Source organism: Faecalibacterium sp. OF04-11AC, assembly GCF_003460645.1.
In the GTDB taxonomy this organism is placed as follows: domain Bacteria; phylum Bacillota; class Clostridia; order Oscillospirales; family Ruminococcaceae; genus Faecalibacterium; species Faecalibacterium prausnitzii_I.
The window spans coordinates 1-43,305 of record NZ_QTVP01000020.1 but is presented as its reverse complement, the minus strand read 5'-3'; the positions used below and the strand labels follow the sequence as shown (position 1 = coordinate 43,305).

Sequence of the window (43,305 nt, the reverse complement as noted above, 5' to 3'; positions counted from 1 at the left end):
GAGCGAAAGGCATTACACAAAGTATGTCCCGGAAAGCCACTTGTCTGGATAATGCGGTTGCTGAAAACTTCTTTGGCTTGCTCAAGACGGAACTGTTCTATTTGGAAAAATTCGATTCCGTTGAACAGCTCGAAAAGGCCATTGTTGAGTATATCGATTACTACAACAACTGCCGAATCAAATTAAAACTAAACGGCCTGAGCCTGTGCAATACAGGATTCAGACCGTTCAGGTTGCTTGATTTTAAATTTTGTCTAACTTTTGGGGTTCATTTCATAGGGACGGCCCATTTTTGTATCTTCTTATGCAGAGTGCTTGTGCTCGTATTTGAGGCGCTCCCGCAGTTCGTCCAGCGTGAGCTGTTTGGTACCATGGCGCAGTCTGGGGTAGGCGCGGAGCATACGGCCCTTGCCAAAGTGGGTCGTGCGGCGGGTGCGCTCCCGCAGTTCCTCGCTCCGGGCAGCCAGCTCCTCGGCCAGCTGTTCCAGCTGCAGCAGCTCGGCGGTCCGCTCGGCTGTGCCCTTGGCCGCCAGCTTGACGGCCTTGGCGACTTCGGCCGCATTGAGGCGGGAGATCTCGGAAGCCCGGCGGGCGGCGTCCCGGGCCTCGTCGGCCTTGCGGCGCATGGCCTCAGCCGCTTCCTTGGGCGAAAGCTGGGCAGCGGCGTCCCGGGCCTCGGCAGCGGCCAGTTTGAACTGCAGACGGTTCTCGTCCAGTTTCTGGTCAGCCTCCATGGCGGTGGTGCCCAGGATCTCGGTCATGGCGTCGCTGACGGCGTGGATGCTGTCGGCCACATTTTCCAGGGCGTCCAGCTCCCGGGCCAGGTCAGAGGCGGCCACGGCCGTGACAACAACGTCTGCCGCGTAGACGGCGTAGAGGAAGCACATCAGGATGAACCCGATGAAAGGCGGCACCAGCTCCACCAACCCGGCGATCGTGGGGTGGATGGCTTTCATCATCACCAGCGTGCCCACGCCCCACAGCAGGGAGAACTCCAGACAGATGTAGCCGCCGATGTTGAACGGCTTATCGCTGTAGTCCCACCAGCGGGTGTGGTAGAGCTTGTAAAGTGCCCAGCCGCCCACCAGCTCCAGCGCACTGGGCAGGATGACGCCGCCGATGTAGAGCGCCAGCGTGCTGCGCGCAAACGGCGTCAGGGCAAACAGGACGATGACCATGCCAAAGCCGTAGATGGGGCAGACCGGGCCGTTGAGGAAGCCCCGGTTGACGATCTGGCCTGTCGTGGCGGCGGCATACACCACCTCCAGGCACCAGCCCAGGCAGGAATAGATGAGGAAATACGCCAGGATCTGATACAGCGTAAAGCCGCAGACTGTGGTGTTGAGGAAAAACGACAAAAACAGCACCTCCTGTCAGTTCTGTCTGTGCACGATCTTATATTCATCGCCCGGCTCATAAAACGGGCAGGCCGCTGTGGCGTGGGCAAGGTAGCGGGCCATCTCGTCCTCGTCCAAGGCAGCCCCCTGTGCACAGTAATAGCTGCCGTATTCATCCTGCTGATTGTTCAGGCAGAATTCGCAGGGATTATTCATGGTTTTCGGCCTCGTTCGCGGCGGCTTCGGCGGCAGCAGCCTCTGCAGCCGCCAGCTTTTTGAGCACCTTGGGCTCCACCCAGGTCACGCTCTCGTCGCCGGGCAGCTTGCGGGCGATCAGGGCCTTGATCTTGATGCCCATTTCGGTGAACATGCCCTCGTGCTCGGTGCGGATGTTCCACTCCGGCTCGTTCTCGTGCAGGTCAAAGGTCTTCCAGGTGATCTCATAGCCGGAAGCGGGGAAATATTCCAGGCTGTCGCGGAACAGGTCGTCGTCATCGGTCTTGAAGTAAATTTCGCCGCCGTCCTCAAGGAATGCCCGGTACTGGATGAGCTGGCGGGGGTAGGTGAGGCGGTGCTTGTGGGAGGAACCGTTCTTGCTCCACGGGTTGCAGAAGTTGATGTAGACGCGGCTGACGGTGTCCTCCGGGAAGATGACGTTGTGGATCCGCTCAATGTCGGCGCTCATGATCTTCACGTTGTCAATGGGGCGGTCAGCCGCCTGATAGGCGGCCTCCACTTTCCGCTTGGCCAGGATCAGCACCTTGTCGGTGATGTCGATGCCAGGTAATTGTTCTCCGGGTGGGCACTGGCCAGCTGGGAGAGGAAGCCGCCCTTGCCGCAGCCCAGCTCCAGCACAAAAGGCTGCTCCGGGCGGGCATACTGGGCGTGCCATTTTCCGCCCAGCACAAAGGGGTCGTGGACGTGGAAGTCGCTGGCCAGCAGCTCAGCGCGGGCATAGGGCTTGAAACGCATTCTCATAGTAATTCAGACTCCTTGTAGTTTGTGTTGATTATTCCCGATTTTTCAAAAATTCCGCTGCCTCTTCGGGTGTGGCGGCGCAGCTGCCCTGGCAGATGCCGGGCTTGCCGCCGCCCCGGCCATTGAGGGCGGTGTTCAGGGCTTTGGTCAGGGCGCGGACGTCACCGTCTGCCTGAGCCAGGCAGTAGCCGGTGCCCTTGTCTGTGGGGGTCAGGGCGGCGCACAGGCCGCTGGTGGCCTCGCTCAAGCGGACTGCCAGCCGGTGCAGGCCGTCCGGGTCCAGTCCGTTCACGATGCGGATGGCATCCTCCCCGGGGGTCACCAGCTGGGCCATGGTGTCAAATAACTGGCTGCACAGCCCGAAGTGGGCAAATTTCAGGGCGGTGTACTCCTCGTACACCCGGTGGACGGCGTTGGCCGTCTCGGTGGATTTGGCGCTCAGCAAAGCGCCAATGTCCGCCTGCCGGGCCCGCATGGCCTGGGCTTCCGCAAGGGCCCGCTGGCCGCAGACCACGCTGAGCCGGACGCCGCCCTTGTAGTTTTCGGACGCCAGGATCTTGATCTGGCCCACCTGCCCGGTGGTGGCGGTGTGGGTGCCGCAGCAGGCGCAGACGTCTGCCCCCGGGATGGTCACGATCCGCACCTGGCCCGCGATCTCCTTTTTGCTGCGGTAGGTCAGGGCCGCCAGCTCCTCCGGCGTGGGATAGGTGATGAGGACAGGCACATCCTGCCAGACGATCCGGTTGGCGGCAAGCTCGGCCTCCCGCAGGCCCTCGGCGGAGATGGGCACGCTGGTGTCCATCCGGACGGCCTCCGAGCCGATGTGGAACCCCACGTTCTCAGCCCCGAACATGGCGTGCAGGATGCCGGAGAGGATATGCTCGCCGGTGTGCTGCTGCATCTTATCGAACCGCCATTCCCAGTCGATGGCTTCGGCAGCCTCGGCCCCGGGCACGGCCCCGGCGGGCAGGGCATCCACCGTGTGCCAGATGACGCCCTCGCTCTCATGGACATCCGTAACGTGGAGCACGGTGCCGTCGGCCAGGGTCAGGGTGCCGCGGTCAGCCGGCTGGCCGCCGCCCTCCGGGTAAAAGACGGTGCCGTCCAGTGCCAGCTTTCCGCCCGTTTTGCCCGGCTCCACAGCAAGGATACGGCCGGTGGCTTCCCTGCGGAACGCATCGGCCTCGTAATATTTTTCAGTGCGCTGCATAGATTTTCCTCCTGAAAACCTCTCCGTCATCGTCGCTTCGCTTGATGACACCTCTCCTGTCAGGAGAGGCTTTGGCAGTCCGTTTTGTTTCCAAGCAGACTCCATTGGGTTCATCGAAAACGAAATCTCTCTGCCAAGGGCTCCCCTGATCGGAAAGACTCCCCGGCCGGGGGAGGTGGCACGGAAGTGCCGAAAGGGGAACGGCTGGCGCAAAGCGCCTGAGAGGTTTCATAAGTATACCACGATTTTTGCCTGTGGAAAATAGTCTGCGGTTATGTTATGATAGGAACCAGCATAAAAACGGACAAAACCAAACGAGGAAGGGAACACATCATGCGTGAAAGTGGAATTCTGATGCCGGTGTCCAGCCTGCCCGGCCCCTATGGAATCGGCTGCTTTGGCAAAGCGGCGCTGGAGTTTGTGGATTTTCTGGCCGAGGCAGGCCAGACCATCTGGCAGATCCTGCCCCTGAGCCCCACCGGCTACGGCGACAGCCCCTACCAGAGCTGCTCCGCCTTTGCGGGCAACCCCTATTTCATCGACCTCGACGCCCTCAAGGCCGAGGGTCTGCTCACCGCGGCCCAGCTCAAGGCAGAAGAGTGGGGCGAAAACCCGCTGGAAGTGGACTACGGCACCCTCTACACCAGCCGCTACAAAGTGCTCCGCACTGCTTATCAGGCTTGGCGGGAGCAGTGCGCGGGCCAGCACGGCTGCGCGTTTTATTATCCGGATGATTATTATGCCTTTACGCTGGCCAACGAGGCCTGGCTGGAGGATTATGCCCTGTACATGGCCCTTAAGACCGAACACCAGATGAAGAGCTGGACCGACTGGCCCCGGGAGTACCGGACGCGGGATGCCGGAGCACTGGCCCGGTTCCGCGCCGCCCATGAGGAAGAGATCGGCTTCTGGAAGTTCTTGCAGTACAAGTTCGGCACCCAGTGGAAAGCCGTCAAGGACTACGCCAATGCAAAGGGCGTGAAGATCCTGGGCGATATTCCCATTTACGTCTCTGCGGACTCGGTGGACGCCTGGGTGGGCGGCCCCCTGTTTGAGCTGGACGGCGAGGGCCGCTTTGCCCGGGTGGCCGGCTGCCCGCCGGACTATTTCTCGGCGGATGGCCAGCTGTGGGGCAACCCGTTGTATAACTGGCCGTACCATAAACAGACGGGATACGCCTGGTGGGTGCAGCGGGTCCGCCATGCTTTGGGCATTTACGACCTGCTCCGCATCGATCACTTCCGCGGGTTCGACACCTATTGGGCCATCCCGGCAGGCAGCGCCACCGCCAAGAACGGCAAGTGGGAGATCGGCCCCCGGATGGAGCTGTTCCAGGCGCTGGAAGCCGCGCTGGGCAAGCTTCCCATCATTGCAGAGGATCTGGGCGAGCTCTTCCCCAGCGTGCGGGAACTGCTGGCGGACAGCACATTCCCGGGCATGAAAGTGCTGCAGTTTGCTTTCAGCGGCGGGGACAATGAGTATCTGCCCCACAATCACGTCAAGAACTGCGTGGTCTACCCGGTACCCACGATAACACCACCCTGACCGACTGGTGGGTAAATTCTGCCACTGAGAAAGAAAAAGCCACGGCGGCGGCCTACCTCCACCTCGACCCCCTGCAAGCCCACCGCCAAGGAAGTGGCTGCCGTCAAGGTGGACGACGCCCGCATCGCCCTCATCCGGGCAGCGCTGGGCTCGGTGGCGGACCGGGTCATCATCCCCATGTATGATTGGCTGGGCCTGGGCGCGCAGGCCCACCTGAATACTCCCGGCAAGCTGGGCGGCAACTGGATCTGGCGTGCAGCGGACGGGTTTGCAAAAACCACGCTGGCCAAGCGCGTTCTGGAAGAGTGCGAGGTGTATTGTCGCACATAACCCGTGCCCCGTACTGAAATGCTTTTAGCAATTTGCCGAAAATATAAAAACATTTGAGAAAACTTCTGCGTTTTGCTGGCAGGCGTTTCCATCAAGTGCTATAATCTCTTTGAATCGAGGCCGTATGTGGCGGCCACGAAGGCACAGGCGCACCGTGAGGGAGAAAGCGGGCGCAGATGATGGGGAAAAACGCATGAAGAAAGAATGTACAGAGCAGGACCTGCAGCGGTTTGTGCAGGACGCGAAGCTCGCTTTTGAGGACGTGACCCTGACGGAGCTGGATGAAGACAGCAGCCGTTATTGGCAGGACGACGGCCTCATGGTGGACTACGAGCTGCGCAACGGGCAGGTAGGCTGCGTGCTGCGGCGCCAGATCTTTGCCGAGGGCAAAGTCTGGGAGCTGCAGATGACAGCGCCTCTGGCAGGCAGCGGCCTGCCGGAAGACCGGATGACCCCGCGGGAGCGCGAACTCTGCCGCGAGGATATGAACCACGATTTCCTGACGGGTGTGTTCAACCGCCGCTATTTTGAGACGGAGTTCTGCACCCACCTGGATGAGTGGGCCGACCAGCACCGCTGCGCCTCGCTGGCACTGGTGGCGCTGGACAACGCCGACGCCCTGCGGGCCGGGTATGGCCCGGTGGTGATGAGCCAGCTGGTCTGCTTTGTGGCAAACCAGTGGAAGAAGCACTTTGAACGCCCGGCTGAACGGGTGGTCTGCCGCCTGGCCGACAGCCTGTTTGTGATCGGCTGTGCGGACAAGAACTGCAAGGAGCTGGAGGAAGAGCTGCACACCCTCTATGGCCAGATGCCGCACGAGTGTGTGACGTCCGTGGGCCTGATGAAGATGGTGCCCATCCCGCAGTCCATTGCCGTGGCTTGCACCAGTGAGGTGCGGGGCCGCAACTGGGAGGCCGTGTTCCAGCTCTGTCAGCAGCGGCTCAAGGCCGTGCAGCAGGCGGGCGGCGATCAGGTCAGCCAGTCCTGAACCACAACGGATAAAAGAGCCCCCTTTTGGAGATGCTAAGGCCAAAAGGGGGCTCTTTTTGTATGGAAAATCAGAAAAACGACAACCTCAACCTGCTGGAAGCCGTGGTGCAGAACACCGAGATGGGCAAAAACACGCTGGAGCAGATCGTGCCGATGGCAGAGGAACCCCGCTTCAAGGCGGAGCTGCTGCGCCAGCGGAACATCTATCGGGAGCTGAACCAGGAGGCGCACACCGCCATTACCGCCTGCGGCGGCACGGCGCAGGGGCAGAGCACCATGGCAAAACTCAACACCCGGATGGGGATCGGGATGAAGACCCTCACCGACAAATCCACCCGGAATCTGGCCGAAATGCTCTCCGAGGGCAGCAGCCAGGGCGTCATGGACTGCATCAAATCCCAGAAAGATTACCCGGACGCCGCGCCCGGCTCCAAGCGCTGATGCAGAAACTGCAGGATTTTGAGGAGGACAACCGGATCAAATTGGAACAGTTTCTATAACAAAAAACAGGCTGGCAGCGCCAGCCTGTTTTTTGTATCCGCGAGGTTACAGGGATTCGACCATAGCCGCCACGATCTTGGTGGCGGTGGCAACGTACTCCGAAATGCTGAATTTTTTGACCACCAGCACCTCGTGGCCATCCTCGTCGGCGTTGTCGCTCATGGCGCGGAGGATGACGCAGGGAACGCCGTTCTTGGCGGCGATCTGGCTCACAGCCGCACCCTCCATCTCCACGCAGTCGGGGGCGCACTTGGCCTCAATGGCGGCCTTGGTGGCGCTGTCGCCCACAAACAGGTCGCCGGTGGCGATCTTGCCCGTCAGCGACTGGACGCCGCAGGCGGCGCAGGCAGCCTCGGCGGCGGCGATGAGGCCGGGTCGCCGGAGTATTCTTTCAGGTAGGGCGGGTTCTGGCAGATCATGTCCAGCTGGGCGTCGTGGTAGAGCACCGTTTTGCCAATGACCACATCCCCAATGCCGATCTTGCTGGTCATGTTGCCCGCAATGCCGGAGAAGATGATCTTCTCGGCCCCGAACCTGGTGATGAGCACCTGGGTGGTGGCGGCGGCATTGGCCTTGCCCATGCCGGCACAGCAGACCACCACCTGCTTGCCTGCCAGCGTGCCCTTGTGGTACTCCACGCCGCCGTAGGGCTCCACGGTGACGTTTTCCAGCTTTGCGCAGAGCTGATCGACTTCATCGGGCATTGCGCCCATAATACCGATAATCATAATTTTGATCCTTTTCCTGATAAGCTCCCCTGACAGGGGAGCTGTCGAACGAAGTGAGACGGAGAGGTTTAGACGTTGAACAGGAACTCGATGACATCGCCGTCTTTCACAACGTACTCCTTGCCCTCGGTGCGCTGCAGGCCCTTGGCCTTGACGGCGGCGTAATCAAAATTGTTGGCCTCCAGGTCGCTGTAGCCGATGACGCTGGCGCGGATGAAGCCGCGCTCGAAATCACTGTGGATCTTGCCGGCAGCCTGCGGGGCCTTGGTGCCTTTGCGGATGGTCCAGGCGCGGCACTCTTTCTTGCCGTCGGTCAGGAACGAGATCAGGCCCAGCAGGTCGTAGCTGGCGGTGATGAGGTTGTCCAGGCCGCTGGCCTCAATGCCCATCTCGGCCAGGAACTCTTTTTTCTCCTCGGGGGAGTAATCGGCGATGTCTTCCTCGGTCTTGGCGCAGATGGGGATGTAGCGGGCACCCTCCTCTTTCGCGCGGGCGGCCACCAGCGGGACATACTTGTTGTTCTCGATGCCCTCCATCAGGTCATCCTCGCCCACGTTGCAGGCATAGAGGACGGGCTTTGCGCTCAGCAGGCCCATCTCGTGGAGTACGGTCTGCTGTTCGGCGTCGCTCTCATCAAAATCAAAGCTGCGAGCGGGCTTGCCAGCGCTCAGGTGGTCAGCCAGCTGCTGCAGCCAGGCTGCTTCGGCAGCGGCGCCCTTGTTGTTGCCGCTCTTGGCGGCTTTGGCCATCCGGCCCGCGCGGTTCTGCACCACTTCCAGGTCGGAGAGGATCAGCTCATAGTCGATGGCGTCGATGTCGGAGATGGGATCCACGGCCTCGGCCTTGGTCACATCCTCCACCACATGGATGATGTTGTCATCGTCAAAGCAGCGCACCACATGCACGATGGCGTCACACTCGCGGATGTGGCCCAGGAACTTGTTGCCCAGGCCGGCACCCTGGCTTGCACCCTTGACCAGGCCTGCAATGTCCACGAACTCCACGATGGCAGGGGTCTTCTTGTTGGTCTGCCACACCTCGGCCAGCTTGTCCAGCCGCTTGTCCGGCACGGCCACGATGCCGCTGTTGGGCTCAATGGTGCAGAACGGATAGTTGGCAGCCTCCGCGTTCTTGGTGGAGGTGATGGCGTTGAACAGAGTGGATTTGCCCACGTTTGGCAATCCGACGATCCCCAGTTTCATATAAAATACGCTCCTTACACGTTGGGTGAACATAATAATACATCTATCATTATACGCAAAGGGGGAGGGGAGCGCAAGAGGCAGCACAGTGAGAAAATGTTTTTCACCCACAAGATGAATTTTGCGTGTGCAGCCAACTGAAATTGTTGGTTTTGACGACTGAAAAGGAATTGAACCGGTGGGTATTTGTGAAAATGCTCATAATTTGTCGTACTATTTGTCGTTAACGATGATTTTGTAAAATATAAGTTAAAAATTATTGAAATTTCTGTCACAAAAGAATACGATGGGGTCAGCAGGGAAGCAGGAGCCTTCCCATCAAAATGCAAAGGAGGAAGCAGTATGGTATAAAGTGCCCGGCCATTTCCGGAAGGGATGGATCATGGGCTGAAAAGCTCTTCTGCTCCGGAATGCCGGGAGTATATGAAGAAGAAAAGGAATCGCTCTGCACAAAGCGGAGCCGAAAGAAAAGGAAGATGAAACGAATATGGAAAAGAACATGTTCATTCGGATCCTGAACAGCGAGATGGAGCTTGCGACCGGATGTACGGAGCCCGGTGCCGTGGCACTGACCGCCGCCGAGGCGGGGTGCGCACTGCGTCGGGCGGGAGCCAACACGGTGGAAGAGGTGCTGGTGAGCGCCAGCGTCAACATCATCAAAAACGCGATGTCGGCGGGCATCCCGGGCACTTCCTACGAGGGCATGGATTACGCGGCCGCCATCGGCGCGGTGGGCGGTGAACCTGTCCACCTGCTGGAGGTCATGAACTATGTGGCCCCGGAGCAGGTAGAGCAGGCGGCAGCTCTCGTCAAAGCAGGCAAGGTCAAAGTGGAAGTGGCACAGGTGCCCCAGAAGCTCTATGTGGACGTGACGGTCAAGGGCGAGGGACACACCGGCCGTGCCGTGGTCCGGGACCTGCACACCAATGTGGTGCTGGTCCAGCAGGACGGCGAGACCACGCTGGACAAGACAAACGCCGCGGCCCAGTCTCCGGACGGACGCGACCTGGTGCCGCCGGAAGAGATCGCCGCGTTCCTGACCGTGAAGTCCATCTGGGATTACTGCACGGAGGAGCTTGACCCGCTGCATGACCCCATCGACATCATCCGCAGCGCCGTCAAAGTGAACACCGCCATCAGCGAGGAGGGCCTCTCCAAGGAGTACGGCCTGGCCATTGGCCGCAACCTGGAGCTGAACTGCCGCAAGGGCCTGATGACCCGCGACCTGACCACCAATGCCATGATCATCGCCTCGGCGGGCGCGGACGCCCGGATGGCGGGTGCCCCGGTCTCGGTGGTGGCAAACTCCGGCAGCGGCAACCAGGGCATTACGGCTACCATGCCTGTTGTGGCAGCGGCCCGCTGGCTGGACATCGACGAAGAAAAGATGCTGCGGGCTGTCACTCTCTCCAATCTCATCGCCATCCGGATCAAATCCAAGTTTGGCCGCCTGAGCAACCTCTGCGGCGCGACCGTGGCCGGCACTGGTGCCGCCTGCGGCATCACCTACCTGCTGGGCGGCGGCTACCATGAAATCTGCTGTGCCATCCAGAACATGGTGGGCAACGTGACCGGTATGGTCTGCGACGGTGCCAAGGCGGACTGTGCCCTCAAGATCTCCACCTGTGTCAACGCGGCCTGCCAGGCAGCGGCCATGGGCACGCGCGGCATCCGGGTGCAGAGCACCGACGGGATCATCGAAGACAACGTGGAATACACGCTGGACAATTTTGCGACCCTGAGCACCCACGGCACCAGCGACAAGGTCATCCTGGACCTGATGCTGAACAAACATCTCCCCGAAGCGGAGTAACCTCTCTGGCGGCATACGGCTGCCGGAAAAATCATGTGCAAAAACCCTGCATCCCATGCAGGGAGGAAAAGGGGTACTATTTATGAAAAAGCTACTGAACAATCTGCCGTTCCGGCTGCTGCTGGGCATCGTGATCGGCATTATCCTGGGTCAGGTCTTCCCGCTGAGTTTCATGCGGGTGGTCGTTACCCTGCAGTACATCATGGGCCAGCTCATCACGTTCTGTGTCCCGCTCATCATCATCGGCTTTATCGCACCGTCCATCACCAAGCTGGGCAAGAACGCGTCCCGCCTGCTGGGCGTGGCGGTTGTCATCGCTTACGTTTCGTCCATCTGCGCGGCACTGATGAGCACGGCTGCCGGCTACGCGCTGATCCCTCACCTGTCCATCGACACCGAAGTCGCTGGCCTGCGGGAGCTGCCGGGCGTTGTGTTTGAGCTGAATATCCCCCAGATCATGAGTGTCATGAGCGCCCTGGTCCTCAGCGTGCTGGTTGGCCTGGCCGCTACCTGGACCAAGAGCAAGCTCACCTGTGATTTCCTGGCCGAGTTCCAGAACATCGTGCTGGACATCGTCAGCAAGATCATCATTCCCATCCTGCCGTTCTACATTGCCACCACTTTCTGCAACCTGAGCTATGAGGGCATGATCACCCATCAGCTGCCCGCGTTCCTGCAGATCATCATTATCGTCATGATCGGCCATTACATCTGGCTGACGGTCCTGTATCTGCTGGCAGGCGCTTACTCCGGCAAGAACCCCTGGGAAGTGCTCCGCCACTATGGTCCCGCTTACCTGACCGCTGTCGGCACCATGTCCAGCGCCGCTACCCTGGCCGTCGCTCTGGACTGCGCCCGCAAGAGCAAGGTCCTGCGCAAGGATATGGTCAGCTTTGGCATCCCCCTGTTTGCCAACATCCATCTGTGCGGCTCGGTCCTGACGGAAGTGTTCTTCTGCATGACCATCTCCAAGATCCTCTACGGCAAGCTGCCCGGCATCGGTACCATGATCTTGTTCTGCATGCTGCTCGGCATCTTCGCCATCGGCGCTCCCGGTGTCCCCGGCGGTACGGTCATGGCCTCTCTGGGCCTGATCACTGGCGTGCTGATGTTTGATGACGCCGGCACCGCCCTGATGCTCGCCATCTTTGCCCTGCAGGACAGCTTCGGCACTGCCTGCAACGTCACCGGTGACGGTGCTCTGACCCTGATGCTGACCGGCTACGCCGAAAAGCATGGGATCCAGGAGAACCAGAACATCGAGAGCCCCATCCTGTAACCAAAACATTCTTCCACCAAGAACCTCAATTGAAACACTGGCCCCAGCGGCAAGATCAGCCAGCCGCTGCAGCGGCAGAGGAGGGCGGCCCGGAAACGGGCCGCCCTTTTCGTGCTGTGGGTCAAAGCACTCCATTTGAACAAAAAATGTACAAAAGCTTCTTTATTTTGTCATAACTGTTCCGTATAATAAAAGATAGGGACTCATTGGAAATTTGCGGCCACCCGCTCCCGGCGGGCCTGCTTTACAACAAATACAGAGGAGGAACACTCTCATGGCAAACGAAAAGATCCTTGTCGTGGACGACGATACCAATATCTGCGAGCTGCTGCGGCTCTACCTGACCAAGGAGGGCTACCAGGTCACCACCGCCAACGATGGGGAAGAGGGCCTGGAAAAATTCAGCCAGGTCAAGCCGGACATGGTGCTGCTGGACGTGATGATGCCCCGGCTGGACGGCCTGGAGGTCTGCCGCCGCATCCGCAAGATGGGCAACACCCCGGTGATGATGCTGACGGCCAAGGGCGAGACCTTTGACAAGGTGCTGGGCCTGGAGCTGGGTGCCGACGATTATATGGTCAAGCCCTTTGACGCCAAGGAAGTGGTGGCCCGCATCAAGGCGGTGCTCCGCCGCTGCCAGAATTCCTCCGCCGCGGCGGAAAGCACCGAGGGCGTCATTGAGTTTGACAACCTGCGGCTGGATATGAACAGCTATGAGCTGCGGGTCAAGGGCAAGGTGGTGGAGGCTCCTCCCAAGGAGCTGGAGCTGCTCAACTGCCTGGCCTCCCACCCCAACCGCGTTTACACCCGCGACCAGCTGCTGGACGAGGTGTGGGGATTTGAGTATTACGGCGATTCCCGCACCATTGATGTCCATGTCAAGCGCCTCCGTGAGAAGCTGGCAGGTGCTTCCGACAAATGGGAGCTGAAGACGGTCTGGGGCGTGGGCTATAAATTCGAGGTGCGTCAGTAATGCGCAAGAGTATTTCCGTGGCGTTCTTCTCCACGGTGTCCACCCTGATGGTGCTGGGCATCGTGTTGATGGGCGGTTCAGAGTGGCTGCTGTTCAGCAATTATTTTGCCAAGGACCGCTACGCCACGCTGGATGAGGTGGTCAATGTCACCCGGCGGACAGCGCAGTATCTGGTGCAGGAGGCGGCTCTGCCCGAGGGCGAGGAGCTGGACACCCTGAGCACCAAGCTGGAGATCATTGGCGAGAGCGCGGAGGCCTACCTGTTCTTTACGGACAACGAGGGCAACGTGCTCATCGCCTCCAACCCGGACAAGCTCAGCGGCTGCGCTGTGCCGGAAGCGGTGCTGCAGAAGACCGACGCGGCACCGGAAAACTACCACCTCTTCAGTACCATGGACGGCGTGCTCACGGAGAAGAGCTATATCTCGGCCAGTGATCTGCGCTCGGAGCGGGGCGGACACAGCGGTTATGTCTTCCTCTGCTCCTCCGGTGAGCAGCTGACGGAGTTCAAGCAGCAGTTCTGGTCCAACTTCCTGCTGTCGTCCTGCGTGATGCTGCTCTGCGCCAGCGTGCTGACCAAAGTGCTGATGCACAAGCTTACCGACCCGCTCCAGAAAGTGACGGATGCCGCCCAGCGGTTTGGCGGCGGCGACCTCTCGGTCCGTGTGGAGGGCGTCGAGGGCGAGGGCGAAGTGGCCGATCTGGCCCGCACCTTTAACACCATGGCCGAAAACATCCAGATGAACGACAACTCCCGGGGCCAGTTCATGGGCAACATCGCCCACGAGCTGCGCACCCCCATGACCACCATCAAGGGCTTCATCGACGGCATTCTGGACGGGACCATCCCGCCAGAGATGCAGAACCACTATTTGCAGCTGGTCAGTGAGGAGACCGGGCGGCTGGCCCGGCTGATCCAGAACATGCTGGACCTCTCCAAGCTGGAAAGCGGCGAGTATCAGGTCAACGCCCGGATGTTCAACATCTGGGAGACCCTGACCGGCGTGGCCCTCTCGGCGGAGCAGCGGATCAACGACGGGATGATCGACATTGACGGCCTGACCATGGACGAAAAAGTCCTCGTCTACGCCGACCCGGATCTCATCCATCAGGTGGCCTACAACCTGCTGGACAACGCCATCAAATTCACCCCGGCAGGCGGCACCATCCGCTTCTCGGTGGAAAAGCTGGGCCCTGAAGTGGAAATCTCGATCTGGAACTCCGGCCAGGGCATCAGCCCGGAGGCACTGCCCTATGTGTTCCAGCGGTTCTATAAAGAAGACCGCTCCCGCGGGCTCCATGCCCGGGGTGCCGGCCTGGGCCTGAACATCTGCAAGGTGCTGGTGAACCTCTCCGGCGGTCAGATCCGGGTGGAGAGCCAGCAGGGCGAGTGGTGCAAGTTCGTCTTCACCCTGCCCACCCAGCCGCCCAACCCCGGCGAGATGAAGCGCCTGCCCGACGAGAGCGGACGCCCCGGCGCGGTGGAAGACCCCGCCAGCATGAAACCTGTCAACTGAATCACGGCAGTCAGACTACCCCGGGCGCTCGGGATGGTCTGGCTGCTTTTACATTTGCCGCGGCGGATTGCGTTCTTTCCGTGAAAAACACGGCCGCGGGTTTGATTTTTTGCCCGTTTTCATGTAAACTAAAAAGTAACCATGTCAGGGCTGTTTCCCACCGCAAAAACGACGGTTTTGACATGACTTGCAGAATAGAATTCTCTAAAAATAACGGAGAGTAAATTAAAATGACGATCGTAAGTCCTTCGATTCTTTCAGCCAATTTTTCCCGCCTGGGTGCGGACTGCCGCATGGTGCTGGATGCCGGCGCGCAGATGCTGCACTATGACGTGATGGACGGCCACTTTGTGCCCAACATCAGCTTTGGCGTGCCCGTGCTCAAGAGCCTCCACAAGGCCATGCCGGACGCGTTCTATGATGTCCACCTGATGATCAGCCACCCGCTGCAGTATGCAGAGCCGTTCATCAAGGCGGGTGCCACGCTGTACAATTTCCACCTCGAGTGCGAGGATGACATCCAGCAGACCATCGACGCGGTGAAAGCGCTGGGCTGCAAGGTGGGCCTGACCATCAAGCCCGGCACCGCCCCGGAGGCGCTGGAGCCTTATCTGGACCAGCTGGATCTGGTGCTGGTGATGAGCGTGGAGCCCGGCTTCGGTGGGCAGAAGTTCATGCCCTCGGCGCTGGACAAACTCCGCTGGCTCCGGGCCGAGCGGGAGAAGCGGGCTGCTCACTACCTGCTGGAAGTGGACGGCGGCGTGGACGCCAAGACGGCTCCTCTCTGCGCGGAGGCCGGGGCGGACATCCTCGTGGCAGGCAGCGCCGTGTTTGGCGCAGCCGACCCGGCGGACGCGGTGCGTCAGCTGGCCGCGCTGTAAGGAGCTGCCCATGGAAGAAGCATTGATCCAACGGCAGGAGCAGGAGCTGACCCAAACGGGCCACTATTACAAGCACATCTGCTGGATGGTGGTGCCGCTGCTCTGGATGTCCTGCTATTTCTACGGCCCACGCCCGCTGCTGCTCTGCGGTGTGGCATTGCTGGTGGGCAACCTGTGCGACCGCCTCATCTCCCTGCTGCGGCGCCGGGTGTACCAGCCCAAAGATTATTCCAATGAGAGTTTTGCCTCATCATCGCCCTGCTGATGCCCGCCACGGTGGACTGGTATGTTCTGGTGGCGGCGGTGCTGGCGGGCGTCCTCATCGGCAAAGAGGTGTTCGGCGGCTACGGCAGCTATCCGTTCCACCCGGCCGCTGTGGGTTATGTGGTGGCCGCGGTCTCCTGGCCGGAGCAGGTGTTCCGGTATCCGCAGCCTTACGCGAGCATCCCGCTCTGGGATGCCTCCGGCGTGGCCGTGTCCAGCACCATCTCGGACACCCTGCGCAGCGGCGGCACCCTCAACATCAGCACCCTTTCCCTGGGGCTGGGCGAGTACGCGGCCCCCATGGGCACGGGTGCCGCCCTGGTGCTGGTGGCCTGCGGGCTGTTCCTCTGGGTGCAGAAAGACATCCGTCTCAGCGCGACGCTGAGTTTCCTCATCACCAGCGCGGTCATCGTGTTCCTGTTTCCCCGGCAGGTGGGTCTGGACAACGGCCCGCTGCTGATGAATCTGGCGTTCCGCCTGCGCTGTGTGCGGGACGAGCTGCTCACGGGTGCCATGCTGTTCAGCGCCGTGTTCCTCCTCAACGAGCCGTACACCTGCGCCCACCACCGGCTGGGCCGCATCCTGTACGGCGTGCTGATGGGCGTTGTGACCGTGGGCTTCCGCTATTTCGGCGTCTATGAGACCGGTGTCTGCTTTGCGCTGCTGGCGGTCAACAGCATTTCCGGCTGGATGGACCGCACCGAGACCCATCTCTATGCACTGCTGCACTCCCGGAAAAACGCGGGAGACACCGCCGGAAAGGAGGGGGCCGAATGAGACGTTCTGTTGCGGAAATGATCGTCCGGGACCCGGAAAAATACGCACACCATGACCGTGTGTTCCTCAATAACCCGGTGGTCATGCAGGGCATGGGCCTGGCCCCGCTGGTGGTGCTTGCCACCACGGGCAAAAACGCCCTGATGCTGGCGGTTTCCGTGGCTTTGCTGCTGACGCCCTCCCGGATGCTGGCCTGCCTGCTGAGCCGGGCGTTCCCCCTGCGGGACGAGCAGCCCGCCAAAGAAGAACTGGAGAAAAACTGCTGCCCCGCGGCCTCATCTACAGCGGCAGCGCGGCAGTGGTGTATCTGGCCGTGTATCCCATCCTGAACGCGCTGTTCGGGGTGGACCTGCTGGCTTTGGGCATCTACCTGCCCATGCTGGTGGTGGAGCCCATGCTCATCTACCGTTTTGGCCGTGTGCAGGAGACCATGCAGAAAGCAGCCTCCAAGGGCCTGCGCATCACGCTGGGCTATGTGCTGCTGCTGCTCCTGCTGGGCTGTGTGCGGGAGTGGATGGCACTGGGCACGGTGTTCGGCCTGCCGCTGCTCAGCCGCCCGGTGCTGCCCATGGCCGGAATGCCGGCAGGCGGCTTCATCGTGCTGGGCATCCTGTGCGCCATCTGGCGCGCCCTGGCCCAGCACCGGAAAATTACCTGAAGACAGAGGCCCGCAATACCGTGGCCGTGCATCACCAGAAGGAGGCGAACCGCGAGCATGAGTGAAGTCCTGCGTGCCGTTGGCATCTTCTGCAGCTATGCGGTGCTGGCTGTCTTTGCGCAGAGCGCCGTGTTCACCCGCGGCCTGGGCGTGTCCCGCCTGGTGCAGCTGGTGGGCGACGACCGCACCAACAGCTGGTGGTTTGCGCTGCTGCTCTGTGTCACCCAGCTGCTGGTGGCCCCGCTGGCGTTCTACGCCGGCTGGCTCATTGCCCCGCTGGCAAACCGCGCCCAGCTCCGCCCGTTGGTCTATGTGGCCTGCGTGGCGGTGGTCTGCATTTTTGAACATCTGGTGCTCCGGGCAGTCAAAGGCCCCCGCAGCGGCCAGCTCCTCCGCATCCTGCCGACGGCAGCCATCAACAGCTGCGTGCTGGGCACGGTGCTGGTGGATCGCACCCAGAGCTTTACGCTGGGCCAGTCCCTGGGGTTTGGCCTGGGCAGCGGCCTGGGCTACCTGCTGGCTGTCCTGCTGGTCACGGAGGCACGGCACCGCCTGCGCAGCCGGGCCATCCCGTCGGCGTTCCGCGGCCTGCCCGTCACCCTCGTCTACATCGGCGTGCTGGCGCTGGCCATCTATGGCTTTACCGGACATTCTGTGATCCTCTGATCTCTGCAAGGAGGGGAGTAACGAACTATGGCACACTATAAAAAACGCCCCAAAGTCAAGCGCTACCGGCGCAGTTTTTACAGCCGGGAAATGAAGCTGAAAAAGGGCATTGGCATTGCGGTGCTGGTGCTGGCGGTGCTGGGCATCGGCTGGCTGGCCGCGCCCCATGTGCTGGACTGGGCCACCCACACCTGGTACACGGTGGTGCGCAACCGCGACCTGAGCGCTTCCTCTCCGGCCGTCTCGGAGGCAGCCAGCAGCACGGCAGCGTCGGAAGCGGCGGCTTCTTCCGTGGCGGAGCCAGAGCCTGCGCCGGAACCGGAACCCACCCCCGGCACCGCCATTGTGGCGGGCAGCTGGGCGGAAGTGGATGTGACCACCCTGACCGATGAAGCTGCCATCACCGCCGCTGCCCAGCAGCTGGCGGCACAGGGTGCCGTGTATGCGGTGGTCCCGCTCAAGGATACGGCGGGCAGCCTGTATTATGCCTCCCAGGTGCCTGCAGCCGCGGGCAGTGTGGCGGCAAACCCGGTGGATGCGGCAGCCATTGCCCGCGTCTTCAAGGCAAACGGCATCACGCCGGTGGCGCAGCTGGCCGCGTTCCGTGACCCGGCCGGTGCCCGCGCGGACCACGCCATGGCCATCCGCTATAAAGGCCAGGAATACCTTTGGCTGGACAACAAGGCCTCGGCGGGCGGAAACCCGTGGCTCAACCCCTATGCGGCGGAGGCGGTGCAGTATATCGGCGACCTGATCGAGGAAGTGCACGGCATGGGCTTTGATCAGGTGCTGCTGAAGAACGTGCAGTTCCCGTCTTCCACCAGCTCCAAGCAGGATTACGGCAGTACCAACGGTGTGGACCGTGCTGGGCAGCTGGCGGCGGACATTGCCGCCTGGCAGAGCCGTTTTGGCACCGAAGTCACCCTCTGGTACGGCTACAGCCTGAGCCAGGTGACGGATGCCACCAGCGCGCTGGGCGTGCCGGCTGCCCAGCTGGGCATGAAAAACCTGCTGGTGGAGGTGCCCGGCTCTTCCACGCTGGATGAAGCTGGCCGCACCACCCTGACCCAGATGCTGGAGGACGCCGGTGTGGAGCACACCGTCATCCGGGACGACGCGGCGGGCCGGTTCGAGTGATCGCAAGTATTGCGTTGGCTGCATTTTTGGAAAGATGAAAGCGAGGGATCCACTATGAATCAGACATCGTGCTTTTCCCCGGCACACATTCTGCTGCCTGCGGAGCAGATCCCGCTGGAGCAGTGGGGCTGTGTGGCCTGTGATCAGTTTACCAGCGACCGTTCTTACTGGGAGCGGGCCGCGGAGGCGGCAGCAGGCAGCCCCAGCGCCTTGAACCTGATCCTGCCGGAGGTCTATCTGGAAGAAAGCGATGTGCCCGCCCGGGTGGCCAAGATCCACGAGACCATGGAGGACTATGCCCACAACGTGCTGACCCGCGCGGTAGACGGCTTCATTTATGTGGAGCGCACCGAGCGGAGCGGCCGGGTGCGGCAGGGCCTTGTGGGCAAGATCGACCTGGAAGCCTACAGCTATGCCCAGGGGGCCCGCCAGGCCATCCGCCCCAGTGAGCGGACGGTGGAGGAGCGCATCCCGCCCCGCATGGCGGTGCGCCGGGGTGCCTGCCTCGAAACGCCCCATGTGATGATGCTGGCCGATGACCCGGCCTGCACCCTCATTGAGCCCATCGGTGCCCGCAAGAACGAGCTGCGCAAGGTGTACGAGGGCGAGCTGATGCTGGGCGGCGGCCACATTGCGGGCTGGGCTGTGGAAGACCCCGCCCTGCTGGCCCGGATCGACGCGGCCTGCAGGGCCTGGGCAGCCAGGAGGCCTTTGACGCCAAGTACCCGGAGGCCAGGGGGACCAAACCCCTGACGCTGGCTGTGGGCGACGGCAACCACTCGCTGGCCTCCGCCAAGGCTTACTGGGAAGAGCTGAAACCCACCCTGACGCCCGAGCAGCGGGAGACTCATCCCGCCCGCTGGTGCCTGGCCGAGGTGTGCAATGTCCATTCGCCTGCCATTGAGATCGAGCCCATCCACCGGGTGCTCTTCAACGTGGACTGCGGGGCCGTGCTGCTGGCCCTCATTTCCTGGAGCGACGGCAATATGGCGGGCATCTGCTTTGGCAGCTCCAAAAAGCAGTCCTTTACCCTGGCAGGCCCCCACATCGCCAATGTGCTGAGCTTTGAAGACCCGGTGGCCCCCCTGACCGTGGGCACCATTGATGAATTTATTGAATACTTTATGGCCCGCCATAAGGAGGCCCGGGTGGATTATGTCCACGATGAGCCTGCGGTCCGTGCCCTGACCAAACAGGGCGGGGTGGGCTTCCTGCTGCCGCCCTTTGAAAAGAGCGACCTGTTCAAAGGCATCGTGATGGGCGGCGTGCTGCCCCGCAAGACGTTCAGTATGGGTCATGCGGAGGAAAAACGCTATTACATCGAGTGCCGGAAAATTATCGAATAACCCAATAGGAGAACCATGACTTTTAACGAACTGAATCTGTCCGCCCCCCTGCTGCGTGCCATTGCGGAGGCGGGCTACGAAACGCCCTCGCCCATCCAGGCCAAAGCCATTCCGCCGGTGCTGGAAGGACGGGATTTAATGGGCTGCGCCCAGACGGGCACCGGCAAGACCGCTGCTTTCGCGCTGCCCATGCTGGACCGCCTCAATGCCGCCAAGCCCCGCAAGCCGGGTGCCATCCGGGCGCTGATCCTCACCCCCACCCGGGAGCTGGCGCTCCAGATCGGGGAGAGCTTTGCCGCCTACGGCAAGTACCAGAAGCTGCGCGCCACCGTCATCTTTGGCGGTGTGGGCCAGGCTCCGCAGGTGGAGGCCATCAAAAAGGGCGTTGAGATCCTCATCGCCTGCCCGGGCCGGTTGAACGACCTGGTGGGGCAGGGGCTGGTGGACCTCTCGAACATTGAAATTTTTGTGCTGGACGAAGCCGACCGGATGCTGGACATGGGCTTTGTCCACGACGTGAAGAAAGTGATCGCCAAGCTGCCCAAGCAGCGCCAGAACCTCATGTTCAGCGCCACCATGCCCAAAGAGATCGAGCAGCTGGCCGCCGGCATCCTGCAAGACCCGGCGTTCGTCAAGGTGGACCCGGTCTCCAGCACCGTGGACCGCATCGACCAGAGCCTGTATTTTGTCGAAAAAGGCAACAAGAAGTTCCTGCTGCCCTGGCTCATCAAGAACCTGAACCCGCCGGTGGTCAACGCACTGGTGTTCAGCCGCACCAAGCACGGCGCGGATAAGATCGCCAAAGACCTCAACAAGCAGGGCATCCCTGCCGCCGCCATCCACGGCAACAAGAGCCAGTCCGCCCGCGTGGCGGCGCTGGAGGGCTTCAAGGCCGGCAAAACAAAAGTGCTGGTGGCCACCGATATCGCGGCCCGCGGCATTGACATCAGCGAGCTGTCCCATGTCTTCAACTACGACCTGCCCGAGGTGCCCGAGACCTATGTCCACCGCATCGGGCGCACGGCCCGCGCCGGTGCCGACGGCACGGCGGTGAGCTTCTGCGCACCCGAGGAAAAAGAGTATCTGGCCGGCATCGAAAAGCTGAACCGCCGTCAGATCCCGGTCATCTCCGGCCACCCTTGGGACGGCGTGCCCGCCCCGGTAAAAGCAGCGCCCCCGGTGCGGGGCAGAAAACCCAAGATGGAGGCCGCAGCCGAGGCCCCGGCCCCGGTTGAAAAGCCTGTAAAAGCCGCCAAGGCGGAAAAAGCACCCAAAGCAGAAAAAACCGCGAAAGCGGCAAAGGCCGTCAAGGCCGAACCCAAAGCCCAAAAGGCAAACGCAATCCCCAAAATCGAAGCAAAAGAGGAACATCTCATGGACGAAAACCAGAAGCGCACTCCCGGCGGACGCAATGAAAACCGCCGTTCCAATAATAACCGCCGCCGTGAGGGCGGCGCCGCGCAGGCCCCGAGCCGCGGCAGCAACGCACAGCCCAAGTTTGACCCCCACTTTGTCAGCGCCCCGGAGACGACTCCGCTCCGCCCGGCCAAGAAGAATCTGAATCAGAACCAGAATGCCGCCCCGGCCGCCAAGCCCGCCGCCCCGGTGCAGAGCAATAACGGCCCCAAGAGTGAGAACAACAGCCGCCGTGACCGCAATGCCCGCGGCAGCCGCAATGAGCGGAATGACCGCGGTGCCCGCCCGGCCCAGAACCAGAGCGGCAGCCAGAACGAGCCCCGGAATGCACAGCCCGGCAGCCAGCCGCAGGCAAACCGCCGTGGCAGCGCGTTCAGCGCGGGGCAGGGGGCAGGCCGCCCGGCCCGTGCCCCCAAGGCCTGCACAGCCCGGCAGCCAGCCGCAGGCAAACCGCCGTGGCAGCGCGTTCAGCGCGGGGCAGGGGGCAGGCCGCCCGGCCCGTGCCCCCAAGGCCGAGCCCAGCCGCCGGGGCCGTGTGGCCGCCGCCAAGGACGAAGACCCGGGCCTTGTCCTCATCAGCCGCCGCCCGCCGCAGCAGAAGTTTACCAACTTTGAAGAGTATATGAGCGCCCACGGCGGCGCAACGGCCCCCATTGAGGACCACAGCGAGGAAGTGTAATGGGCACCGCTGCGTTTGCACCCTGGCGCTGCCCGCTGTGCGGGGCACCGCTTGCCGGGGATGTGACCCTGAAATGCCCCTCCGGCCACTGTTTTGACCGCGCCAAAGAGGGCTATTGGCACTTACTGCCCGTCCAGAATACCCGGACGAAAGCCCCCGGCGACAGCAAGGAGATGGTGGCCGCCCGCCGCGCGTTCCTGGGTGCCGGGTATTACGGCATCTTCGGGCAGGCGCTGGGGGAGCTGTGCCTGGAATACGGCATCCCCGCCGCACAGGAAGCTCCCCTCCGCCTGCTGGATGCAGGCTGCGGCGAGGGCTGGTATGACCGCTGCATCGCGCGGCAGTTTGCCGCTGCCGCCCGTCCGCTGGAGCTGGCCGGGTTTGATATTGCCAAGCCCGCCGTGCGGCTGGCCGCCAAGGCTCTGCCCACGGCCCGGTATGCGGTGGCGTCCAGCTTCCACCAGCCGGTCAAAACCGGCTGGGCCGACCTGCTGCTCAACTGTTTCTCGCCTTTTGCGCGGGAAGAGTTCCTGCGGGTGCTCCGCCCTGGCGGACGGATGATCTACGTCGTGCCCGGGGCGGAACATCTCTACCAGATGAAAGCCGTTTTGTACGCGGAGCCCTATAAAAACCCGGTGCAGGAGGTGGCCTACGAGGGCTTCCGCCCCATCGGGGAGCGGGAAGCGCGCGGCACCATCACCGTGCCTGCCTCCCAGCTGGAGGCTCTGTTTGCCATGACGCCTTACTACTGGAAAACGCCCCGGGACGGCGCTGCCCGTCTGGCCGCTCTGCCGGAGCTGACCACGGAGATTGCATTCCGGTTCCTGGTGTTTGAAAAACTGTGACAAATAACGGAAAAACGCCCAGCCATTGGCTGGGCGTTTTTCCGTTGTGTGAGCACGGCGGGGGGAGCCGTGAAAGAAGAATTTACTTGGTTTCGCCCTTGGTCAGGAGCTTTGCACGCTCCAGAGCGGGACGCAGAGCCAGGTACAGGATGACGACGCAGACAGTGGAGGCCACACTGTTGACGAGCGTGACGCCGCCGGCGATCTTGGACAGGGCCTGTGCCACGGTGTATTCCTGGCCGAAGATGAACACGTTGCGGAAGTAGCCGAGGAACGGGTCCGTCAGGACATTGAGGAACAGGCCGGAACCGGCGGCCACGATGACCTTGACCAGATAGCCTTTCTCATGGGCGTTCCGATCGCGGAGCTTGAAGATCTTGTGGGCCACGGCACCGCAGGTGATGCCGATGATGAATTTCAGCACAAAGGTGGTGATGGCGTAGCCCGGGTCACCGGCCAGGATATCGGCCAGAGCCAGGCCAATGGCGCCTGCCAGACCGCCGGAGACACCGTCCAGCAGCAGGGCGGTCAGGGCCGTAAAGGTGTTGCCCAGATGGAACGAGGAGCCGCCGTAGAACGGGATGCGGAAGAACAGGTAAGCCACAAGGCTCAGAGCGGCCATCACGCCGGTCAGGGCCAGCTCGTGGACGGTAAAGGTGCGCTTGTACAGCACACTGGCAAAGACGATCAGGATCACAACGACTGCCAGCAGCAGCCACATTACAGTGGTAGACATCAGATGATTCCCTCCAATTTTAAGGTCTTACGAACTTGTCGGGGCGGGGCCCTCCATCTTGCCTTGCAAGACCGTTCGTTTCGCTTCAAAGCCCCACTGGGGCTTTGATTGCTTCGCAACCGCTTACCTACCGGAATAGTTGACATTTCTGCTCCGAACGGGTATGCTCCTATTATACACGGAACTGGCACCATGGAAATACCCAGAATAAAGATTTTTTATGGGGTCAGTTCGGGTCTTTGCCCAAAAAGAGGAGGGGTTTTGTGTTCCATTTGACCACAGCACTGGACGCGGCTTCCGCTGTGCCGCTGTATGAGCAACTGTATCAGAGCCTTGCCGCCGAGATGCGCGCCGGGGCCATCCCGGCAGGCACCCGGATGCCCGGCAAACGGCGGCTGGCGGCGGAGCTTTCTGTCTCTGTCAACACGGTGGATGCCGCGTATCAGATCTTAGCGGCGGAGGGCTATCTGGAGCCAAAGGAGCGCAGCGGCTTTTATGTACAGGAATATCTGGCGCTGCCTCCCCGGCCGGAACGTGATCCGGGCACTCCGGCAAAGCCCATGGAGCCGGAAGCGCCTGCCGGGGAGGCCGCACCGCCCTCTCCGCCGGTCCGGTATGATCTTTCCACCCGGGGCGTGGACCCGGCGCTCTTCCCGTTCCGTACCTGGGCGCGGCTCCAAAAGGAGCTGCTCTACTCCTCGCCGGAGCTGCTGACCCACGGCGATGCTCAGGGCGACTGGGAGCTGCGGCAGGCGCTGGCGGATTATCTGGAAGAATACCGGGGCGTGCAGTGCTCGCCCCAGCAGATCGTGGTGGGAGCCGGCCTGGAATACTTGCTGGGCCTGCTGGCCCCGCTGCTGCCCGGCAAAGCCGCCGTGGAGACCCCCGGGTACCCCCGCGCCAAACAGGTGCTGGAGAACAATGGCGTGGAGTGCTGCTGTCTGCCCGTGGACGAAGACGGCCTTTCCATCGAAGAACTTTCCCGGTCCGGGGCGTCGGTCTGCTACGTTACCCCCAGCCACCAGTTCCCTACAGGCGTCACCATGCCGGCGGGCCGCCGGGCCGAGCTGCTCCACTGGGCGGCCAAGCGCCCCGGGGAGCGGTATATTATTGAGGATGACTACGATTCCGAGTTCCGTTTTGACACCCGCCCCCTGCCCAGCCTGCAGGGGATGGCGGGGGCCGACGGCCCGGTGGTCTACCTTTCCACCTGCTCCCGGAGCCTGGCCCCCAGCATCCGTATCGCCTATATGGTGCTGCCGGAGCACCTGCTGCCCGCCTGGTGGAAGACCTACCGCCTCTATGCCAGCACGGTGGGCCGGTTTGAGCAGCAGACGCTGGCCCGGTTCATCACCGAGGGGTATTTTACCCGGCATCTGGCCCGGGAGCGGGTGGCTTACAAGGCCCGGCGGGATGCTCTGACGGCAGCCCTGAACGCTGCCTTTGCCCCCGGGCAGCTGCGGCTGGCGGGGCTCCATACCGGCCTGCACCTGCTGGCCTCCCTGAAAAATGCCCCGCCGGATGAAGCCCTCCGCCGGGCTGCCGAGGCCGAGGGGGTGCGGCTGAACCTGTTGAGCGATTACGACCTGACCGGAGCCCGGCACCAGACCGGAACGCTGGTGCTGGGTTACGGCTCGCTGGACGATGCCGCCTGCGCCTCGGTGGGCCAGACGTTGAAGAGAGTCTGCACGGCGGCCCGGGAGGCATCCGTCAACCCGTAAAAGCGGCGGGTTGGGTTCCACGCGCCGGGCAGCGCGTCGGCGGAAACGGCGGCATTGCCGTTGGCCAGAAACTCCAGCGTGCTTTCCAGTGTCAATAAGTCCTGCGCCGTCAGGTCAGTCAGCAGCTCCGAGCTGTGGGCCCGGAGGGCCGCAGGGAGGGTCGTGGGGAGCAGTTCGAGATCTTGCCGGAAAAACGCGTCCCACACCGCCGCCCGGGCGGCAGCCCGGTGGCTGGGCGGGAGGGTGCCGTCTTTGTCCCACCCGGAAAAGAGGCTCTGCGCCTCTCGGGCCGAGAGAGCCTGCACCCCGCCGGAAAGGCCGCACTGGGCCAGCTCGTCGGCGGTGAGCGCGCCGGAAAAGCCCACCCGCAGCATCCCGTACCGGTCCGCGATGGCGGCCAGGACACTGGGGGAGAGAGCGAGATAGCGGGTGGTCTCGGGCAGAGCCAGAGGCTCCAATAAGGCTTCCCGGCAGCGGGCTGGGCCGGCCGCGGCATAGCACTGGGCCAGCGTGGCCTCTCCCTGCCCAAAGGGGACTGGCAGTCTCCGCAGGCAGCGCCGCCAACCGGATACAGTTCTGGCTGGCGTTGAGGTAGAGCAGCACAAAGCCCGGCTGCTCGCCTGCGGTGCAGACCAGCAGGGTGAGCTGGTTTTCGGTCTTTGGCATCCGGACAGCCACCCCGCTCTGGGGTTTGGCGGCCAACCTGGTGCGGAGGGACTGCCGGGTGAGCAGGATGGTGCCGCCCACCAGCGGCAGCAGTACCAGAAGCGCTGCCCCCAGTGCGGCCCAGAACGGCTGCCAGCCGCGGGTTTTATCGTGATGAGAATGCAAAACAGCCCATCCCCCTTTCAGCAGGAGGATGGGCTGTTTGTCTGGCGGTTATACAGGATGCAAACTCTGAACAATCGAAAAAAGTCATACCATATTAAAATTCATCTCCGGGCATGAGAGATGAAACTGAAACATAAAATAGAGAAAAAGGCTTGCCAAACCGGAGAACTTATGATAAAGTTTATTTGTCGCGCACAGCTGTGTGCGCAGGGAGAACTGAATACAACTGTAGACGTGCGGCCGCAGGGCTGCACTCTGGAGAAGCCCGCAGTTTGGCGGGTGCCGAAGGTGTACGATTCTGAGTGGGAAAGCAGAGTCAATCTCTCAGGCAAAAGGACAGAGCATCGTCTTCCGTGCAAGAGGCATGGACAGAACAGCTGAGCTTTTTGCGGGCAGAGCCTTTGGGGGAGGTTCTGCCCGCATTTTTGTGTGTAGAGGGGATAAAGTATGGTAGAGTGGATCACGACCGTCAACAGCGCAGTCAACGGCATCGTCTGGGGGCCCATCGGGCTGGCGCTGCTGTTCTGCACCGGCCTGTGGATGACATTGCGCACCGGCGGCTTCCAGTTCCGCCGGGTGGGCCACTGGATGCGGCACACCATTGGCGCGGTGTTCACCAACAAGGAGGTCACCGCCCACACCAGCAAAGAGGACATGGCCATCAGCCAGTTCCAGAGCATGTGCACGGCGCTGGCGGGCACCATTGGCACCGGCAACATCGTGGGTGTGGCCACGGCCATCGTCTCGGGCGGGCCGGGCGCCATCTTCTGGATGTGGGTCATGGCCATTCTGGGCATGATGACCAGCTTTTCGGAAAACGTGCTGGGCGTGTACTACCGCCGCAAAAATGAAAAAGGCGAGTGGTCCGGCGGTGCCATGTATTACCTGACCGACGGCCTGGGCGCAAAGAAAGGCTGCAAAACGCTGGGCAAGGTGCTGGCGGTGCTGTTTGCCTGTTTCTGCATTCTGGCATCGTTCGGCATCGGCAACATGAGCCAGATCAACTCCATTGCGGGCAACATGAACGCCGCGTTCCACACGCCCTACCTCGTCACGGGCGTGGCGCTGATGGTGGTCACGGCCCTCATCGTGCTGGGCGGCCTCAAGCGGGTGGCCGCTGTCACCGAAAAACTGGTGCCCCTCATGGCACTGTTCTACATCGTGGGCGCTGTCGTCATCGTGGTGCTCCACGCGGGCAACATCCCGGCGGCATTCCGGGCCATCTTCCGGGGCGCGTTCAACCTGCAGGCCGCAGGCGGCGGCACGCTGGGCTACGGCATCAGCCAGAGCCTGACCTGGGGCTTCAAGCGGGGCGCGTTCTCCAACGAGGCCGGCCTTGGCTCGGCCGTCATGGTCAATTCCTCCGCCAATGTGAAAGAACCCGTCCAGCAGGGCATGTGGGGCGTGTTTGAGGTCTTTGCAGACACCATTGTGGTCTGCACCCTCACGGCACTGGTCATCCTGACCACCGGCGTGGTGGACATTGAGAGCGGCAGCGTGCTGGCAGGCGTGCAGGACAATGCGCTGGTGGGCCAGGCGTTCACAGCGGCCTTTGGCAGCTTTGGCCCCAAGTTCATTGCCATTTCGCTCCTCTTCTTCGCCTATTCCACGGTGCTGGGCTGGAGCCACTACGGCACCAAGGCTGTGGAATATCTCTTCGGCCAGAAAGGCACCCGCGTCTACAAAGTGATCTTCGTGGGCATGGTGGTGGTGGGTGCCACCATGAAGCTGGGCCTTGCGTGGGATCTCTCCGACACGTTCAACGGCCTTATGATGATCCCCAACCTCCTCGCGGTGCTGGCACTCTCCGGCACGGTGGTGCAGATCACGAAAAATTATCTCGACCGCAAGGTGAACGGCAAGGACATCCCGCCCATGTGGTCGGTTTTTGCCGAGTACCAGAAAGCCGAGGAGGCGGAAGCTGCCGAGGAAGCCAAGCAGGCACGGGAAGCTGAAGCACTGGCAGAGCTGGAGATTCTGGGCGGCCATGCAGTCAACGAATAAAAAACAGCAAAACAAAGGGCGTCTGCCATGAGCGGACGCCCTTTTGTGGTATCAGCGTTTCTTTTTGGGGCTTGAAGGCCTTTGGGGCCGGGCAGGCTTTGCCGCACTGCGCCCGGCCACCAGGCCGCTGCCAAAAGCCCAGTGGAGGTTGAACCCGCCGCAGCTGCCGGCGCAGTCCAGCGTCTCGCCCACAAAGTAAAGGCCCGGGCAGCCCTGGAACTGGAACCGCTCGTCCATTTCGTTGAGGCAGAGGCCGCCGCCGGTGGTCTGGGCCTGCTTCCAGCCGCAGGGGGTCAGCCCCTCAAACCGCCAGTGTTTGGCCGTGCGGGCCAGCGTCTGCCATGCCTGCAGGGGCAGGGCGTGGAGGGAAGTTTCCGGCAGCCGTGCCGCCGCCCAGAGGGCCCGGCCCAGCTTGGGGTGGACAAGGCCCAGCCAGAATTCCGCCGGGCTGTCCCCGGCAAGGCGGGGCGGGCGGGCCGCAAACAGGGCGGCAAGGGCCGCTTCGTCCAGCGCGGGGAAGAGGTCCAGCTCCACGGCGGGCTGTTTCGGCCCACGGCCCGGGGCCAGAAGGCCGGACAGCTGCATGATGCAGATGCCGGAGAGGCCGTAGTCCGTAAACTGGACCTCGCCGGTCTCTGCGGCCAACAGAGTTTTGCCATCCAGCAGGGAGGCCGTGGCTTTGGCCCGGATGCCCGCCAGTGCTTTCTGTGGCTTTGCAATTTGCAGAGCGGTCAGGCAGGGGTAAAGGGGGGCCAGCTTTCCGCCGCACTGGGCGGCAAAGGTGGTGCCAAAGCCGTCGGTGCCAAACTGGGGCCCGGCGGCCGCGCCCATGGCACAGATGACGGCGTCCGTCCGCAGGCTCTCGGGCTGGCCTTCGGCGTTGACAAACTGGACGGCGTACCCGCCCCGGCTCTGGCTCAGGGAGCGGACAGTGCACCCGCAGCGGATGCGGACGTTGTATTTTTCCAGATGGTGCTCCAGCAGGGCAAGCACGTCTGCCGCCTGGTTGGAGTAGGGGTACACCCGCCCGGCCTCGTCGGTGCGGGTGTAGAGGCCGAGCGACTCAAACCAGCCCAGCGGGTCGGCCGCGTTGACGGCAGCCAGCAGAGGCTTGAGCCCGGCCGGGTCCGAGGTGAAATACCGCTCGGGCGCGATGCCGGTGTTGTCCAGATTGCAGCGGCCATTGCCGGTGGCCAGCAGCTTTTTGCCGGGTTTTGCATTCCGCTCCAGCACCGTCACCCGCGCCCCGGCCCGCGCTGCCGCCAGTGCGGCGGCAAGCCCGGAGCTCCGCCGCCCAAAACCAAAACCTGCTGCATCTTTTTCCGCCCTCTCCCTGTACATTGCAGTATCAAAACGTGGTTTTATTGTAACATACACGTCGGGGAAACGCAAACGCCGAAAAACGGCAAAGATTTGGCAAAGATATAGAATTTTTTGTCCAGATTTTGAAAAAATCGTGCATTGACTGATTCTGGAAATCTGGTATATTGGGAATGATGAGCAGAACCTTTTTCTTTCCTGCATTTTTTGACCGGGGGGGGGTAACGTTTCGGTGAAAAAGACGGAGGAAAGCGTAAAAATGCGTAAAAACAAAGAAAAAGTTCTCCTTTCCATGGCTCTTGTTCTCCTCATGACCGTGAGTATCTTCTTTTATGCGCTCTACATCCGGCAGCAGATCTACTACGAGGGCACGCGGGCCATGCTGGAGACTTATGAACAGGTGAACAAGACCTTTACCATGTTTGCCCAGCGCAACTGGAATGTCCTCGCGGACTGGGGCGGTTACTTGAGGGAGATGGCCGCCCCCGAGACGGCTACCCAGTGGAGGGACTTTAAAGAGGAAAAGAAGACCTGGAACTACAGCGATTTTTATATGGCGAATGAGAACGGCGATTACTGGACGGTAGACGGCCGTGAGGGACTGGGAAGTGAAAACATCCAGGCTGTGTTTACGGCGCTGCAGGTGGCGGGAGAACCGATCGTTTCCAGTTATACGGCGACCAGTGGGATCCGCAAGGTCGTGTTTGCAGTACCGGTGGACCCCATCACCATGAACGGCGTCACCTACACCAGCCTGGCGGTCAGCTATGATAATGATACCATTGAAGAGATGATCGGCGGCCGGGCCTACGGCGGCCGGAGCGACTGCTACATCATCTACCCCAACGGCGATATCATGCTCTCGGAAGAGCCCAAGAGTGAGATCACGGCCTGGATGGAAAACCTGTTTGATTATCTGGAAACCAACACAGAGGTGAACGAGACGTGTCTCCGGGAGATGCAGGAGCAGACGCTGCAGGGCGGCAGCGGCAGTGTGCCCTACCGTTTTAAGGGCCGAAACTATTATCTGGTGTACCAGCCGTGGGCTTCCAGGACCTGACCATTGTGGGCATCGTGGAGCGGAACGTGGTGGACGCCGGAATGCGTAAAGTGCAGTGCGTCACCATCTTCCTGCTGGCATTCCTGGCACTGGCGGTGGTGGCCGCGCTGGTGCGGAGCATCAAGACGGACCTTCGTTTTGCGCTGGCGGAACAGGAAGAAGCTTTCCACCGGGAGAGTACCGAGCGGCAGAAGATGGAGGACCTTGCCAACACCGACGGCCTGACCGGCCTTTCCAACGAGAGATTCTTCAACGCGACCCTGCAGAAAAAGGAGAAGGCCGGGGAGCCGTTTGCGCTGTTCTATCTGGATCTGGACAGCTTCAAACCCGTCAACGACACCTACGGCCACGATGTGGGCGACCAGCTGCTCAAGGCTGTGTCCTGTCGGCTGCGGACCTGTGTGCGGAGCACGGACTACGCGTTCCGCATCGGCGGCGATGAGTTTGCCCTCATCGTCAACGGAGCCCTCAGCGAGGAATTCTGCGCCAAGCGGACCGAGCGGATCAAAAATGTCTTGACTCAGCCGTTCGTCATCAACGGGCAGGAGCTGCACATCGGCACCAGCTGCGGCAGCGCCCTTTACCCGGCGGACAGCACGGAGGTAAAAGAAATCCGCATCCTGGCCGACCAGCGGATGTACGAGGATAAAGCCCATAAGCCCGGCAGACAGGGACGATAAAAGACATTATTATAAGAATAGAGAGACGAATAATTCCAGCCTGCTTTCCACATAATACCCATGCTGTACAAAATCTAGGAGCCTGAGCCCCACGGGGCTGGAAAGCGAGGAAATGGAACCCATGAAAGCAACTGGAATCGTCCGCCGCATCGACGAGCTGGGCCGGGTGGTCATCCCCAAGGAGATCCGCCGCACCCAGCGCATCCGCCGGGGAGACCCGCTGGAGATCTTTACCACCGGGGACGGCGAGGTCATCTTTAAAAAGTATTCGCCCATCGGGGAGCTGCAGGGGGTGGCGATGCAGTACGCCGAGGTGCTGAGCAAGAGCTTTGCCCTGACGGCCTTTGTGGCCGACCGGGACCGGATGATGGCCGTGGCGGGTGCCGGGCGGCGGGACCTGGCCGACCGGAGCATCAGCAGCCGCTGGAAAAGCTGATGGAGAGCCGCAAGCCCTACCTGCGGCAGGACGCGGAGCAGACGGTGCTCCCCTGCGAGGCTCGCCCCGGGTGCTGCTGTGTGCGTCCCCCATCATCGCGGCGGGAGACGTGGCCGGGGCCGTGGGCCTGCTGACAGAGGACCGGAGCGCCAAACCGGACGCCTCCCAGCAGAAAGCCGTGGCCGTTGCGGCCGCTTTTCTGGCAAAACAGATGGAAGAATGAAAGTGAAAAAAGGGCCTGTGCTGGACACGGGCCCTTTTTTGCGTGCGTGGTTATTACGAATTTGTGAATCTTTCAAAACTTTTCTGGGAAGCTATTGACAGCGCCGGAAATTTGGCTATAATGGTCTTAGCACTCAGGAAGATGGAGTGCTAAAGAAACAAAAACAACGAATGGAGGCAGGCGCTATGACAATGGATGCACGCAAGCAGCGAGTCTTGCAGGCGATTGTAGCGCTGTATGGCCTCGAGGGCGAACCCGTTGGCAGCAGTGTGCTGGCAAACTACTTTGACATGGCAGTCTCCAGCGCCACGCTGCGCAATGAGATGGCCGCACTGACAAAGCTCGGGCTGCTGGAGCAGCCCCACACCAGTGCGGGCCGTGTCCCCAGTGCCAAGGGTTACCGTTATTATCTGGATCATCTGCTCACCGACGACCAGCCGCTGGACCGTGTGACCCGCGCCCGTGTGGACGCGGTGTTCGCCAGCTTGGACCATGAGCCGGAAAAGCTGGCACAGGGCGCTGCCAAGGCGCTGGCCGCCATCAGCGGCTGCACCGCCGCTGTCAGCACCCCCTGCGCCGAAGACCTCTGCATCGCCCATTATGAGGTGGTGCAGGTGGGCCGGAGCGCCGCCGCCGTGCTGGCGGTCACCACAGCCGGTTACGTCCGCACCCGTGTGGCGAGGGTCCGCACCGGGCTTCCGGAAACGCCGCCGCGCTGGCCGCGCTGCTCAACCGCAACCTGACGTTCGTGGCACCCGTTGATCTGTCGTCTCGGCTCCTGAGCGAGCTGTGCGGCCAGATCAGCCCGGAGCTGGTGCCGGTGGTCAGCGCCGCCGCCGCCATCCTGCAGGACTCCACCACGCCTCATGTGTTCCTGGGCGGTGAGCAGCACCTGCTGGACTGGCCTCAGCTGGACGGCAAGGTGGGCACCATCCTGACACTGCTGAACGATGAGGAAGAGGCCGCAAGGCTGATTGCCCCGCTGGATGAGCAGAATGAGAGCATCCTGCTGGGCGAGGATATTGAGCCGCAGATCCCCGGCCTGTGCATCGTCAGCGACCGCTACCTGGTCGGCGGCGGGCTGTGGGGCTCGATCGCGTTGATCGGCCCGACCCGGATGCCGTTCCAGAAACTGATGCCGCTGCTCCACGCCTTTGCAGACCAGCTGGGCGAGGGAATGAGCGGCAAACGAAAAGACACCCCGCAGATGGCCGCACCCCGGCGGACTGTGATCTATAAGGAGGACTTGGAATGAGCGAAGAAACCAAGAAGACGGTGGAAGAAACTCCCGCTGAGGAGCCCAACACCGCGCCGCAGGCCGAGCCGGAAGCAGCGCCGGAAGAGACCGCCGCTGCCCCCGAAACGGACGAGACTGAAAAGACCGACGGCAAAAAGAAAGAGGGCTTCTTTAACAAGAAAGCCCGGGAGCTGGAAGCCGTCAAGGCCAAGCTGGACGCCGCTGAGAAGAATGCCAATCAGGCAAAGGATCAGCTGCTGCGGATGGCTGCCGAGTACGAAAACTACCGCAAGCGCTCCACCCGTGAGGCTGACCAGAAGTTCAACGATGGCGTTTCGTTCGCCGTGAACCAGATCATCCCCATCCTGGACACGCTGGATATGGCCGCCAACGCCCCCACCACCGACGAGAACTACAAAAAAGGCGTGATGATGACGCTGGACAAAGCCGCCAAGGCGCTGGCTGCCCTGCATGTAGAAGAGATCGAGGCGCTGGGCAAGCCCTTTGACCCCAACTTTATGAACGCCGTGCAGCAGATCCCCGCCCCGGACGGGCAGGAGAGCGGCACCGTCATCACGGTCTACCAGAAAGGCTATAAGCTGGGCGACAAGATCGTCCGCCATGCAACCGTTGTGGTGGCCGAGTAAGCAAAGCTTCCCCGCTCCCAAAGGAGCGTTCAAATAAACATCCGCTTTTCACTCAAGCATGAGATAAACAAGTTCTTTATTGAGAGGAGACTTCATTTATGAGTAAGATTATTGGTATTGACCTTGGTACTACCAACAGCTGCGTGGCTGTTATGGAGGGCGGCGAGCCCGTCGTCATCGCAAACTCTGAGGGTGCCCGCACCACCCCGTCCGTGGTCGGCTTTACCAAGACCGGCGACCGTCTGGTCGGCCAGGTCGCAAAGCGTCAGGCCATCACCAACCCTGAGAACACCGTTGCTTCCATCAAGCGTTTCATGGGCACCGACCACAAGGTGACCCTGAACGGCAAGGAGTACACTCCCCAGCAGGTCAGCGCAATGATCCTGCAGAAGCTGAAAGCCGATGCGGAGGCTTACCTGGGCGAGCCTGTTACCGAGGCCGTTATCACGGTTCCTGCATACTTCAACGACAGCCAGCGTCAGGCAACCAAGGACGCCGGCACCATTGCGGGCCTGAACGTCAAGCGTATCATCAACGAGCCCACTGCCGCTTCTCTGGCATACGGCATTGATAAAGAGGAAGACCAGAAGATCATGGTCTACGATCTGGGCGGCGGCACGTTCGATGTCTCCATCATTGAGATGGGCGACGGCGTGACCGAGGTCCTGGCCACCAATGGTGATACCCACCTGGGCGGCGATGACTTCGATGAGCGCATCATCAACTGGATGGCGGACGCGTTCCAGACCGAAAACGGCATCGACCTGCGCAAGGACAAAATGGCCGCTCAGCGCCTGAAGGAAGCTGCCGAGAAAGCAAAGATCGAGCTGTCCAGCGCGATGAGCAGCCAGATCAACCTGCCGTTCATCACGGCGGACGCTACCGGCCCCAAGCATCTGGATATGACCCTGACCCGCGCAAAGTTCAATGAGCTGACCGCTGATCTGGTCGATCGTACCATGGGCCCTGTCCGCAAGGCTCTGCAGGATGCAGGCCTGCGTCCCTCTGACCTGAAGAAAGTCCTGATGGTCGGTGGTTCCACCCGTATCCCCGCTGTCTACGATGCCGTGAAGAAAGAGCTCAACTGCGAGCCGTTCAAGGGCATCAACCCCGATGAGTGCGTGGCTGTCGGTGCTGCCATCCAGGGCGGCGTCCTGCAGGGCGACGTCAAGGGCCTGCTGCTGCTGGATGTCACCCCGCTGAGCCTGGGCATTGAGACCCTGGGCGGCGTCTGCACCAAGATCATCGACCGCAACACCACCATCCCCACCCACAAGAGCCAGGTCTTCTCCACTGCCGCGGATAACCAGCCCTCTGTTGAGATCAACGTCCTGCAGGGCGAGCGTGAGTTTGCCCGCGACAACAAGAGCCTGGGTGTCTTCCACCTGGATGGCATTGCTCCGGCTCCCCGTGGCGTGCCTCAGATCGAAGTTACCTTTGATATCGATGCAAATGGCATCGTAAAGGTCAGCGCCAAGGACCTGGGCACCGGCAAGGAGCAGAACATCACCATCACTGCTTCCACCAACATGTCCAAGGAGGACATCGACAAGGCTGTCAAGGAAGCTGAGCAGTTTGCTGCTGACGATAAGAAGAAGCGTGAAGAGGTCGATATCCGCAACGGTGCCGACCAGATGGTCTTCCAGACCGAGAAGATGCTGAAAGAGAACGGCGACAAGATGCCCGCTGACGTCAAGACCGAGGCGGAAGCAAAGCTGGCCGAGCTCAAGACTGCTGTCCAGTCCGGCTCCATCGACGACATCAAGGCAAAGCAGGAGGCTCTGAGCCACGTCTTTGAGAAGATGTATCAGGCCGCTTCCGCTGCACAGGCCGCTGGCGCACAGCAGTCCGGCCCCGATGCTGGCGCGAACAACAACCAGCAGAAGCCCAACGACGACGGCGTCGTGGATGCGGACTTCAAGGAAGTCTAAACGCTGACACAAACGGCACGGCACCCGGCCAAACCGGAGGGTGCGGCGGCCGATAAGCAACCCAAAAGCCGCTCCGGTTTTGGCCGGGGCGGCCTTTGTGGGTTTAAAACTCTCAGTCTCGCTGCGCTCGCCAGCTCTCCTGACAGGGGAGCCCTTGGCAGGCCGGGCAGGTCTGTACAGACCGCTGGAAGCTTTCTGTGCGAGAAGCAGCAGTGCGCTGCTGTGATGGGGAGGTTGTGCGACTAATTGAGAGGTGAGTGGATATGGCACAGGAAAAGCGTGATTACTACGAAGTGCTGGGGGTATCCAAGACCGCCACGGATGCGGAGATCAAAAAGGCTTACCGCAAGCTGGCAATGAAATACCACCCGGACTATAACCCCGGCGATAAAGACGCCGAGGAAAAATTCAAGGAAGTCAATGAGGCAAACGAGGTCCTCTCGGACCCCAAGAAGCGCCAGCTCTATGACCAGTATGGCTTTGCGGGCGTAGACCCCAGCTATGCGGCACAGAACGGCGGCGGCCCGGGCGCGGGCGGTTTCGGCGGCTTTGGCGGCGACGGCGTGGATCTGGGCGACATCTTCGGCGATATCTTCGGCGGCGGTTTCGGTGGCTTTGGCGGTTCGTCCCGTCAGGCCAACCCCAACGCCCCCCGCAAGGGCCAGGACATCCGCGTGCGGATCACCCTGTCCTTTGACGAGGCCGTGCACGGCTGCAAGAAGAACATCACCATCACCCGCCAGCAGGAGTGCACCGAGTGCCACGGCACCGGCTGCGCGACCGGCACCAGCCCTGAGACCTGCCCGGATTGCGGCGGCCGCGGTTATGTCATCCGCCAGCAGCGCACCCCCTTTGGCGTGATGCAGACCCAGCAGCCCTGCTCCCGCTGCGGCGGCAAGGGCAAGCTGGTCAAGAACCCCTGCAAGAGCTGCCACGGCAGCGGCAAGACGGCCACCAAGAAGACGCTGGAAGTCTCCATCCCCAAGGGCATCGACGACGATCAGAGCTTTGCACTCCGCGGCATGGGCGATGCCGGTGCCAACGGCGGCCCCTCCGGTGATGTCATCGTGATGGTCACCGTCCGGCCCGATCCGCTCTTCCAGCGCGATGGCTATGATGTCTGGGTCACGGTGCCCATCACCTACAGCCAGGCTGTCCTGGGCGATAACATCACCGTCCCGTCCATTGACGGCAAGGTGGAGTACACCGTGCCCGAGGGCACCCAGAGCGGCACCACGTTCCGCCTGCGTGGCAAGGGCATCCAGTATCTGAACGGCCGCGGCCGGGGCGACATGTACGTCAAGTGCGAGGTCGAGATCCCCAAGAAGCTGAACAAGATCCAGCGCGATGCCCTGAAGAAATTTGAGGGCACCCTGAAAGAAGACAACTACGAGAAACGCAAAGGCTTCTTCAAGCGGCTGAAAGACATGTTTGCATAAAACATAAGGTGTATCAAAAAGAGCGAAGATTCAATTGGATCTTCGCTCTTTTTGCGCCACAGAGTTTTCACACAGATTAAGGCAATCTTAAAGAAAACATCGGGTTTTCTTTAAGGAACGGATGCCATACTTTAGCATAGAACGAGGGAAACAAGAAAGCCCTTGCATGAAACCGTTTCTGAAATGATACTGCAATAAAAGGAGAAGTGACCTATGATGAATCGTACTGCAAAAACAGTTGCCATGCTCAGCCTGTCTGCCTGTGTTCTGGTGGGAAGTGCCGTTTGCAGCTTTGCCGCAGAACCCACAGCTACAGCAACTGTGACGGGCCGCACCACCAGCAGCTGCTGTGACGGTGGTGCAAAGAATAAGATCCTGGCACGATTCCAGAATGAGGACGGTACCGTGAGCAACTACTCTATCTGTTCTGAAGGTGGAGAGGTGAACGGTGTGGCAGCGTTGGAGGAAGTGGACTATGCCTTCAGCAATTTCAGCGGGACTACCGTCTATGAGGGCACACTGGACAACGGTGAAAAGGTGATGACGGTGACCTGCAGCAGTCAGTACGTCGCGAACATTGATATTAACAAAGAAGCAGTGGAGGGCTACGATCTGTATGTGGTGAACAACGATGGCACGGAGACCAAGCTGGAGGTTGGCATTGGTGCCCGCCGTGCTTCCTTCAAAGTGGACATGAGCCAGGGCGCGGTCCTCATCCACATGGTAGCGCAGAACTGAGTATAAAACAGAAAGAGCTGAGATCCAACGGGTCTCAGCTCTTTCTGTTATGCCTGGATGCTTTGGAGAAAAGAATGGTTACGAAAGGATGATGAGCGCATTGACGAGCAGGCCGACGCCGGTGAAGCAGGAAGAAGCTGTCCAGAAAGCACAGCCTGCACCGTAAATGGTGTTCGGGAGGCTCTTATCCATGTACTTGTTCCATGCATCGATGCCGGTGCTGGTCCAGTTGGTCGGATGTGCTTTGCGATAGTCGCGGATGGCAGAAACGCCTGCGAGCCAGCCGTAAACCGGGACGGCGACCGCGCAGACAGCCTGAAGAAGATTGGCACCGCCTTCGGTATAGGTCATTTCTTCTTCGGTCATGACACAATAAGCCGCAGGATACATCATCGTGGTCTCCATAGTAATACTCCTTTGAAAGCAAAAGCCAAACGATGCAGAAAAGCATCGTGCGTTCCGTAAGAGCAGGGGAAAGGGGATCACAGGATGAGCAGGATGGCGCTCAGGGGGGCAAAGGCTACCACCATGGCGGTGGAAACACCGTCGCGCAGGAAGTTGGCGGGGGATTTTGCCATATCAGCGGCGATGGCGTCCGAAGCGCGGCCTGCCACGGTGAGGAAATTGCCCTCACGGTTCTTCTTGACACTCAGCCAGTCCCTGGCCTGGGAGATGCCCCACAGGTAGCTGGAGCCCAGTACCACGGCACCCACCACGGTGGCGGCTGTACCAAGAGCACCGCCGCCCTGGGTATAAGTCATTTCCTCCTCGTTCATGACTGCATAGCTGGCAGGGAGATTCAGTTTGTTGGTCATAGTGTATTACTCCTTTACAAATGATTTGCAATGAAGCCGGGCCCCGGGCCAGCCAAAGCGCTGTACCGGGAGACCTGTGGCGGAAAGTTTCCCTCTGATAGTTTCATTCTACTACAGGGGGGTGGTTTCTGCAAGAGATTTGGGAACGAATGGTGCAAAAACGGGAACTCGCATGAAAAAGCTTTCCAAAATTTGTGAAAAAGCACTGCAATAATTCTCGAACTTAGCCTGCAACGCCCGCCCGGTAGAGGTAGGGGTCACCCTTGAAGCTGTCAAAGCTGTACAGCACGAGGATCTGGTCATAGTCGTTGTCGGCGATGAGCTGGTCCAGCCCGTAGTTGTAGTTGCGGAAATCCACCACATCCACGGCAGCGTAATTGGCCGTCAGGTAGGGCACAAAGCAGTTGGCGTAGCTGTCCTTGATGACGAGGATCTTTCCGCTGCCGTCGCCCTCCACCCGGCTCAGGCCGTTGTTGCCGTGGAGGAACATGGCGTATTTGTCGTAGACATTCAGCTTGTCGGTGTCGTACAGGCCGGTGGTGGTGCCCTCGGTGGGCTGGCCGGGGCCGGTGACGTTCCAGATGGTCAGGGCGTTCTGCAGTTCGTAGTAGGTGATGGTGTCCGGCACGGCGTTCCAGGTGCGGGCCTTGGAATAGTGGGTGCCATAGAAGCCATCCCGCGTCAGGGCCGTGTGGGCAGCGGGGTCAAAGGGCGTCAGGCCCAGTGCCTCGCAGAGCTGGCTGTAGGCGTAGTATGCCCCCAGGCTTGTCCAGTGGTGGTCGGTGCGGTAGTAGAGATATTCGTCCTTGTGGCTGCGCAGGGGATCCCGCACGTCCACAAAGCGGCCTCCGGCGGCCTGTACGGCGCTGGAAAGCTGGTCGAGATACGGTTCCTCATTGAGGAGCGGGGCGCCCGCAGGGACGTTCTCCGGGTAGATCACGGAGGCCGCAGGCACCAGCATCACGTTGACCTTGCCCGGATAGCGCTGGCAGAGGGATTCCAGGGCGGCGGTGTTCTTGGGCAGAGCGCGGGTCTCGCTGGAGAGCAGGCTGTAAGTGCGGGGGAACATCTGGTGTTCTTTGCCCAGCAGGATGCCGCCGTTCTCGGTCTTCTGGAAGAGGGCTGTCTCCACAAAGCTCTGCAGGCTGATCCACTCGTCCCGGCCAAACACCTGATCTTTGACATACTTGGTGTAGCCGGTAAAGTAATTGTTCAGCCCGTCTGCCGTGGGAGCGGTGAGCTTGGGCCGCTGGGCGAGGGTGGTGTTTTCCAGCTCACTGTAGGCGCGGTCCGGTGTGACGAGATCCAGCACGAACAGCCCAAGGAAGAACAGCCCGAACGCCAGCAGCACCGGGTACTGCCGCAGGGAGGCGCGTTTTTTGTTATGTTTTTCCATCAAAAATGCCTCCCTTTTAGAAGTTGAAATACAGGAACGGGCTGTTGGTGCTGCCCACGACATAGGCCGTGGAGACCACCAGCAGCACAAGGATGGTAGCCACCCGGGTCAGGGTGCGGCGGCGCAGCAGGTTCCAGAGCTTTTCAATGAGTGGGGTGCAGCAGACCACCGAGACGGCCAGCAGCACGCCGTAATTGCGCAGGAAATAGAAGGGCGACACGCCGCCCGAGGGGACAAAGAGCTTCTGGAACAGCAGCCCGAACGAGACGCCGGTGTCGTTGCCCACAAACATGGCCCAGCCCACCACCACGAGGAAGAGGGTGTAGATGTGGGGCCAGACATTCCCCTTTTGCAGGTATTGGAGCAGGAACAGCTTCTCGATGGCCAGCAGCACAAAGTAATACAGGCCCCAGCAGATGAAATTCCAGTTGGCACCGTGCCAGATGCCGGTGAGCAGCTCGACCACAAACAGGTTGAAGATCTGCCGCTTGAGGCCCTTGCGGTTTCCGCCCAGGGGGATATACACATACTCCCGGAACCAGCCGGAAAGGGTCATGTGCCAGCGCCGCCAGAATTCGGTGATGGAGGCGGAGATGTAGGGGTAGTTGAAGTTCTGGGGGAAATCGAATCCCAGCATCTTGCCCATGCCAATGCCCATCATGGAGTAGCCGGAAAAATCAAAGTAGAGCTGGAGCGAGTAGGCAATGACGCCCAGCCAGACCAGCGCCGTGGAGGCGTTGGCAAGCCCCACGAACGTGGTGGAGGGGCTGTCCGCAATGCCGATGATGTCGGTCCAGAGGGCACCGATGGTGTCCGCCAGCAGGACTTTTTTGGCGAGGCCGAACGTGAACAGGGTCATGCCATCCTCGATCTGCTTGAGGTTGTAGCGGCCATGAGTCACATGCAGCTGGGCCGCCACGTCCCGGTACTTGACGATGGGGCCCGCGATGAGCTGGGGGAACATGACGACATACGCGCCGAAATCAATGATGTTGTGCTCCGTCTTTACGTCCCGGCGGTAGACGTCGATGGTATAGGAGAGCGTCTGGAACGTATAGAAGCTGATGCCCAGCGGCAGGGTGCTGATGCCCTGGATGGGGGAAAAGCTTGTCCCCAGCAGAGCGTTGGCACTGCTGAGCACAAAGTTTGCGTATTTGAAATAAAACAGCATCCCCAGGCTGCCCACAAGGCCTGCCAGCAGGAAGAATTTGCGGGCGGGCTCGCTGCCGTCGAACCGTTCCAGCCCCAGACCGCAGAGGTAGTTGAGGAGGATGAGAGCGATCATGATGGGGAAAAAGCGCACCTCGCCCCAGCAGTAAAACACGAGGCTGCACAGGAACAGAACGGTATTTTTGAGCTTTGCCGGCGCGAGATAGTACAGCGCCAGCGTGATGGGGAGGAACCGGAATAAAAACAGGATGGTGCTGAAAACCACGGCGTCAGCTCCTTTTTGTGGTGATGAAAAAGACCGATGCCGCAGATGGCACCGGCCGAAGAAAAGCTGCTTATTTGCCGAGGACGCTGTCCACGGCGCTGCTCAGGTCCGCGGAGCACTCGTTGGAGGCGATGACCATGACCACAAGGTCGCTGTCATTGCTGCCGATGACGGCATTCTCCACATTGGACTGGGCCTGTGCAAACTCGGCGTAGTTGCCGTAGAACGCTACCTGATCTTTCTGATAGGTGGTCAGCGCGTCCACGACGTTCTGGGCCTTGCCCGCGGCGGCCTGGATGACCAGCACGAGGCCGGCGTCGCCGTTATCGTTGCTCTTGACGCCCTTGTAGCTGGTGATGTCGTCGGCCTGGATGCCGAAATCGTACTCGATGTTCATGGCGGCGATCTCAAACTGGTTGGAGATGGGGTTGGTGTCCAGCAGGGTGTTCACGGCGTCGTCCAGGGCGTCGGTGCCGTTGGTGCCCTCTGCCGTGGCGCTGGCGGCCTCGGAAACAGCCGGGCTTGCCACGCTGGAAGCAGCCTGAGAGGAGGCCGCCGGAGCAGAGGAAGAAGAGGAACCGCCGCAGCCTGCCAGCAGAGCACAGCTCAGGGCGACAGCGGCAGTGGATAAGATCATTTTTGCACGAATTTTCATGGATTATTCCTTCTTTTATGGATTGAGCCTGCCGCAGGGGCAGACCACTGTTAGTTTACCATATCGGCTCCGGAAATGCAAAGGGGCGGACATAACTTTTGCCGAAAGTTCACCGGAATATTTTGTGCAGTCTGCCCATCAGGCGGCAATGGACTGCAGGGCGGCGATATAGTCCTCAAAGCACAGGCCGCTTGCGTTGATCTTGGCGGCGTTCTCCGGGCCCACATACCGCCAGTGCCAGGGCTCGTAGGTGATCTCGGTGGCATCCTCGGCCCCCTGGGGGTAACGCAGGATAAAGCCATACTCGGCGGCGTGCTCACACAGCCAGCGGAACGCGGCCGTGTTTTCAAAACCCTCGTCCAGGCCGGTGTGCTCCGGGCTGTTCAGGTCGGCGGCCAGGCCGCAGTTGTGCTCGGAGTAGCCCGGCGGGTTGACGATGGCGGCGGCTTTTTCCTTGGCGGTGGCCTCGTCATAGCCCTTGTCGCGGTAATACTGGGTCTTCCGCTCATAGAGCTTGGTCTGGTAGGAGACGCTGCGGTAGCCGCTCTGCATCCAGACGGTCACGCCGTCGGCGGCAGCGGCTTTCTGCATGGCCAGAAAGGCGTCGCAGGCCACGGTCTGGAGCGTTTTATTCACCGAGGTAGAGGAGCCGCACTCCTTGGTATCAAACGTGTAGTTGTCCGGCATCTTGTTGGCGTGGTTCACCAGCACCATCAGCGGGTCGGCCAGCATGGCGCTGGCCTCCTCTGCCGTCAGGCCCAGGGCGTTGTCCGGGGCAGCCGGTTCCGACGAAACAGCAGAAGAAGCCGCCTCGTTTTTGCCGAACAGGCCGTTGGTGGCGGCCTCGCTGGCCGCCGTGCTGGAAGCCGCGGGCAGGGCGGACGCCGCCGAGGCAGCCGGGACGGGGGCCTTGCGGTGGAGCAGGAACG

43 protein-coding genes, 4 pseudogenes and 1 riboswitch are annotated in these 43,305 nt (G+C 61.2%); of the genes and pseudogenes, 31 read left to right on the top strand and 16 right to left on the bottom strand.

All coding sequences use genetic code 11. The annotated features are described in order from the left end of the window. Positions 1-241 (top strand): annotated as a pseudogene (locus tag DXA70_RS09930) (IS3 family transposase); the annotation flags it as partial. A gap of 61 nt (positions 242-302) precedes the next feature. On the opposite strand, the gene DXA70_RS09925 reads toward DXA70_RS09930, so the two are convergent. From DXA70_RS09925 to DXA70_RS09910, 5 genes are read right to left on the bottom strand one after another with little or no spacing between them, the layout of a single operon-like run. Further along, the gene (locus tag DXA70_RS09925) at positions 303-1,358 is read right to left on the bottom strand and encodes a putative ABC transporter permease (protein ID WP_128118376.1); all 1,056 of its coding nucleotides are present in this window, start codon (positions 1,356-1,358) and stop codon (positions 303-305) included. Positions 1,359-1,373: 15 nt separating this feature from the next. Beyond that, on the bottom strand, positions 1,374-1,553 hold the full coding sequence (locus DXA70_RS09920) for a DUF6472 family protein (protein WP_128118375.1): 180 nt from the start codon (positions 1,551-1,553) through the stop codon (positions 1,374-1,376). After that, entirely contained in the window at positions 1,546-2,178 is a 633-nt protein-coding gene (gene trmB, locus DXA70_RS09915) for a tRNA (guanosine(46)-N7)-methyltransferase TrmB (RefSeq protein WP_243001291.1), read from the bottom strand. Before trmB ends, DXA70_RS09920 begins: the two co-directional genes overlap by 8 nt. Then, the gene (locus tag DXA70_RS14540; RefSeq protein ID WP_243001290.1) at positions 2,091-2,315 is read right to left on the bottom strand and encodes a hypothetical protein; all 225 of its coding nucleotides are present in this window, start codon (positions 2,313-2,315) and stop codon (positions 2,091-2,093) included. Before DXA70_RS14540 ends, trmB begins: the two co-directional genes overlap by 88 nt. 31 nt (positions 2,316-2,346) lie before the next feature. Beyond that, positions 2,347-3,525 carry an alanyl-tRNA editing protein gene (locus tag DXA70_RS09910; RefSeq protein WP_128118374.1) on the bottom strand — a complete coding sequence of 393 codons (1,179 nt, stop codon included), beginning with the start codon at positions 3,523-3,525 and terminating at the stop codon, positions 2,347-2,349. 333 nt (positions 3,526-3,858) lie between these two features. Between DXA70_RS09910 and malQ the strand changes: the two are divergent. The 3 genes and pseudogenes from malQ (at position 3,859) to DXA70_RS09895 (ending at position 6,831) form a co-directional block, all read left to right on the top strand. Continuing rightward, positions 3,859-5,400: pseudogene (gene malQ / locus DXA70_RS09905) on the top strand (4-alpha-glucanotransferase). A gap of 193 nt (positions 5,401-5,593) precedes the next feature. Further along, complete coding sequence (locus DXA70_RS09900; protein ID WP_128118373.1) at positions 5,594-6,388, top strand: GGDEF domain-containing protein; 795 nt, start codon at positions 5,594-5,596, stop codon at positions 6,386-6,388. Positions 6,389-6,450: 62 nt separating this feature from the next. Further along, entirely contained in the window at positions 6,451-6,831 is a 381-nt protein-coding gene (locus DXA70_RS09895) for a PA2169 family four-helix-bundle protein (RefSeq protein ID WP_243001289.1), read from the top strand. A 105-nt stretch (positions 6,832-6,936) separates the two neighbouring features. Here the strand turns inward: DXA70_RS09895 and DXA70_RS09890 are convergent. Together DXA70_RS09890 and ychF are read right to left on the bottom strand one after the other, a co-directional pair. Continuing rightward, positions 6,937-7,595: pseudogene (locus DXA70_RS09890) on the bottom strand (5'-methylthioadenosine/adenosylhomocysteine nucleosidase). 92 nt (positions 7,596-7,687) lie between these two features. Next, positions 7,688-8,821 carry a redox-regulated ATPase YchF gene (ychF, locus tag DXA70_RS09885; protein ID WP_022256871.1) on the bottom strand — a complete coding sequence of 378 codons (1,134 nt, stop codon included), beginning with the start codon at positions 8,819-8,821 and terminating at the stop codon, positions 7,688-7,690. Positions 8,822-9,308: 487 nt separating this feature from the next. Between ychF and DXA70_RS09880 the strand changes: the two genes are divergently transcribed. From DXA70_RS09880 to DXA70_RS09825, 15 genes are all read left to right on the top strand, one after another. Next, a complete protein-coding gene (locus DXA70_RS09880) occupies positions 9,309-10,634 on the top strand; it encodes an L-serine ammonia-lyase, iron-sulfur-dependent, subunit alpha (protein ID WP_128118372.1) in 1,326 nt (441 codons plus the stop codon). Positions 10,635-10,716: 82 nt separating this feature from the next. Beyond that, entirely contained in the window at positions 10,717-11,913 is a 1,197-nt protein-coding gene (locus tag DXA70_RS09875) for a dicarboxylate/amino acid:cation symporter (protein WP_128118371.1), read from the top strand. A gap of 274 nt (positions 11,914-12,187) precedes the next feature. Continuing rightward, positions 12,188-12,886 (top strand): response regulator transcription factor, encoded by a 699-nt coding sequence (locus DXA70_RS09870; RefSeq protein ID WP_022256868.1) that lies wholly within the window; start codon positions 12,188-12,190, stop codon positions 12,884-12,886. Next, complete coding sequence (locus DXA70_RS09865; RefSeq protein WP_128118370.1) at positions 12,886-14,403, top strand: HAMP domain-containing sensor histidine kinase; 1,518 nt, start codon at positions 12,886-12,888, stop codon at positions 14,401-14,403. The genes DXA70_RS09870 and DXA70_RS09865 overlap by 1 nt, the downstream gene beginning before the upstream one ends. A gap of 230 nt (positions 14,404-14,633) precedes the next feature. Beyond that, positions 14,634-15,284, top strand: coding sequence for a ribulose-phosphate 3-epimerase (rpe, locus tag DXA70_RS09860; protein ID WP_128118369.1), 651 nt, complete (start codon positions 14,634-14,636; stop codon positions 15,282-15,284). Between the two features lie 10 nt (positions 15,285-15,294). After that, on the top strand, positions 15,295-15,549 hold the full coding sequence (locus tag DXA70_RS14535) for an RnfABCDGE type electron transport complex subunit D (RefSeq protein ID WP_243001288.1): 255 nt from the start codon (positions 15,295-15,297) through the stop codon (positions 15,547-15,549). Then, positions 15,549-16,325, top strand: coding sequence for an RnfABCDGE type electron transport complex subunit D (locus DXA70_RS09855; RefSeq protein ID WP_243001287.1), 777 nt, complete (start codon positions 15,549-15,551; stop codon positions 16,323-16,325). Before DXA70_RS14535 ends, DXA70_RS09855 begins: the two co-directional genes overlap by 1 nt. Continuing rightward, positions 16,322-16,654, top strand: a complete 333-nt coding sequence (locus DXA70_RS15125) for an Rnf-Nqr domain containing protein (RefSeq protein WP_278321334.1) — start codon at positions 16,322-16,324, stop codon at positions 16,652-16,654. The genes DXA70_RS09855 and DXA70_RS15125 overlap by 4 nt, the downstream gene beginning before the upstream one ends. Further along, positions 16,624-16,983 carry an Rnf-Nqr domain containing protein gene (locus DXA70_RS15120; RefSeq protein ID WP_278321333.1) on the top strand — a complete coding sequence of 120 codons (360 nt, stop codon included), beginning with the start codon at positions 16,624-16,626 and terminating at the stop codon, positions 16,981-16,983. The genes DXA70_RS15125 and DXA70_RS15120 overlap by 31 nt, the downstream gene beginning before the upstream one ends. A 57-nt stretch (positions 16,984-17,040) precedes the next feature. Further along, a complete protein-coding gene (locus DXA70_RS09845; protein ID WP_128118368.1) occupies positions 17,041-17,649 on the top strand; it encodes an Rnf-Nqr domain containing protein in 609 nt (202 codons plus the stop codon). 27 nt (positions 17,650-17,676) lie between these two features. Then, positions 17,677-18,786: a putative glycoside hydrolase gene (locus DXA70_RS09840; RefSeq protein ID WP_128118367.1), complete on the top strand. Its 1,110-nt coding sequence runs from the start codon at positions 17,677-17,679 to the stop codon at positions 18,784-18,786. 54 nt (positions 18,787-18,840) lie between these two features. Next, positions 18,841-19,539, top strand: a complete 699-nt coding sequence (locus DXA70_RS15115; protein WP_278321332.1) for a DUF1015 family protein — start codon at positions 18,841-18,843, stop codon at positions 19,537-19,539. An 8-nt stretch (positions 19,540-19,547) separates the two neighbouring features. Continuing rightward, positions 19,548-20,132, top strand: coding sequence for a DUF1015 family protein (locus DXA70_RS15110; RefSeq protein ID WP_278321331.1), 585 nt, complete (start codon positions 19,548-19,550; stop codon positions 20,130-20,132). Positions 20,133-20,147: 15 nt separating this feature from the next. After that, entirely contained in the window at positions 20,148-22,163 is a 2,016-nt protein-coding gene (locus DXA70_RS09830) for a DEAD/DEAH box helicase (RefSeq protein ID WP_243001286.1), read from the top strand. A gap of 63 nt (positions 22,164-22,226) precedes the next feature. Beyond that, entirely contained in the window at positions 22,227-23,072 is an 846-nt protein-coding gene (locus tag DXA70_RS09825; RefSeq protein ID WP_128118366.1) for a putative RNA methyltransferase, read from the top strand. Positions 23,073-23,154: 82 nt separating this feature from the next. On the opposite strand, the gene DXA70_RS09820 is transcribed toward DXA70_RS09825, so the two are convergent. Beyond that, positions 23,155-23,808 carry an ECF transporter S component gene (locus DXA70_RS09820; protein WP_128118365.1) on the bottom strand — a complete coding sequence of 218 codons (654 nt, stop codon included), beginning with the start codon at positions 23,806-23,808 and terminating at the stop codon, positions 23,155-23,157. A gap of 263 nt (positions 23,809-24,071) precedes the next feature. Between DXA70_RS09820 and DXA70_RS09815 the strand changes: the two genes are divergently transcribed. Further along, complete coding sequence (locus DXA70_RS09815) at positions 24,072-25,529, top strand: PLP-dependent aminotransferase family protein (RefSeq protein WP_128118364.1); 1,458 nt, start codon at positions 24,072-24,074, stop codon at positions 25,527-25,529. Here the strand turns inward: DXA70_RS09815 and DXA70_RS09810 are convergent. Beyond that, positions 25,436-25,987, bottom strand: coding sequence for a hypothetical protein (locus DXA70_RS09810; protein WP_128118363.1), 552 nt, complete (start codon positions 25,985-25,987; stop codon positions 25,436-25,438). The genes DXA70_RS09815 and DXA70_RS09810 overlap by 94 nt on opposite strands. Before the next feature lie 182 nt (positions 25,988-26,169). Here DXA70_RS09810 and DXA70_RS09805 point away from each other — a divergent pair, with 182 nt between their 5' ends. Continuing rightward, positions 26,170-26,349 carry a hypothetical protein gene (locus DXA70_RS09805; RefSeq protein ID WP_128118362.1) on the top strand — a complete coding sequence of 60 codons (180 nt, stop codon included), beginning with the start codon at positions 26,170-26,172 and terminating at the stop codon, positions 26,347-26,349. A 256-nt stretch (positions 26,350-26,605) separates the two neighbouring features. Continuing rightward, positions 26,606-26,710, top strand: a riboswitch (glycine riboswitch). Between the two features lie 97 nt (positions 26,711-26,807). Next, positions 26,808-28,364 carry an alanine/glycine:cation symporter family protein gene (locus DXA70_RS09800; protein ID WP_128118361.1) on the top strand — a complete coding sequence of 519 codons (1,557 nt, stop codon included), beginning with the start codon at positions 26,808-26,810 and terminating at the stop codon, positions 28,362-28,364. 51 nt (positions 28,365-28,415) lie between these two features. Here the strand turns inward: DXA70_RS09800 and DXA70_RS09795 are convergent, their stop codons facing one another. Next, positions 28,416-29,705 (bottom strand): aminoacetone oxidase family FAD-binding enzyme, encoded by a 1,290-nt coding sequence (locus DXA70_RS09795; protein ID WP_243001285.1) that lies wholly within the window; start codon positions 29,703-29,705, stop codon positions 28,416-28,418. Positions 29,706-29,943: 238 nt separating this feature from the next. On the opposite strand from DXA70_RS09795, the gene DXA70_RS09790 reads away from it, so the two are divergent. The 9 genes and pseudogenes from DXA70_RS09790 to DXA70_RS09755 all read left to right on the top strand — a co-directional run bounded on the left by DXA70_RS09790 (position 29,944) and on the right by DXA70_RS09755 (position 38,075). Continuing rightward, positions 29,944-30,744 carry a cache domain-containing protein gene (locus DXA70_RS09790; protein ID WP_128118360.1) on the top strand — a complete coding sequence of 267 codons (801 nt, stop codon included), beginning with the start codon at positions 29,944-29,946 and terminating at the stop codon, positions 30,742-30,744. Then, on the top strand, positions 30,726-31,424 hold the full coding sequence (locus DXA70_RS09785; RefSeq protein ID WP_128118359.1) for a GGDEF domain-containing protein: 699 nt from the start codon (positions 30,726-30,728) through the stop codon (positions 31,422-31,424). Before DXA70_RS09790 ends, DXA70_RS09785 begins: the two co-directional genes overlap by 19 nt. Before the next feature lie 121 nt (positions 31,425-31,545). Then, positions 31,546-32,083, top strand: a pseudogene (locus tag DXA70_RS14525) (stage V sporulation T C-terminal domain-containing protein). 185 nt (positions 32,084-32,268) lie between these two features. Continuing rightward, a complete protein-coding gene (locus DXA70_RS15105) occupies positions 32,269-32,826 on the top strand; it encodes a hypothetical protein (protein WP_278321330.1) in 558 nt (185 codons plus the stop codon). Between the two features lie 5 nt (positions 32,827-32,831). After that, complete coding sequence (locus DXA70_RS15100) at positions 32,832-33,338, top strand: HrcA family transcriptional regulator (protein WP_278321329.1); 507 nt, start codon at positions 32,832-32,834, stop codon at positions 33,336-33,338. Continuing rightward, a complete protein-coding gene (locus DXA70_RS09770) occupies positions 33,335-33,967 on the top strand; it encodes a nucleotide exchange factor GrpE (protein ID WP_128118358.1) in 633 nt (210 codons plus the stop codon). The genes DXA70_RS15100 and DXA70_RS09770 overlap by 4 nt, the downstream gene beginning before the upstream one ends. Before the next feature lie 98 nt (positions 33,968-34,065). Continuing rightward, positions 34,066-35,898 carry a molecular chaperone DnaK gene (gene dnaK / locus DXA70_RS09765; protein WP_128118357.1) on the top strand — a complete coding sequence of 611 codons (1,833 nt, stop codon included), beginning with the start codon at positions 34,066-34,068 and terminating at the stop codon, positions 35,896-35,898. Positions 35,899-36,161: 263 nt separating this feature from the next. Continuing rightward, a complete protein-coding gene (gene dnaJ / locus DXA70_RS09760) occupies positions 36,162-37,337 on the top strand; it encodes a molecular chaperone DnaJ (RefSeq protein WP_128118356.1) in 1,176 nt (391 codons plus the stop codon). A gap of 213 nt (positions 37,338-37,550) precedes the next feature. Continuing rightward, positions 37,551-38,075, top strand: coding sequence for a hypothetical protein (locus DXA70_RS09755; RefSeq protein WP_128118355.1), 525 nt, complete (start codon positions 37,551-37,553; stop codon positions 38,073-38,075). A gap of 78 nt (positions 38,076-38,153) precedes the next feature. On the opposite strand, the gene DXA70_RS09750 is transcribed toward DXA70_RS09755, so the two are convergent. From DXA70_RS09750 to DXA70_RS09725, 6 genes are all read right to left on the bottom strand, one after another. Next, entirely contained in the window at positions 38,154-38,468 is a 315-nt protein-coding gene (locus tag DXA70_RS09750) for a hypothetical protein (protein ID WP_243001284.1), read from the bottom strand. An 89-nt stretch (positions 38,469-38,557) separates the two neighbouring features. Beyond that, positions 38,558-38,890, bottom strand: coding sequence for a hypothetical protein (locus DXA70_RS09745; RefSeq protein WP_128118354.1), 333 nt, complete (start codon positions 38,888-38,890; stop codon positions 38,558-38,560). Positions 38,891-39,113: 223 nt separating this feature from the next. Further along, positions 39,114-40,286 (bottom strand): DHHW family protein, encoded by a 1,173-nt coding sequence (locus tag DXA70_RS09740; RefSeq protein ID WP_128118353.1) that lies wholly within the window; start codon positions 40,284-40,286, stop codon positions 39,114-39,116. A 16-nt stretch (positions 40,287-40,302) separates the two neighbouring features. Continuing rightward, on the bottom strand, positions 40,303-41,721 hold the full coding sequence (locus DXA70_RS09735; protein WP_128118352.1) for an MBOAT family O-acyltransferase: 1,419 nt from the start codon (positions 41,719-41,721) through the stop codon (positions 40,303-40,305). A 70-nt stretch (positions 41,722-41,791) separates the two neighbouring features. Continuing rightward, positions 41,792-42,376: a DUF4358 domain-containing protein gene (locus DXA70_RS09730; protein WP_128118351.1), complete on the bottom strand. Its 585-nt coding sequence runs from the start codon at positions 42,374-42,376 to the stop codon at positions 41,792-41,794. Positions 42,377-42,514: 138 nt separating this feature from the next. Next, a partial coding sequence (locus DXA70_RS09725; RefSeq protein WP_243001283.1) for a M15 family metallopeptidase occupies positions 42,515-43,305 on the bottom strand: 791 nt, incomplete at its 5' end.

Coding starts and splice junctions, on each gene's coding strand:
- DXA70_RS09920 (WP_128118375.1), bottom strand. CDS start 1,553: ATGAATAATCCCTGCGAATTCTGCCTGAACAATCAGCAGGATGAATAC.
- DXA70_RS14540 (WP_243001290.1), bottom strand. CDS start 2,315: ATGAGAATGCGTTTCAAGCCCTATGCCCGCGCTGAGCTGCTGGCCAGC.
- DXA70_RS09910 (WP_128118374.1), bottom strand. CDS start 3,525: ATGCAGCGCACTGAAAAATATTACGAGGCCGATGCGTTCCGCAGGGAA.
- DXA70_RS09900 (WP_128118373.1), top strand. CDS start 5,594: ATGAAGAAAGAATGTACAGAGCAGGACCTGCAGCGGTTTGTGCAGGAC.
- DXA70_RS09895 (WP_243001289.1), top strand. CDS start 6,451: ATGGAAAATCAGAAAAACGACAACCTCAACCTGCTGGAAGCCGTGGTG.
- ychF (WP_022256871.1), bottom strand. CDS start 8,821: ATGAAACTGGGGATCGTCGGATTGCCAAACGTGGGCAAATCCACTCTG.
- DXA70_RS09880 (WP_128118372.1), top strand. CDS start 9,309: ATGGAAAAGAACATGTTCATTCGGATCCTGAACAGCGAGATGGAGCTT.
- DXA70_RS09875 (WP_128118371.1), top strand. CDS start 10,717: ATGAAAAAGCTACTGAACAATCTGCCGTTCCGGCTGCTGCTGGGCATC.
- DXA70_RS09870 (WP_022256868.1), top strand. CDS start 12,188: ATGGCAAACGAAAAGATCCTTGTCGTGGACGACGATACCAATATCTGC.
- DXA70_RS09865 (WP_128118370.1), top strand. CDS start 12,886: ATGCGCAAGAGTATTTCCGTGGCGTTCTTCTCCACGGTGTCCACCCTG.
- rpe (WP_128118369.1), top strand. CDS start 14,634: ATGACGATCGTAAGTCCTTCGATTCTTTCAGCCAATTTTTCCCGCCTG.
- DXA70_RS14535 (WP_243001288.1), top strand. CDS start 15,295: ATGGAAGAAGCATTGATCCAACGGCAGGAGCAGGAGCTGACCCAAACG.
- DXA70_RS09855 (WP_243001287.1), top strand. CDS start 15,549: ATGCCCGCCACGGTGGACTGGTATGTTCTGGTGGCGGCGGTGCTGGCG.
- DXA70_RS15125 (WP_278321334.1), top strand. CDS start 16,322: ATGAGACGTTCTGTTGCGGAAATGATCGTCCGGGACCCGGAAAAATAC.
- DXA70_RS09845 (WP_128118368.1), top strand. CDS start 17,041: ATGAGTGAAGTCCTGCGTGCCGTTGGCATCTTCTGCAGCTATGCGGTG.
- DXA70_RS09840 (WP_128118367.1), top strand. CDS start 17,677: ATGGCACACTATAAAAAACGCCCCAAAGTCAAGCGCTACCGGCGCAGT.
- DXA70_RS15115 (WP_278321332.1), top strand. CDS start 18,841: ATGAATCAGACATCGTGCTTTTCCCCGGCACACATTCTGCTGCCTGCG.
- DXA70_RS09830 (WP_243001286.1), top strand. CDS start 20,148: ATGACTTTTAACGAACTGAATCTGTCCGCCCCCCTGCTGCGTGCCATT.
- DXA70_RS09825 (WP_128118366.1), top strand. CDS start 22,227: ATGGGCACCGCTGCGTTTGCACCCTGGCGCTGCCCGCTGTGCGGGGCA.
- DXA70_RS09820 (WP_128118365.1), bottom strand. CDS start 23,808: ATGTCTACCACTGTAATGTGGCTGCTGCTGGCAGTCGTTGTGATCCTG.
- DXA70_RS09800 (WP_128118361.1), top strand. CDS start 26,808: ATGGTAGAGTGGATCACGACCGTCAACAGCGCAGTCAACGGCATCGTC.
- DXA70_RS09795 (WP_243001285.1), bottom strand. CDS start 29,705: ATGTACAGGGAGAGGGCGGAAAAAGATGCAGCAGGTTTTGGTTTTGGG.
- DXA70_RS09790 (WP_128118360.1), top strand. CDS start 29,944: ATGCGTAAAAACAAAGAAAAAGTTCTCCTTTCCATGGCTCTTGTTCTC.
- DXA70_RS15105 (WP_278321330.1), top strand. CDS start 32,269: ATGACAATGGATGCACGCAAGCAGCGAGTCTTGCAGGCGATTGTAGCG.
- DXA70_RS09770 (WP_128118358.1), top strand. CDS start 33,335: ATGAGCGAAGAAACCAAGAAGACGGTGGAAGAAACTCCCGCTGAGGAG.
- dnaK (WP_128118357.1), top strand. CDS start 34,066: ATGAGTAAGATTATTGGTATTGACCTTGGTACTACCAACAGCTGCGTG.
- dnaJ (WP_128118356.1), top strand. CDS start 36,162: ATGGCACAGGAAAAGCGTGATTACTACGAAGTGCTGGGGGTATCCAAG.
- DXA70_RS09755 (WP_128118355.1), top strand. CDS start 37,551: ATGATGAATCGTACTGCAAAAACAGTTGCCATGCTCAGCCTGTCTGCC.
- DXA70_RS09750 (WP_243001284.1), bottom strand. CDS start 38,468: ATGATGTATCCTGCGGCTTATTGTGTCATGACCGAAGAAGAAATGACC.
- DXA70_RS09745 (WP_128118354.1), bottom strand. CDS start 38,890: ATGACCAACAAACTGAATCTCCCTGCCAGCTATGCAGTCATGAACGAG.
- DXA70_RS09740 (WP_128118353.1), bottom strand. CDS start 40,286: ATGGAAAAACATAACAAAAAACGCGCCTCCCTGCGGCAGTACCCGGTG.
- DXA70_RS09730 (WP_128118351.1), bottom strand. CDS start 42,376: ATGAAAATTCGTGCAAAAATGATCTTATCCACTGCCGCTGTCGCCCTG.